This is a genomic window from Natrinema hispanicum (assembly GCF_900111485.1).
GTDB classification, from domain to species: Archaea; Halobacteriota; Halobacteria; order Halobacteriales; family Natrialbaceae; genus Natrinema; species Natrinema hispanicum_A.
The window spans coordinates 224419-281582 of the sequence record NZ_FOIC01000001.1 but is presented as its reverse complement, the minus strand read 5'-3'; the positions used below and the strand labels follow the sequence as shown (position 1 = coordinate 281582).

Here is a 57164-nt window from a genome sequence, read left to right as displayed (position 1 = left end):
GGCTCGACGATCAGCATGTTCCCCGTCGACGAGAAGACGCTCGAGTATCTCGAGCTGACGGGTCGCGACCCCGACCACATCGAACTCGTCAAAGAGTACCTCGAAGCACAGGGCCTCTTCGGCGAGCAGGACCCCGAATTCACCGAGGTCGTCGACTTCGACCTCGGCGAGGTCGAACCCAGCCTCGCTGGCCACAAGAAGCCCCACGCCCGCATCCCGATGGGCAATCTCGACGAGCACTTCCCGACGCTGCTCGAGGAGCAGGGCGTCATCCCCTCGGGTGCCGCCGAAAGCGACGGCGGCCTCGTCGCCGAGCAGACGCCTGATCTCGACGAGAAGGTCCCCGTCGAACTCGAGGACGGCACCGAGATCGAGATCGGCCACGGCGACATCCTCGTCAGCGCGATCACGTCCTGTACGAACACCTCGAACCCGTCCGTGATGGTCGCGGCCGGCCTGCTTGCACGCAACGCCGCAGAGCAGGGACTCGAAGTGCCTGAGTACGTCAAGACCAGCCTCGCACCCGGGAGCCGCGTCGTCACGGAGTATCTCGAGCGTGCGGACCTGCTCGACGATCTCGAGGAACTCGGCTACCACGTCGTCGGCTACGGCTGTACGACCTGTATCGGTAACGCCGGTCCGCTGCCGGAGCCGGTCGAGGCAGCCATCGACGAACACGACCTCTGGACGACGAGCGTCCTCTCGGGCAACCGTAACTTCGAAGCCCGTATCCACCCGAAGATCAAGGCCAACTACCTCGCCAGCCCGCCGCTGGTCGTCGCCTACGGCCTCGCAGGTCGCATGGACATCGACCTCGAAGAGGAGCCGATCGGCACCAACGACGAGGGCGAGGAAGTCTACCTCGAGGACGTCTGGCCGGACACCGAGGAAGTCCGCGAGACGATCCACGACAGCGTCTCCCCCGAAATGTTCGAGGAGAAGTACTCGAGCATCTACGAGGGCGACGAGCGCTGGGAGGCACTCGACGCGCCAACCGGCGAGGTCTACGACTGGGACTCCGAATCGACGTACATCCGCGAGCCGCCGTTCTTCCAGGACTTCCCGCTCGAGGAACCCGGCGTCGACAACGTCGAGGATGCCCGCGCGCTGCTGACGCTCGGTGACACCGTCACGACCGACCACATCAGCCCCGCTGGGCCGTTCAGCGAAGACCTGCCCGCCGGCCAGTGGCTCAAAGAGCGCGGCGTCGAACCGTACGAGTTCAACACCTACGGCTCGCGCCGTGGCAACCACGAAGTCATGATGCGTGGCACCTTCGCGAACGTCCGCATCAAAAACGAGCTGCTCGACGGCAAGGAAGGTGGCTACACGATCCACCACCCGACCGACGAGGAGACCACCGTCTTCGAAGCCTCCGAGCGCTACCGCGAGGAGGACACGCCGCTGATCGTCATGGCCGGCGAGGAACTCGGGACCGGCTCGAGCCGTGACTGGGCCGCGAAGGGGACCGACCTGCTCGGTATCCGCGCGACCATCGGCAAGAGCTACGAGCGCATCTACCGTGACAACCTCATCGGCATGGGCGTCCTGCCCCTGCAGTTCAAAGACGGCGAGGGCTGGGAGGAACTCGGACTCGAAGGCGACGAGTACTTCGAGATCGAAGGCCTCGAGGACGGCCTCGAGCCGAACGCTGAGCTGACCGTGACCGCCGAGGACGACGACGGCGAGACGACCGAGTTCGAGGTCACTGCACAGGTCGACACGCCGATGGCGGTCGAGTACGTCGAGAACGGTGGCGTGCTTCACCTCGTGCTCCGTCGCCTGCTCAACGAAGAGCTGCAGTAACGGACACGGATCCACGTCTCATAGCAACTCGATTTTTTGCCGCCGTCGCTGTCTCGAGAGCGGGTCGTACGTCGGGCTTTTAGGACATACAGTCGTACGTATTCGTATGACAGCCCCTACCCAGCGCAACCGCCTCGACGAAGAGGAGAGTCCGTATCTGCGCCAGCACGCGGACAACCCCGTCAACTGGCAGCCGTGGGACGAGCAGGCCCTCGAGACGGCACGCGAACACGACGCCCCGATCTTCCTCTCGATCGGCTACTCGGCGTGTCACTGGTGTCACGTCATGGAAGAGGAAAGCTTCGCAGACGAGGCGGTCGCTGAGGTACTCAACGAGAACTTCGTCCCGATCAAGGTCGACCGCGAGGAACGGCCCGACATCGACAGCATCTACATGACCGTCTGCCAGCTCGTCTCCGGGCAGGGCGGCTGGCCGCTGTCGGCGTGGCTCACCCCCGAAGGGAAGCCGTTCTTTATTGGGACCTACTTCCCGCGGGAGGGGAAACGGGGCCAACCTGGCTTTCTCGATCTCTGTGAGCGGATCAGCGACTCCTGGGCAAGCGCCGAGGACCGCACCGAGATGGAGAGTCGCGCCCAGCAGTGGACCGACGCCGCGAAAGATCGGCTCGAGGAGACCCCCACCGAAGATGCTGACACCGACGCATCCAGCGGCCCACCCTCGAGTGCAGTCCTCGAGACGGCCGCCGACGGGATCGTGCGCAGCGCCGATCGTCGGTGCGGCGGCTTCGGCTCGAGCGGCCCGAAGTTCCCCCAGCCGTCCCGGCTTCGCGTGCTCGCGCGGGCGTACGATCGAACTGGCGAGACGGAGTACCGCGAGGTGCTCGAAGAGACCCTCGACGCGATGGCCGCCGGCGGACTCTACGACCACGTCGGCGGTGGCTTCCATCGCTACTGTGTCGACCGGGACTGGACGGTGCCCCACTTCGAGAAGATGTTGTATGACAACGCCGAGATCCCACGGGCGTTTCTGGCTGGCTACCAGCTCACTGGCGAGAATCGCTACGCCGAAGTCGTCGGCGACACCCTCGAGTTCGTCGAGCGGGAGCTGACCCACGACGACGGCGGCTTCTTCAGCACCCTCGACGCCCAGAGCGAATCGCCCGACACCGGCGAGCGAGAAGAGGGCGCGTTCTACGTCTGGACGCCCGACGAGGTCCACGACGTCATCGAGCACGAACCCGACGCTGCCCTCTTTTGTAAGCGCTACGACATTACCGAATCGGGCAACTTCGAGGGACAGAGCCAGCCCAACCGCGTGACGCCGGTGTCGGAACTCGCCGTCGGCTTCGACCTCGAGGAAAGCGAGGTTCTGAAGCGACTCGACTCGATCCGTCAGCAACTCTTCGAGGCCCGCGAGGAGCGCCCACGCCCCAACCGCGACGAGAAGATACTCGCAGGCTGGAACGGGCTGATGATCTCGACCTACGCCGAGGCGGCGCTCGTGCTGGGCGAGGACGACTACGCCGAAACCGCCGTTGACGCCCTCGAGTTCGTCCGCGACCGGCTCTGGGATGCAGATGAGCGGCGGCTGTCACGGCGCTACAAGGGTGGGGACGTGGCCGTCGACGGCTACCTCGAGGACTACGCCTTCCTCGCACGTGGCGCACTCGACTGCTATCAGGCCACCGGCGAGGTCGACCACCTCGCCTTTGCGCTCGAGCTCGCGCGGGTCATCGAGGCCGAGTTCTGGGATGCAGACCGCGGCACACTCTATTTCACGCCCGAGAGCGGCGAGTCACTGGTCACTCGACCCCAAGAACTGAGCGACCAGTCGACGCCGTCGGCGGCCGGCGTGGCAGTCGAGACCCTCCTCGCGCTCGACGAGTTCGCGACGGGGGACTTCGAGGAGATCGCCGCGACCGTCCTCGAGACCCATGCGAACACGCTCGAGGCGAACGCACTCGAGCACGCGACGCTGTGTCTCGCCGCCGACCGGCTCGAGTCGGGTGCGCTCGAAGTCACGGTTGCAGCCGACGAGTTGCCCGCCACGTGGCGCGACCGGTTCACATCGCGATACTTCCCCGACCGGCTGTTCGCGCTGCGGCCGCCGACCGAGGACGGGCTCGAGACCTGGCTCGATCGATTGGGTCTGACGGATGCACCGCCGATCTGGGCCGGTCGCGAGGCTCGCGACGGCGAGCCAACGCTGTACGTCTGTCGGAATCGGACGTGCTCGCCGCCGACCCACGACGTCGACGAGGCGCTCGAATGGCTCGATGGCGAGGGCGCTCCCGAAGGAGGGAGCACGCAGAGTCAGGGCAACGACGCGCCGTTTTAGGAAACCAGTTCGGTCGGCTGCAGACGCGGCGTCTTAGGCTGTGTCGATCTCGAAGGCGGCCTCGAGTTCGTCGGCAAGCCAGACCGCGGGTGGGACCGCTTCTTCCTCGACGAAGCGGGTCACTTCCTCGCCGTCGTCGGTTTCGACGACGATCGTCGGAATATATTCGATGTCGTACGCCTCGACGCCGGGACCTTCTTTGTCTTGATCGAGGGCGAACTCCTCGATTCGGTCGGCGGGAACTTCGGCGGCCGCGAGTGCAGCCCCGAAATCGGGCAACAGGGCGCGACAGTCCTTACACCAGTCGCCGCCCCAGACCTTGTACACTAGTTCGTCGCTGTGTGCTGCGAGCGTGTCGACCGCGTCCTCGTAGCTGGCCGCATCCCACGTGGGGTTCGGCCGCATGGTCTCGAGACTCATGGGCAGTGCTTGCGGTGGGAGTCGCTTAACTGCCTCGCTCGCGACACGGAACGCTCACAGTTCCCCGGCCCAGCAAGTGCCGACTAACGGATGCCGTGTCGTTCTCGGCGTTGGTCGCCCCGCTCGGATAACTCGGTCACGACGGATTCGACCGTCTCGACTTTCGAGAACTGCTCTTCGATCGCGGCAGTGACCCGCTCGAGATCGTCACCGATCGACTGGATTTCGTCGTCGATCGCATCGAGCCGTGCGGCCATCTCCTGTGTGTTCGACGCCTGGTCGTCGACGAGCGACGAGAGTTCGCGGACGTCGTCTGTAAAGGTAGTTACGCTCTCCCGAACGTCGTCGATTGCCTCGTAGACATCCGAACTTCGCTCGAGGTTGCGCTCGAGCCGTTGCTGATTTTCATCGATCGACCGACGCGTTTCGTCAGTCTGCTCACGGAGGGTCGCGACGCGCTCGTCGGCCGCTTTTGTCTGGCGCTGTATCGTCTCGGAGAGTTGTTGGAACTCGTCGGCGACGACGGTGAAACTATCGTCAGGTCGCGAGCGACTGGCCTCGACGTTTGCGTTGACCGCGAGCGTCTTCGTCTTTTCTGCAGCCTCGCCGATCACGTCGTGAATGTCGTCGAGTTCGTCGAGCGTCTCCTCGAGCGTCTCGAGCTCACGGGAGGCGTGTGCTTCGGCGTCGGTGGCGTCCTCCATCGACTCGAGCAACTGTTCGCAGCGGTCTTCGCCGGTTTCGACGCGATCGAGGAGTCCCTCGCCCTCGAGAATCGACTCCGTGGTCGTTGCGAGTTGTTCGATCGCGACGCTGATCTCTTGCATGTCCGACGACGCCAGTTGCGTCTGTTCGGATTGTCGTTCGACGGAGCGATTGATGTCATCGACGTTCTGTCCGATCGCTTCGCCAGCCGTCGAAATATCCTGCATCGAGTGCGACACTCTGTTCGTGACGTGCTGTTGGTGCTCGAGAAGGTCCTCGACGCTCGAGTAGGAGTCGATGTAGGTGTCGATCGCGACCTGCATGTCGAGATTGATGATCTTCAAAATCGAGTGGAGTTCGTCGATACGCGTATCGATCCGTTCGGAGAGTTCGTCCTCGAGTTCTTCGATCGTCGTTTCGAACGCCTCGTCGTCATCGGTATCGGTGCCACCACGACCCAGGAGTGATGACAGTCGGCCTGTGCTCTCATCGTCGTCGTCCTGTCGCTGTGCCTGCCGATCGATCGCTGCCCTGATCGCCTCCGAGATGTCCGACTGAATCCGTTCCGAGATGATCGGGAGGAGAAGGTTATAATAGACGCCGTACTGGCCGATATAGTGTTTCATCGGCATCTCGAGCATGTCGTGTAGCTTTCCGATCCGGGCGCGGTTCTCGAAGTAGCCCTGATCATAGTCCCCCGTCGCGAGAGTCACGAGATACATTTTCTGGGACCACTTGAGTTGCTCGACACTTCGCGGCGACCGATCGATGATCTCACGGACTTGGGGGTTGTCCTCGATTTTCTCGTAGAACATCTCCGCGACATCGTCGCCACGGAGGTTGAACGTCTCCTCGTATCGGCGGAGTCGCTCGATGTCTTCGTCGGTAAAGTCGATGTACTGTTTTCGCCACTCGATTTCGTCTTCGGTAAGTCCGATTCGGTCGACAAGATCTCCCGCATCGACGTTGCTACTGTATCCGACGGAGCCAAACTGAGGCGTTTCCCCCATAAAAATACAACAGAAAATCATGCATAAATAGATGCTGGCTACACAAGTGGCACACAAGTGGACACAACGGCAGCAAGCGGAGCGACGACCGTGGGTGGCCCGGGACGTGACCACCGGCACGTCCTGCCTGCGTCCAGCATGGGTTTACGTCTCCACTGCTTACTGCCCGTCAATGAAAGGGAGTATCCTGGACACCATCGGTTCGCCGCTCGTTCAGGTCGATTCACCGGATGGCGTGACAGTCGCCGCGAAGATCGAATCGTTCAACCCCGGCGGCTCGGCCAAGGACCGGCCGGCCCGCGAGATGATCCGGGCCGCCGAACGTGACGGCCTGATCGAGCCCGGCGACTGGCTCGTCGAGCCGACCAGCGGCAACACGGGTATCGGACTCGCACTCGTCGCGGCCGCCCGCGATTACGACCTGACGATCGTCATGCCCGCCAACAAATCCAAGGAGCGCCGCCAGATCATGGCTGCCTACGGGGCCGACCTCGAACTCGTCGACGGCGACATGTCGGACGCCCGGGAACGGGCCGACGAACTCGAGGCAGAGGGTGCAATCCAGCTGGGCCAGTTCGAGAACCCGGCGAACCCCGACGCCCACTACAAGACGACCGGCGCAGAGATCATCGAGCAGGTCGGCGACCGCGAGATCGATGCGTTCGTCGCCGGCGTCGGCACTGGCGGCACGCTCTCTGGAACCGGTCGACGGCTTCGCGAGGAGTTCCCCGACATGGAGATCATCGCCGTCGAACCCGAGCGCAACGCTGTCCTCTCGACCGGCGAGGCCGGCGACGACGATTTCCAGGGGATGGGGCCTGGCTTCGTCAGCGACAACCTCGATCGTGACCTGATCGACCGCGTCGAGACGGTGCGACTTGAAAACGCCGAAGACGAGTGTCGCCGCCTCGCTCGCGAGGAAGGCGTCCTCGTCGGCCAATCCAGCGGCGCGACGAGTCTTGTCTCCCAGCGGATCGCCAGCGAAATGGCCGACCCGAATGTCGAGTGCCCGACAGTTCCGTCGGCCTTCGACGATATCGATGCGTCGGCTGCGTCCGAAACCGACGGCGGACAGCAAGCCGACGACTGCCCACTGGTCGTCACCGTCTTCTGGGATAGCGGCGAGCGGTATCTCTCGACCGGACTCTTCGACTGAGACCGTTCAAGCAAACGAAAAGACCTGTTTTACCTAGCCGAACCGCCTTTAGGTCGCTCATCATACCAGCAGTCACGATGACACGTCTCTCCAGACGGACCATGCTGTGTACTACGACGACAGTCGTCGGCCTCTCGGCCGGCTGTCTCGCCGACGACACGTCACAGCCAGCCGATGACGATGGCGACGACGCGACCGACGACGACAACAGCTCTCCGACGGACAACACCGAAAACAACCCCGACCCCGTCGGCGACGCGATCGAGGACGTGCCGGACGGACTAGCCGATGGCCGGACGCTGACGTACCAGTCTTCCACCTCGGGAGAGCCTGACATAACGGTCCTGCGAGATGCCGATAGAGCGGCGGAGTGGCTCGACGAACGAGGGTCGCTGCGCAACGCCGACGCAGTTGCCACGTTCATCGATGCAACTGACTTCGAGATGTCGATTCTCGTCTCGCTCTCAGACGAGGCACCCACCCCGTGTTACGAGGTGGTCCTCGAGGCGATCACCATCGAGGCGGGCGAGAGCGGCGACGGCGACAGTTCTGCCAGTAAACCCAAGACGAGCGACAGTGACGGCCGAAATGCCGATGAAGACGAGACACTCGTCCTCGAGGCAGCCGTCCATGAGACCGCCGAAGACCAGGTCTGCGCGCAGACGATCACGACCGTCGGCCGACTCGTTCGCGTGACCTTCGAGTCGGAACCGCTAACGACGGTGTCGGCCACGCTCGTCGGTCACGATGGGTCAACGTACGGTGCCACGATGGGCAGCGACAGTGGCTCCGCGTCCGCGAGTTCGACCGTCGAGTCCGAATGGGGCTCCGGCAGCGACCGCCAGTCATCCGACTCATAATCGTTAGCTCGAGAGCCTCGTTCCGGTCGCCGCCGTCGCGCTCGAGCGACACCGCGACCCCGACCGGAATCACGTGAATTCGGCTTCGGTCACGCGGACGACGAGGGTGTCTTCGACGTCCCTGAGATCGTACGCCGGGAGCTCGCCGTCAGTCCGGCGGACGTACAGCGGTTCGACGAGTCGCTCGGTCGGGCCACCAGCGGTGTCGACGTCGTCGGTCGAGTCTGTGTCACCATCGTCCTCGTTCGCGTCGATCCGCTCGAGGCCATAGACCTTGCAGAATTCGGCTGTCTCGGCGAGTTCGACGTCGCCGTTTCGAAGCTGGGTTGCCAGCGGCCGTGAGAGCCACTCCGTGTCGCTGACGCTTGGTTCCTGGACGAGTGCCTCGTCGACGAACCGCGTGAGATACCAGTCGAGGTCGTTCAGCAGCGAGACCGCAGCACCGACGCTGACCGTCCGCAGCGCGATGGCGTTCTCGAACGGACGCGTTAAGTCGTAGGTCGCAAGCGCCTCTCGAGCCGTTTCCCGGGAGAGCAGGTCGTACTGGAGGTTGCTCTCGGCCTCGCCGAGCAGACAGACGCGGGTCACTACGCTGTGGTGTGTGCGACGGTGTAATGTCGGTTTCGGCTTTCCGACGGGTTGTGGGTTCAGTCTCGAGGCGTCGCTGGTTTTGGTCGGATATCAGTGTTCGCTCGCGCGTTCACGAGCGACGTGAACGAGCACGCCGAATCAATAGAGGGGATGGGATTTGAACCACGGTCGTTTCACTCCCTGATTCAAATCCATCGTTTCGTTTTCCGCTCGAGAGACTCCTCACGGTGTTCGTCGTATTCTCTCGCGGAAAACGGTGGGGATGGGATTTGAACCCATGAGGCTTGACAGCCACCTGCTCTCAAGGCAGGCGCGTTAGGCCGCTCTGCCACCCCACCTCACTCTCTGATTTAGCACACGTTCAAAAAGAGTTGTCGGTCTAAACGCGCTCGAGGTCACCATCAGCACCCACCGCGATCCCCAGGTCGTCGACCAGCGCAGCCGTCGCCGCTGCCCCCGGACGGTCGGCAGCCTGCCGAGCCTCGAGTCCGGCGATGGTCGCCTGCAACCCGGTCGAGGTGGCCACGGTTGGGAGCATGGGCGCGAATCCGACGCCAAGGCCGTCGTCAGCTGCCTGCTGGGCTAACGTCGACAGGTCGGGTGTCGCGTACGCATCGGTGAAATCGATCGGTTCGGCGAAGCCAGCGAAGTAGGTTTGCCCCCGCTCGGACGGCCCCAACACGACGTCGTGACGCCGGAGCGACATCGCCGCGCCGTCGATTTCCGTGCGAGCCACCAGCGGGGCTGTCGGCTCGAGCACGCCCACACTGTCGGCCCCCTCGCGCTCGAGCAGGTGCGTGACGGTGTTGCCGACGCGGGCAGCGCGACTCGAGCCGACCTGACGCTCGAATCGAACCTCCGCATCCTCGCCGAGCGCGTCGAGGACCAGCGCCCGGACCTCGGCTTCGGGATCGAAGTCGCCGTCAGCGTGCCCGTTGGGCAGGGTGTCGGCGTCGCGGTAGTTGACCAGCAGGTCGCCGCCACTGGAAGCGACGGCCCACAGGACGTCGGCGACGGCGGCCTCGTAGAGCGAGACCGCCTCGGCGGCCGACAGCGGCGACTGCTCGACGAGCGACGAGAGCACGAGTCCCTCTCGCGGGGGCGCGACCGGAACGACGACGATCATACTCTCTACTCCGAGCGCACGGTCCTTGAACGCGGCGCTTCCGGGACTCGAGCACCGACCCGATCCCGGGATCGTGACAAATTATAGTGGCGTAGTGCCTTCAACCGGTATGGACAAGCTATCGATCGCCGGACTGCTCGGGACGCTCGTTATCGCGGCACTGGCAGCTCTCGGTGTCTTCGGATTCGCAGATGGCACGCTCATCGCCGCATCCGGCGAGTACGTCACAGCGACGATTGGCGTCCTCGTCGTCGCGGTCGTCGTCGTCGCGGCGCTAATCGCGCTCGGTGTAGGCTCGAAACGCTGGCGGGCAAACCCCTACTGGTAATCGGACTCGAACGCGTCCGGGTCACGCCCTACCGTTCCTGCCGTCCTTTCGTCTGGCGGTAATCCGTCGCCATCAGTTCTGCGAAGGCCTCGAGCCACGCCTGCGTCTGCTCGTCGGTTCCCTCTCGAGGGTCGATCATGGGGACCAGTTCGAACCCGCGGCCACGGATTCGAGTGGCATGATCGTCGGACAATGAGAGGTCTTCGGCCGGGGTCGTCGTGTACTCCGTTCCCAGTTCCGCGAGCGCACGCTCGCCGATCGGGACGAGGATTTCGGGGTTGATCATCCGAATCTCGGCGCTGAGATAGGGCTCGCAGGTGGTGACCTCCTCGTCGGTCGGCTCCCGGTCTGGGTCGCGACAGCGGGTGAGATGTGTCAGGTACACGTTCTCGAGAACAGGCTCGTCGGCCGGGGCGGTTACGTCACAGAGGCCGAGTCGCTCGAGGATCCGTCGCAGGCCACCGTCGCCGTCGCTGCCACCCTCCCCAGCGAACGGAACGCCGGTGTCGTCCGCCCGGGCTGTCGGCTGTTCGTCGACGAACAGGAAGTCCGCATCCACGTCGCCGTAGCCGTGGACGACCTGGGTGCGCGTCTCACAGAGTGCCGGACAGTTCTGGCACTCCTCATCCATGCCGAAGGGGTTCGCTCGAGACTGTTGATTCGCGTCCACACTCGCCTCTCGAGTGGCAGGATCAAAAGCGACGCGCCCGGCAACGCCACGGCCGAGACCGGTGGCCCCGACCCATGCCGTTGGCGGTTATCAGTCGGACGAGGCGGCCTCGCTGCGTCGGTACTGGGAGATACCCTGCCGGTGGACGATGCCCGTATTGTTCGCGACGTTTTCGGTGATCGTCCGTAAGGCGTCGCTGGTTCCGTCCTCCTCCTTTAGCACCGTCGGCTTCCCACCATCGCCACCCTCTCGGACGGCTGGATCGAGCGGGATCGAACCCAAGAACGGCAGGTCGTGTTCGTCGGCGAACTCCTCGCCACCGCCAGAGCCGAAGATGTCGTGTTCGCCGCCGCAGTCGGGACAGGCGAAGGTCGACATGTTCTCGGCGATCCCCAGGACGACGGTGTCGTGTTTGGCGAACATCTCGAGGCCCTTGCGGGCGTCATCGAGGGCGACCTCCTGTGGGGTCGTGACGATGACCGCGCCGGTGACGGGCATGGTCTGGAGCATCGTCAGTTGGGTGTCGCCGGTCCCTGGCGGGAGGTCGACAACGAGGTAGTCGAGGTGGCCCCACTCGACGTCTTCGGTGAGCTGGGTGATGACCTTGTGGACCATCGGGCCGCGCCAGATGACCGGGTCGTCCTCGCCGGTGAGGAAGGCCATGCTCATCAGTTTCACGCCGTACTTCTCGGGCGGGACGAGGGTTTCGTCTTCGGTCGCCATCGGCGGCTCGTCGGCGTCGACCATCCGCGGGACGTTCGGTCCGTAGACGTCGGCGTCGAAGAGGCCGACGCGTGCCCCGAGTTGCGAGAGGCCGGCAGCGAGATTGACCGCGACGGTCGATTTGCCGACGCCGCCTTTCCCAGAGGCGACGGCGATGACGTTCTTGACGTTCGGGAGCACCTGCTCGTCGCCCGAGAGGTCGTCACGGTCAGGAATGCTCGCGGTCAGGTTCGGGTCGATCCCCTCGGCAGTCAGAACCTCACGAATCTCCGCGGCGATGTTGCTCTCGGCCGGGGAGTAAGGGGCACCCAGCGCGAGATCGATGTCGACCTCGTCGCCGTCGACACTGATGTCGTTGACGAGTCCGAGCGACACGATATCGTCGCCGAGTTCGGGATCATCGACCGCCCGGAGACGGTCGCGTACGGCGGCTTCGTCCATGTTCGTAGGTACTGCCCGGCGTCGAAAAGGGTTGTGTTCGATTGAGGTGTCGCCGGGATGTCGATCGAGACGAGAGAGTTATCCACGGAAAGCGTAGCCGCCTATCGCCGGGCGCTCACTGGCGTGTGACTGGTCGTTGCTGCCCTTCTATGACCAGTCGTAGGGGCAGCCGCGAGTCAGCCCTTGAAATCGAATCGCGGCCCGCCGTACGTCGGCGGATCCGGCTCGAGTTCGACACCCTGCTCGTAGCGCACGAAGTTCAGATAGAACGGCCGGCCACAGCCCTCGACGGGTTCGCCCTCGAGGTCGGTGACCGGGCCGTCCTCACCACAGTGGAACTCGATCCCATCCGCGTCCGCGAAGTCCTCGTCCGGACTGGCGTACTCCCAGCCCGGCTGGGAGATCGTGGTCACCGATCGATCCGCGAGATCCGGCTGGCGCTCGACGCTTACCACGGCGTCGCAGTGTGGGCAGGTGTATCGGACGGTGACGCTCATCGACACCGCTAGGGGGATCTGGCATGTGAATGTTACTCCGACGAGAGGCGGGGGCGGACTTTCGATCAGGTTCGATTACCGCTCCGGTTTCACACTCTTGTGGGCGTCCAACGCGCCCTCATGGGACCAAATCCACCCGTACACGGGAAGGACCCCGTCAGCACGAGTGTACTGGATGTGTGGTGGTAAGATGTCTGGGTATTCACAGACAGTAACCGTCACTTCGTCGCGCATCGGTGACAATGCGTGATCGATGGACTCACGACAGATCGGTGCAGCGGCAAGCTCGCTGTCCGGCTGCGGCCCGTACGGAGACGGCGGCTCGATGAAATCGTCCAGTTCAAGCGAGAGGCCGACGGTTCGATCATCACTGTCGGTATCGAAAAAGTATATCTCGGCGGTTCCCTCACGTCCGTCGACTGCAATACCAGCGTGATCGCGTTCCGTATCGGCATCGAGATGCGCCTCGAGAACGGCCGCCTCAACGGTAAAGTCCCAGGTATTGTACTGATTTCGCTCTAGATCCTTCGTTCCGGTCGAGAACTTCTCATCCTCCAGTGGACTGAATTCGGTCGTACTGAGATCGGTAGATGAGTGTCCATCTCGTAGCCGAACCGATCCGTCCGCCGTAGCATGGATGGCGACTCGATGTGTCCGGGTCTCCGTGATCGCTTGTTCGAGTGCATCGATATCAACCTGTAAATTGAGGTCGCTGGCCTGGAATACGTCGAATGTGTCGGCTGGGAGTTCGACTTCAAAGAGATAGCAATACTCACTTTTGCTCCGTGCTTTGATGCCGACATTCTCCCTGACAAGAAAGAGTGCGTTCCGATCCGTCGGTTCGTATACTGCTGTTAACTCGCGGAGGTAGTCGGTTTTGACGACCACAAAGAGGTCATCATCGGGGTCGGCGCTTGGATCGAAGCTCGTTCGGTTCGCTTCGGCCGGCTGGGTTTCGCTTCCGACGGTTATGTCGGTGCCACTTTCACTCATACCGATTAGTATACGTTAGCTAACAGAAAAGGCTGCGGCTCGACTGACACAGCCGTTTGGGAACCGCCCAATCTTTTGCTATCCGTCGGCAAGTCGAACCGCTCGAGACGATTACAACTACCCGGAACACCTTTGCCGTTGACGGGAAACCATCACAGTATGATCGACGAGACGGCCGAGGAAATCCAGGAGATGCAGACGCACAGCTCCTCGGTGGTTGCGGTCCGCGCAGCGCAGGCCCTCGAGGAACTGGTCGACCGCGAGTTCGCCACCGTCGAGGAATACACGCGGGCACTCGAGCGAAACGGCACCGTCCTGCGGCGGGCGAACCCCTCGCATGCATCCCTGCAAAACGCCATCCGAGAGATCGTCGGCGACGTGACCGATGCCGAACCCGACAGCGTCGAGGCGGCAAAACAGCTCACGAGTGAGACGATCGAGGAAGTCGTCGCACGGATCGAATCCGGCAAGCGACTGGCAGCCGAAAACGCCGTTGACGTCCTCGAGGATGGCGCGACGCTGCTGACCCACGACTATTCCTCGACGGTCCTCGAGGCAATCGAGCAGGCAGTCGAGGCCGGCAAAACGTTCGACGTCTACGTCACCGAGGCCCGACCGCGGTACATCGGACGGAAGACCGCTCGGGCGCTATCCGACCTCAAGGGTGTTGACACGACGCTGATCACCGACAGTGCCCACGGCCTCTATCTCGAGGAATGTGACCGGGTCGTCGTCGGCATGGACTGTATCGTCGACGATACCCTCTACAATCGCGTCGGCACGTTCCCGATCGCGTCGACGGCCGACCGACTGGACGTCCCGGTGACCGTCCTCGGCTCGGCCTCGAAGCTCGTCGACGAGGGATTCGTCTTCGAAAACGAGTTCCGATCGGCCAGCGAGGTCATGGCCGAACCCGCTGAAGGGTTCGAGGTCGAAAACCCCGCCTACGACGCGACGCCGGTTGACTTGCTCGAGAGCGTCATTACGGACGAAGGCCGCCAGCTGTTCTAGTCTCGTTCGCCGAACGTCCGCGGCGAGCCCTCAGTCGGGGCAGCCCACGCGATCGCATTGCGAAGCACCTGCTGGACTGCTTCGTTCTCGTAGATGGGATACGTTTCGTGGCCCGGCCTAAAATAAAAGATTCGCCCCTTTCCGCGCCGATAACAGCAGCCGCTCCGGAACACCTCGCCACCCTCGAACCAGCTGACGAATACCAGTCGATCAGGTGCAGGAACGTCGAACGGCTCGCCGTACATCTCCGTCTCAGGGAGTTCGATCGCTTCATCCAGCCCGTCGGCGATCGGATGGCCGGGATCGACCACCCAGAGGCGCTCGGTGCCGCCGTCTTCGCGATACTGCAGGCTACAGGACGTCCCCATGAGCTGCTTGAAGGGCTTCGAATAGTGGCTCGAGTGAAGCGGCACGAAGCCCATGCCCTCGAGGACGCGTTCTTGTACTCGGTCGGCGACCGCGCCATCGACGTCGTCGTGGGCGTCGTGGCCCCACCACACCAGGACGTCGGTCGCTGCGAGGACGTCGGCGGTGAGTCCGTGGGCTGGCTCCTCGAGCGTCGCGGTTCGAACCTCGTGGTCGGCGGCGAGCGCGTCGGCAAGGGTTGTGTGGATTCCGTCGGGATAGACGGCGGCGACTGCATCGTCCTCGCGTTCGTGGCGGAACTCGTTCCAGATGGTGACTGCGACCATGGCCACCCTGTCACCCGCCGGCGGCTTATACTGTTGTCGAGTGGCTGAGCCGGCGCGATCCAATGTCGATAGCTCCGTCATCACACCACTGTCTCGCGGTCGATCGGCAGCCCGAAGCGCCGAACAGAGGAGCTATATTCGTCCAACAGATCTGGGATCAGAACCAAGATAGTATAGTAATTAGTGAAATAAAAAATGTCTGTATAGATTAATCGGTCATAACTCTTATTTCGGTCGCCGACTGCCACTCCCTATGGAACGGGATCGAACACAACTGACAGCGAAATCGATGGTTTCTCATGACACGTTTTGCTTCGCTGTGGCGACCGCGGAGGGGTGGCGATGATCGGTGCTGACATCGGTGTCGGTGTCGTCGGCCTCGGTGGGATGGGGACGCTCCACGCACGAAGCGTTCGCGAACTCGGTGCGGAGGTCGTCGCCGGTGTCGATCTCGTCCCGGAGCAACGCGAGCAGTTCGCCGCCGAGTTCGACGCACGGACTTACGAAACGCACGAGGAACTCGTCACGGACGAGGCAGTCGACGCCGTCATCGTGACGACACCCAACCGCTTTCACGAACCGATCGCCATCGCAGCCCTCGAGGCGGGGCTGGACGTCCTCGTGGAAAAGCCCCTCGCTCATTCCTTGGAGAGCGCCGAACGGATCGCCGAGGCGGCGGCTCGATCGACGGGTGTCTGTATGGTCGGTTTCCACAACCGTCACGCGGCGTCGATGGCGATGTTCGAGGAACAACGGGCCCGCGACCGCTTTGGCGAGGTCACCCACGTCGAAGCCAACTACGTCCGCCGGCGTGGTGTCCCCGGCCCCGGCTCGTGGTTTACCGATCCCGAACTCGCCGGCGGCGGTGCCTTGGTCGACATCGGCGTTCACGCCCTCGATCTCGCGCTCTACGCGCTCGATTTCCCTGAGATCGTCGAAGTCAGCGGCGTCACGCGGACCACGTTCGGCACGCGCGAGGAAGTCGCCGATCCCGAGGGCTTCGGTGACAACTGGGATGCCGACGCCGAACGCTACGAGGTCGACGACTCTGTCAGTGCCTTCATCCGCTGTGCCGGCGGCAAGACCATCTCACTCGAGGCCGCGTGGGCGACCAACCGCGAGGAGAGCATGGACTTCCACGTCCGCGGCACGAAGGCGGGTGCCCAGTTCGACATCGGCGACACGGAGCTGCGGATTCTCGAGGCCGGCACGGTTGGCCGTGACCACTACGCCGATGTCGACATGAGCGCCGACGACACGCTGACTGGCTACGCCGAACAGGACGAGGCCTTCCTCGAGACCGTCGCGACCGGCGTCCCACCGGAGACCAATACGATCGACGAAGCGCTGACCGTCCAGCGCGTTATCGACGCCATCTACCGCTCGAGCGAGGCCGAACGGTCGGTGACGCTCGCCGACGCCCATGTCAGCGAGACCCAACTCGAGGAAACGACGCGGCTCGATTAAGACTCGTTCTCGCGGTGCCGTTTCGGCGGATCGATTTCTCAGCAAGCGCTATCCAATGTAATCCAACCCGAGACGACCCAAACTGATCGAAGAGAGCGGTCGCTGGCCGCCTGTTAAAACCGGAGAATTCGCCCGTTTCGACCGGGTTACAGCACTTCGTCGAAGTCGTGGTGGCCGTGGATGTCGACGCCCTCGTCGGTGATCTCACAGAGGAACACGCCGTTACCGGAGCCGGTGTCACGCTCGACGGCGGATTTGATGCCGCGGGCGGCGACCGCCTTCGCCTCCTCGTTGGACATGTCGTCCTCGTAGGCCTGCTCTAGGTGCCCGTAGGCCAGTTGCATCCCGCTGCCAGTGACGGTGTAGTCGTCTTCCATGACGCCGCCGGCGGGGTCGATGCTGTAGACGTGGCTGCCTTCGTCGTCGACACCGCCCAGGATCGGGTGGATGGCGAAGAACGGGCCGCCGCGTGCGAAGTTCCCTGCGAGGGTCGCGAGCGCGTCGATGCTCATGCCTTCGCCGCGTCGGGCCTCGTAGAGGTTGACCTCGGCGCGGAGACTCGAGATGAACGACTGTGCGCCGCCGACGCTGCCGACGAGGGTGAGTGCGCCGGTCGGGTGGATCTGTTCGACCTTCTGGACGTTCTTGTTCGAGACGAACCGGCCGCCGAGGCTGGCGCGCATGTCCGTCGCGATGACGACGCCGTCGGCAGTCGAGATGCCGATCGTCGTCGTGCCGGTCTTGTTGACGTTGTCCAGATCGGCCTGCGTCAGGTCGTTCTGGGGAAGGGATCCGAGCTCCGGCTCGTAGGGGTTCGGATCGTCGGCCAACTGGTCGACCGTCCGGGAGAAATCGGAGTCGTGTGTGGGCGTACGCATTACCCGAAGCGTACGCCGGGGCGGTATAAAACACCGGCGGTCACCACCGTCGTTTCCGCTTCCGTCCGGCGCGCAGAGCGGCCGCTCGAGGGCCGAGTCGGTGTGTGCCTGCGGAGCGGAAGCTCGTCGGTCGGCGAGTCCGAAAATCAGTCAGCGTCGATTAGCGCTGCGTGGCTTCGTACGCATCTTCGACGGTGGCGAGGATGCGGTGGATCGGCAGGGTGAACCCAGCCTGTCGGGCGGCGATCGCAAGCGGCATCGCGGCGATGCCGATCACGATACAGAGCTGGTACAGTGCGAACAGCGTCGCGTGGTACACGCGGGATATCATCAGCGTTCAGTCGTGGCTCAGACGGAGGCAGTATATAAGTATTGTTGAAACATGGAATATATAATGGTTGTTAACTAGCTATTGGGTCGACGCCTGCTTGCGATTCAACTACGGTTGCGGTGGGCGCAACTCGAGTCACATTCGCATCGATGTACGGGTATGTCGGTGGCAATTGATCCGATGATTTCTCGTAACGTATGGGAATCATCCGGCTGACGTGCGCAGCCCTGAATCAGTGGCGCGCGTCTCGAGCGGTGACAGCGCCGACGAACCGCAAGACAGGAAACCCCCCGGACCGACTACGCTGTATGGGCAACTATCTCGTCGCGATGGAAGCGGCATGGCTCGTTCGTGACGTCGAGGAGATCGACGACGCGATCGGCGTCGCCGTCAGCGAAGCCGGGAAGCGACTCAACAGCGAAGACATGGACTACGTCGAAGTCGAGGTCGGTGCGACGGGCTGTCCGGCCTGTGGCGAGCCGTTCGACTCCGCCTTTATTGCAGCCGACACCGCACTCGTCGGTCTCGCGCTCGAGATGGAGGTCTTCAACGCCGACAGTGAGGAACACGCCTCTCGTATCGCGAAAAGCGAGGTCGGTGGCGCGCTGCGAGACGTCCCGCTGTCGGTCGTCGAGATCGTCGAAGTCCCCGAAGACGAATAACCCCGACGGCCAGTACGGCTTCGGTCGCCGAGGCTCGGCCGTCACCACCCGAAACAGCCGTTTTTGCGACTACTATCGGTTAGCTGTCAGTAGGCTGTCTCCGGTATGAGTGGCTGACCCACCCAAAGCTCTTTCTATAACCCTTAGTTATTGTTTAATATGGAACTCCCGACGCCTGCGGACCTCAGACAACGCCGTACCGAACTCGGACTCACCCAGAGCGAACTCGCGGAGACTGCCGACGTCTCCCAGCCGCTGATCGCCCGGATCGAAGGCGGTGACGTCGATCCGCGTCTCTCGACGCTTCGACGGATCGTCAACGCCTTGGAGAAGGCCGAAAGCGACGTCATCCGTGCTGAAGACCTGATGAACGAGGCCGTCGTCAACGTCGCTCCCGACGATCCCGTCAGCGAGGCTGCCCGGAAGATGGAAGACGAAGCCTACTCTCAGCTTGCGGTCATTCAAGACGGGATTCCAGTCGGCTCGATCAGTCAGACCGATCTCGTCCACCTCGATTCAGAGGCTCGTGACGAGCCGGTCGAAGACCACATGAGCGAGAGCTTCCCGACCGTCTCGAAAGACGCCACCCTCGATGAGATCAGCAACTTACTCGAGCACTACAAGGCCGTGATGATCACCGAAGCCGGCGAAACCGTCGGCATCATCACCGAAGCCGACATCGCCGCACGGCTGTCCTGATCGACCCAGTCGTCGACGCTCGTCTCGGCCCCTATTGTCGGCTGGCACGTCATGGTGGTCGTCTTTCGTATCCCGGGTTTGAGACATACTTGCAGCAATCGGGAACGGCGAACCGCCTTTATGCGGTTGCGAAGCGAACCGTGAGTACGTTCGTTCCATGTACGATACAATTCTCATTCCGACTGACGGGAGCGACCACGCCGCTCGAGCGGCCGAGCATGCGCTGACGCTCGCAGAGTGGTTCGACGCCACGGTGCATGCGATCAGCGTCGTCGACACGGACGCCGCGAGCGGGATGCTCAGTTCCGGCAGCATCCGTCGAGAGTTCATGAACCAACTCGAGGACGGTGCCGAACGCGCCGTCGAGACGATCGAGACGATGGCCGACGACTCGAGTGCGGTTCAGACGGCGGTTCTCCGGGGCAAGCCGAAAAAGAAGATCCTCGCGTACGCGACTGATATCGATGCCGAACTGATCGTGATGGGGACCCACGGCCGAAGCGGTGTGAGCCGCTTCGTGGCCGGCAGCGTCACCGAACACGTCGTTCGTCGCGCGGAGATTCCCGTCCTGACCGTGCGAGCGAACGAGCGAACAGAACCGGCTGACAGCTACGACGAGATCCTCGTGCCGACCGATGGCAGCGACGCCGCAGGGACCGCAGTCGATCACGGCCTCGAGCTCGCACGCGCGGCGGATGCGCGCGTCCACGCCGTTACTGTCCTCGACACCGGTGATATGGCGGCCAGTCCCACGCTCTCGCCACCGACAGAGGTGATGAAAGAACTCGAGACCGAGCGCCAGAACGCGACGGACGAGATCGCAACGCGGGCTCGAGAGGACGGGCTGGCAGCCACGTCTACCGTTCTCGAGGGACGACCCGGCGACGAACTGCTCGAGTACATCGACGATCACGAGATCGATCTGGTCGTGATGGGGACTCATGGCCGAAGTGGCATCGATCGGCTGTTACTCGGGAGTACGACCGAACGGCTGCTCAGACACGCGTCAGCTCCGGTTCTCGCGGTCACCCCGCCCGAAGCGGGCGACGACTAGAGACACTTCCGGACGCGGCACCCACGTCGAGTTAGCTGTGACCGGACACCGGCACTGGCTCGTAAGGCTCCTCGAGATACGCCATGTCCGACGCCGACAGATCGATCTCGAGGGCTTCGACGGCCTGCTCTAAGTGTTCGACGCTGGTCGTGCCGACGATGGGAGCGTCGACCCAGTCGTTGTGGAGCAACCATGCGAGAGCGAGCTGGGCCATCGTCACGCCTTTGTCGGCGGCCAGTTCGGCGACTCGCTCGTTGATCTCCGGCCCACCGCCGTCCCGATAGGGGTGGTCGTACAGATGCTCCTCGGTCTCGCCGCGGGTCGTCGCGTCGACGTCCTCGTGGGGCCGCGTGAGATAGCCACGGGCCAGCGGCGACCACGGCAGCACACCGATATCCTCCTTTGCACAGAGTGGCAGCATCTCGCGTTCTTCCTCGCGGTAGACGAGATTGTAGTGGTTCTGCATCGTGACGAACCGCTCGAGGCCCAGCCGGTCGCTCGTGTGTAGCGCCTCGGCGAACTGGTAGGCCCACATCGAGGACGCACCGAGATACCGGACGTGGCCGCGGCGAACGGCGTCGTCGAGCGCGCGCAGCGTCGTTTCGATCGGCGTGTCGTCGTCCCAGCGGTGGATCTGGTAGAGGTCGATCGTGTCCATCCCCAGTCGCTCGCGGCTGGCTGCGAGTTCCTGTTCGATCGCCTTCCGCGAGAGGCCACCCGAGTTCGGGTCGTCCTCTCGCATCTGGAAGTACCCCTTCGTGGCGACGACCGACTCCTCGCGGTAGCCCTCGAGAGCGTCGCCCAGGATTCGCTCTGACTCACCGTTCGAGTACATGTTCGCGGTATCGAAGAAGTTGATTCCCAGGTCGATCGCCCGATCGATGATTGCCGTGCTCTCCTCGTCGTCTAAGACCCACTCGCGCCAGTCGCTCGATCCGAAGCTCATACAGCCCAGACAGATGCGACTGACTTCCATGCCAGTGGAGCCAAGGGTCGTATACTCCATGTCGAGCTGTACGCGGACGGGCGAAAAAACAGTACGTGGTGAGGCAATCGATGGCGTTGTCGTGTGAGGTCCGACCGAGCGTGTGCTACCAGTGGCCGAACAGCCGCTGGATCACGGTGCGATCGCTCGGTCGCTCGGCGAGCAGCACTGAGCTATCAACCTCGTTGACGACGTCCATATGTAGCGAATCGCTCATCAATCGTGAGATCACGCCCTCCTCGGTCGCACCTATCAACACGAGCGAGTGCTCGGCGGCCTGCCGGCAGATAGCGTCCTCGACGTCACCGGTATCGTCGACGACGATCTCGGCGTCCTCGAGGTCGCGTTCCGTGGCCCACTCAGTGAGGAACTGTTCGCCACGCTCGCGGTCGTCAGGGCGGGCGACGACGTGTTGGAGTGTGATCTCCGCGTCGGCGTGATCGCGAAGCGTCCGTGCGACTTCGGCACTCAGATCCGAATCCGGACCGCCCGCGGTTGGGAGGAGGATACGCGAGGTGTCCAAGTCCCGATCCTTGAGGATGAGGAAGTCACAGGGGAGGTTGCTGGTCAGTTCGTCTATCCGGCCTTCGGCACGCCCCTTGCCCCACGGTCGGTCGTCACCCCAGCCGAGGACCACGAGGTCGGCGCGTTCGCGTTCCGCGGTGTGAAGGACGTCCTCGAACGAGCGGTGGGAGACGACGGTCGACGTCTCGTAGTCGACGTCGTAGGATCGCGCCCGCTGTCGGACGGTTTCCATTCGCTGTTCGGATTCGGAGACGATCCGGTCGGTCTGTCCAGCCCCGTAGCGCATCGAGGCGCGACCCGGCATCTGAACGATGTGGACGGCGTGAACCGTCGCGTTCTCGTGGCTACTGGCGAGGGTACAGGCGAGGTCGACGATCGTCGACTCGGTTCGCGGGTTCGCGATCGGGACGACAACGCGATAGTCACCGTTGCCGGTCCCGTGGGTTTCGGCAGTGTCGATCAACGGGACGTACGACCGGCCCGCGCGGCTACCAAACAGCCACTCCCGGATCGAGAGTTGACGATCGGCACCCTCGAATCGGGCCGACTCGAGACGGCGCTCGCTGGTCTGGAAGTAGTTGACGACAGTGACCAGCACGATGCCACCGATGGTGTTACCGAGCAAGACCGGGAGGACGAACTCGGTCACGCCGACGACGAGGGCGAGTTCGCCGGCCAGCACCATGTAGACCATCTCGGTAAAGGAGACGACGACGTGAAACAGGTTGCCAAGCGGGATCGCGAGGAAGGCCATGTAGACGACGACGAGCCGCGAGATGGTGTCCTGTGAGGCGTAGACGATCCAGACGACGCCGGCGACGATCAGGCCCGCGAACGCTGCCTTGGAGAACAGCGCCCACCACGGCGTTGCGACGCCCTTTTCGGCCAGTTCCATCGCTGCGGTAGCCGCCGGCTCGTCGAAGACGCCGCCCCACGACAGCGCGACCGCGCCGAGGGCACCGCCCGTAAAGTTGCCCGCGAGGACGATCGACCAGTGGCGCAGCAGTGCGGGAATGCTCGCGAGCCGTTCTAACGTCAGCGCGACTGGCGGCAGCGTGTTCTCGGTGTAGAGCTGGTAGCCACCGATAATGATGTAAATGAAGCCAAGCGGATACAGCAGTTTGCTCAAGATCGGATGCCCGTCGGTCGACGCCGTCAGCGATGCATACAGTAAGAACGTAATCGTGATCGCAAAGCCCGCGGCGAGGGCGCTGAAAAACAGTTCGCGACTTCCCGATGTGATCTCCTCGTCTGCTGCGGCGACGATCCGCTGGAAGATCTCGTCGGACGAAAAGCGATCGCGGACAACCGCACCGACCGCCGGTGCACCACTTCTGGAGCGTTCGACTGCTTCACGGACCTGTTCGTGCTCGGGAGGGTCGCGATCGGGTCGCGTCTGATCGGGCGGGTCCGAATTACTCATTAGTAGCTACGCACTCCTAGAGGAACTAAGCGTTTAACATCACCTATCCTAACAGGTCCACGATGGCGACGAAGCTGCCGTACTCCTTTCAGACGGTCTCCTGTCAGTCAGTGCCGGCCGACCGCGACCGTCCTGAGAGTGTACTGGTAACGGGCAACAGTCTCGATCGGAGCAATCCACATAGGGACGGGCCACGTAGGAGCGTCTATGACTCGAGTTCGGACCACGCGAACGCCGGACGGCCGACGGCTCGAGGTCTCGCACGTTCTATCCGTCCCCGCAGCAGACGCGTGGGACGCCCTCATCGATACGACGACGTGGCCCGACTGGTCGCCGATCGTTCTCGGCGTCGAGTCGACCGACCGCCGAATCCAAACGGGAACGACCGGGCGGGTCAGGCTGCCCGGCGTCTGGGTCCCCTTCGAGATTACCGGCTGTACGGAGCGACGATGGACCTGGCGCGTCACCGGGATTCCGGCCGCCGGCCACCGCGTCGACGAACTCAATGACGAGCGCTGCCGGGTCGCATTCGAACTCCCGCTCCACCAGACGGGATACACGCCGGTCAGCCTCCGTGCCTTGGAGAATCTCGAGGCGTTACTCGAGAGCGACGCCGTGGCTGTGGAATAGGGACGTCTCTCCGAGTGGTGTCTTGGTATGTTCGGGATCGCAATAGCAACCGCTCGTGGTTGTTGGAAAGACGGGGTAGGTCAGCAGGTGAACGCGCGTGGAAACCACGAGCGCTGAAAGGTAACTGTCTAACCGTGCCGCCTACCCGCTATTCTCTTGGCTCATCATAAAACACCTCCGGTCCACCGCTCTGATGAGTGTCGGATTCGCCGACGGATCTCGCTCTCCGATCGCTGTGGTCCGTTCGTCCCGTTCAGTCGCCGACGCACTGTGAGGGGGATCGGTGACGTGACCCGCCCACGACAGCGGCGACTACACCGGCTGTCGAACGGCGAGGACGACCAGATCGGAAAACGGCGTGTCGTCTTTTCCGTTTCCGCCGGCGTGTTCCGACAGCCCGCCAAGCGTGAACCGATGGATCTCCTCCTCGTCGTGAGTCAGCTTCTCGAGCACCAGCGCCTCGAGGTCGGGGTCGGCACCCGCCTCGAGTAAAGTAGCGGCGATGTCGCCGGGCATCCGGTCGTAGGGCCGGGGCAACGTGAGCAGATGGCGCTCGTCGTCCGTGACGGCAGCGACGAGCCGGTCCATGTCGGCCTCGAGGTCACCGCTTTTATGCAGCGTGACGAACTCGGTGTCCTCCATCGGGGTTCGGGCGCGGCTGGCTGCCATCTGGATCGCTGAAATACCCGGAATTACGCGAACCGGAATCTCGGGGTCCTCGGACTCGACTACATCCTGTACCTTCCCGACGAACTGATACCCAGAGTGGTTGGGGTCGCCCATCGCGACCGCAGTTCCCGACTTGCCGGCAGCGACGCGCTCGCCGAACGCCTCGAGTGCTTCGGCTTCGTCTTTGTACCCGCAGGTCAGCAGGTCGGCGTCAGTCAGATCCGCGACGAACTCCACGACCGTCGTGAAGCCGACGACGACGTCGGCCTCGCGGATCGCGCGTTCGCCCCGCGGAGTGAGATACTCCTGATTCCCCGGGCCGACGCCGACGGCGTAGACCGGGTCGTCAGTCTCTTCGTCGATATCCGGCTCCGGTGTTGCGGCCGCGAACGTCGCCGGGTCCGGCCCCGCATCGAGGTCGTATTCGTCGCTCATTCGTCCTCCTGTGATGCCCGTTGGGCAGCCGTCAGGTCGAGCTCGAGGTCGTCGGTCCGGACGTCTTTCGCAACGTGGATCAATTCGTTCGTCAGCGCGGCGGCGAGGCCGCTCCCGCCGCGGCGGCCGACGTTTGTAATCGCCGGCACGTCGTATTCCTCGCTGACCTCGCGGATGCGCTGGCGGCTCTCCTCTGCCTTGACGAAGCCGACCGGCGTCGCGACGATGGCGGCCGGTCGAGTGCCGTTCTCGATGCAGTCGGCCAACGCGAACGCGGCCGTCGGCGCGTTGCCGATCGTCGCGATCGCGCCATCGTAGACGCCCTGCTTGTCGAGCTCGAGCACCGAGGCAGCGGTTCGGGTCATCCCCGTCTCCTTTGCTAGCTCCGCGCCGTTGCCGATCGCCTTGCGCTTCTCGCAGTTGTGGCCGCGGCCGGTGATGCCGGCTTTCGACATCGTGATGTCGGTGACGATGGTCGCCTCCTCGAGCACTGCCTGCGCGCCGGCACGGACGGGAGCGTCCTCGTCGTCGCCGAGGTCGTCACTGCCGGTGAACTCGATCAGATGCTGGAACTCGATGTCGCCCATCGAGTGGACCGACTTCTGTCGAACCCGGTCGGCCAGCGTCTCGTCCGGCACGAACTGCCGGACGATGTCCATGCTCGTCTCCGCGATGTCCATCGCGTTCTGCGTCGTTGCGCCCAGGTCCGCGTACTCCTTCTCGAATTCTTGTTGTCCGTCAGTCATCGTTCGTCACCCCCACTGCCTCGTTGGTCGTCTGTGCCTCGAGATCGCCTTCGACCCCGAGATTCAGATCGCGCAGTCGGTCGATCGTCTCGTCGTCGGCGTCCCAGAGATCACGATCGATGGCCTCGAGCAAGGTGTCCGTGATGGACTCGAGCGCCCACGGGTTCACGTCGCGCATCCAGTCCTGTCGATCCTCGTCGAAGGCGAACTTTGCGGCGACTTCTTCCCACAGCGTATCCGAGACGACGCCAGTAGTGGCGTCCCAGCCCAGCGTCACGTCGACCGTCGTCGAGAGATCGCCCGCGCCCTTGTAGCCGTGTTCTTCCATGGACTCGAGCCAGTCGGGGTTGAGCACGCGCGAGCGCATGGCCTTGCGGACCTTCTCCTCGTTGGTGTAGACGTCGACGTTGTCCGGGTCGGAGGAGTCGCCGACATAGGAGGCCGGTTCCTCGCCCGAAATCTCGGAGACGGCGGAGATGAAACCGCCGTGGAAGGCATACCAGTCCGAGGAGTCGAACTCGTCCTGTTCCATCGTGTCCTCGAGTTTGACCGTCGCGTCGACGCTCGAGAGGCGGCGCTCGAAGGCGTCGTGGGCGTCCGAGACCCGACCGCGCGACCCCATCGCGTAGCCGCCCCACTGGACGTAGACGGAAGCGAGGTCGCCGCGGTCGTCCCAGTTGCCTTCGTCAACGGCCTTGTTCGTCCCGGCACCGTAGCCGCCCGGCGTGGTCGTGAAGACGCGGTGTTTCGCCGCTTTGCGGGCCTCTTTCTCGTCGAGCCCTTCCTCGTCCTCGAGTTCAGCTTGCTCTTCCTCGACGTGCTTTTTCACGTAGTTCATCTCGTGGGGCTCGTCGAGGTCGACGACCGCGTCAACGGCGTCGTGGATGACGCCCGCCGCTGCGGGGAACGCGTCGCGGAACAGCCCGGAGACGCGCGTCGTCACGTCGATCCGCGGCCGGTCGAGTTCCTCGAGCGGGATTAGCTCGACGTCGTCGATCCGGCCGGCGTCGGTCCACTGCGGTTCGACGCCCATCATCGCGAGCACCTGGGCGATCGTCTCGCCGCGCGTGCGCACGGTCGGGGTCCCCCAGGCGACCACGCCGATCTCCTCGGGGTACTCGTCGTTTTCGGCGTGGTGGCGTTCGAGGACACCTTCCGCGACCTCCTTTCCGACCTGCCAGGCGGCTTTCGCGGGCACCTTCCGGGGGTCGAGCGTGTAGAAGTTGCGAGCCGTGGGCAGCAGGTCGACACCACCGCGAGTCGGTGCGCCCGACCCACCCGGCGGCACGTACTCTCCCGAGAGGGCGTCCGCAGTGCGGGGGATCTCGTCTTCGGCACCCTGCACACGGGGCTGAGCCTCCTCACAGATGTATGCGAGCGCCTCCCGGAGGTCGTCGTGAGCGCCCGGTTTGGCCTTCGCGTCGCCGATCGTCTCGAGGTCGACGATCATGAGGTTGATGTTGACCTCGTCGTCGGGCCCGCCCTCGAGTTCGGAAACGGGAACGTCGAAGTCGTGTGCGGCCAGCGTCTCGATCAGGTCGACGCTGGTCTCGTAGACGATGTCGGCGGCCTCGGCGTAGGTCATCCCGAGGGCGTCGTCGTAGGTTCCCGGGGAGTCGAGCATCGTCTCGTAGTCGACACCGAGCGCGCCGGCCACGCTCTCGCGCAGGCTCGGCGCACCGGGGTTCTCGAGGCGCGTGAGCGCGACGAGATACTCCACGAGACGTTCGCCTTCCGGCGGCTCGGACATGGTGTGGAGTCCGAGCCGGATCTGGGTCGTCTTCACGTCGGTGAGGTACTCGTGGACGCGTTCGACGAGGTCGTCGATCGAGAGGTCGTCGCCCTCGACGTCGCCTTCCGCGAGCGTCGACCCGGCCTCGTCGGGCCCACGAACGTCGGCCTTCTCGTCGATCGTTCCCGTAATACCTAATTCGACCGCAAGGTCGAGTTCTTCGACCTTCTCGCGGATCAGCGTCTCGAGATGCTCGCCGTCGTCGGCACGGGCGTCTTCCATTCCAGCTTCGCGGTACTGGTTGGCCAGTTCCTCGAGTTCCGAGAGTTCGTCGTACGTCCCAGCCGATCGCATGACTGGCGTGAGGTAGTCGACGATAGCGGCGTAGGAGCGTCGTTTTGCCTGCGTCCCTTCGCCGGGATTGTTGACGATGTAGGGGTAGACGTTCGGGATGTCGTCGATCAACTGATCCGGCGCACTTGCGCCGTTCAGGCCGACCGTCTTGCCGGGGAGCCACTCGAGACTGCCGTGGGTCCCAAGATGGACGACCGCGTCGGTCTCGAACGTGTTTCGCAGCCAGCCGTAGAACGCGTAGTAGTCGTGTGGCGGCTGCAGATCCGAGTCGTGATAGACCTTCGAGGGGTCCATCCCGAACCCGCGTGGCGGCTGGACGGTGACGAGCACGTTGCCGAACTCGACGCCGGGGATCGCGAACGGGCGGTCGGGAACTTCGCCCCATTCCTCGATAATGTTCTCCTGGAAGCGCTCGTCGGCGTTGGCAAACCAGTCCGCGTAGGTGTCCGGCGCAACCACGTCGACCGAGAGATCACGGACGTCTTCCGGTGCGACCCAGCGATCCTCGAGCGTGAGCTGTGCGGTCAGGTTCTCGACGAGCGTCTGGCCGTCCTCGGGCATGTCGTCGCCGAGATCATAGCCGCGAGCATCGAGTTCCTCGAGCAGATTGACCGTCGACTCCGGCGAGTCGAGGCCGAACGCAGTCCCGATTCCGTCGTCGCTCGGCGGGTAGTTGTGGAGGACGACGGCGACCTGCTTGTCCTCGTTGGGGGTGTGTCGCAGCTCGGCCCAGTTGACCGCTAGCCGCGTGGCGTGGTCGATCCGATCCTCGATCGGGAAGTGGTGTTTCGGCGCGGAGCCGATGCCGGCTTCGTCGTCGGTGCGCTCCTTGCCAGAAATCGGGTGCGTAATCACGTTCCCGTCGAACTCCGGCAGCGCAACCGAGAGCGCGAGTTCGAAGCCCATCACGCCCGTATCGCTGGATTCGTAGCGCGAGCGCGAGCGCATCGTGGTGACCGTCTGCAGGACTGGCACGCCGAGCCGGTCGAGGAAGACGTCCTCTGCAGAACTGCCTTCGTCATCGGCACTGCGGCCGCGCTCGTCCATCGAGAGAGAGAACATAAACGAGGAGAGCACAGCGTCGACGATCGGCCCGCCCGAATCGTCTAGCAGCCAGTTGTCGGTCACCCACTCGGCGTCTTCCTGTTCGTCCGTATCGGTCGCCGGATTACAGAAGATCGGCAGGGCGTTGGCCCCCTGTTCCTCGAGTGCGCGGACCTGCGCGTCGACGTACCGGGTGTTCTCGTGGGTCCAGTGGGACTCGTAGAACCAGACCGCGACCGTCGGCTTGTCCGGGTCGTGGGTCGCGAGCAGCTCCTCGTACTCGACTCCCGGGTGGTCGGGGTGGTAGACGCCCTCCGTCGGGAGTTCGGCGGGCTCGTCGTAGTCGACGTCCTGGCCCTCGTACTCGGCGGCGAGGAACCGACATAGGTTCGCGACGTTGATCGTGCCGCCTTTCTCGAGGTAGTCGTAGGCCAGCTCACGGTGTTCAGTAGCGACCGTCGTGTCCTCGACGGCGTAGGCGTCACCGGTCGCTTTGACGATCAGCGGGACGCCCGCGTCCTCGAGCGCGCCCGTCGCGTAGTCGTAGCCCGGCATGCTGTCTTCGGCCCCATGCAGCCAGAAAATCGCTGCCGCGGCGTCGCGCAATTCCTCGACGAACTCCTCGACATCGGCTTCCTCGTCGAGGTCGCTCTCCGAGCGGACGACCAGCTCGATCCCCTCGAGGCGCTCGGCGGCCTGTCCGATCGAGCCGAGTTCGTTTTCCGTCGCAGTATAGATCCCGATCCGTGTCATCGTACTTTTAAACCTCTATTGTATTAGCGCAAGTATGGTTGCAAACGCCGGGGGCAAAAAGCTGTCGTCACTCCCCTTTCCGGCGATCGTCGGACAGGAGGAGCTGAAACGCGTGTTGCTCGCCGTCGCGGCCAATGACGGCCTCGACGGAGCCCTGATAACCGGGGAAAAGGGAACCGCGAAGTCGACTGCGGTGCGAGCGCTCGTCGATCTCCTGCCTAAACAGCGGGCCGTCGCCGACTGCCCGTACGGCTGTTCGCCCGACGACTCGAGCCAGCAGTGTGACGACTGCCGCGGCCGTGATCCTGCAGACCTCCCGGTCGAGACGCGACCCGTGCCGCTTGTGACCCTCCCGCTGGGTGCGACACGGGATCGGGTCGTCGGCACGCTTTCGGTCGAAGACGCGCTGGCGGGCGAGGCCGACTTCGATCCCGGCCTGCTGGCCCGTGCCAACCGCGGCATCCTCTACGTCGATGAGGTCAATCTGCTGGACGACCACCTCGTCGACGTGATCCTCGATGCGGCCGCCAGCGGCGTCAACACCGTCGAACGCGACGGGATCAGCGTCTCTCATCCAGCGGACTTCACCCTGATCGGGACGATGAACCCCGAGGAGGGTGATCTCCGGCCCCAGCTACGGGATCGCTTCGCGCTGCAGGCCACCGTCGAGGGCTGTCGCGAGATCGACGACCGCGTCGAAATCATCGATCGGGCACTCGAGGCCGAGAGTGATCCAGACCCCGAAACGGCGTACACCGACGAGGTCGACGCCTTACGCGAGGAGTTGGCCGCAGCCCGCGAACGCCTCTCGAGCGTCGACCTTCCTGCCGATTTCAAAGCCGAAATCGCCGACCTCTGTCTCGCGGCCGGCGTCGACGGCCACCGGGGCGACGTCGCGACGGCCCGCACCGCTATGACGCTGGCCACACTCGAGGGTCGCGAGACGGTCATCGAATCGGACGTCCACGAGGCAGCGACATACACGCTCCCTCACCGGCTTCGGAGCACCCCCTTCGAGGACGAACCGGATCTCGACGACTTGCTCGAGGATCGCTTCGACGAGGAGTCGCCCGACGACGCCGATGGCGAGGGAGATGGGGACGACGATGACGCCGACGGCGGCGATGGCGACGAGAGTGAACCAGAACCCGAACCGGGAGATGGGGACGAGGACGGCGGCAGCGAGGAATCAGACGACGGCAGCGATGGAGCCGACGGCGACGGCTCGAGCGACGGCGGCGATGGCGACGAACGCGACGATGACGGGCCTGAACAGCGACCAGAAGGGGGAAAACAACCGGCCCAGGCATCCCAATCGTCCGCCGAAACCGGCGACGGGGGGTCAGACGACGACTCGAGCGAGCGTGATTCCGAGTCGGATGAGTCATCCAATGACGAGGATAGCGAGGACGAAACCGCCCAGCCGCTCGTCCCGGGCCAGCAACGCGCCGGAATCGGCGAGGCGGCGGCACCGGACCTCGAGACAGCGACCGTCGAGGGCAGCGAGGGCGCGACCGCGACGGGATCACGGGCGAGTACGGCACCGAGTACGGACAACCGTGGTGCGCGCGTTCGCACCGAGCCCGCCTCGGGCGAAGGCTCGATCGACGCCGCGGCGTCGGTCCGATCAGCGGCGACCCGCGGCGAATCTCGCGTCGCAAAACAGGACCTCCGGCAGTCGGTTCGGGCCGGCGAGACATCGGTGACGATCGTCTTCGCCGTCGACGCCAGCGCCTCGATGCGCCCGGCGATGCGCACCGCCAAGGGCGTCGTCCTCGAGTTACTGCGCGACAGCTACGAACACCGCGATCAGGTCGCGTTCGTCGCCTTCGCCGGCGAGGACGCCGATGTCTTGCTGCCGCCGACCGACAGCGTCTCGCTGGCCGCTCGTCACCTCAAGGATCTGCCCTCGGGCGATCGAACGCCGCTGCCGGCGGGACTCGAGACCTCGAGACAAGTCATCGAGCGCGCCGACACCGACGCATCGGTCGTCGTCCTCGTCACCGACGGTCGGGCGAACGTCGCCGACGGGAGCCCGACGGCGGCGACTCGCAAGGCAGCCCGTGCGCTCGCGACGGACGACACGCGGGTGGTCGTCGTTGACGCCGGCGACGACTCCCGTGCCGGCCTCTCGCAACTCGTCGCAAGCGAGACCGACGGTGAGCGAGTGGATCTCTCGACGCTGTCGGTCGAGCGGGTCCGGGCGGCCGCCGAGCGAGCGGCCGATGAGAGCCAGCGCTCATAAAACAGGACAACTGTCCGAAACGAGGGAGAAGGCGGATCAACACCCCTTTGAACGCCCCTCGGCTGTTATCCGACGGAAATCGATGACGGGGGATGAGCAAGTCGCCGACGAATCCGTCGGTGATGCGATCGAGTACGGAATCGACGACAAGCCACCGCTCGGTGAATCGATAGTGCTCGGGGTCCAGCACTATCTGACGATGGTCGGTGCGAACATCGCAGTGCCGCTGATCCTGGCCGGCGCGATGGGGATGCCTCCGGGTGTGACTGCCCACTTCATCGGGACGTTCTTCGTCGTTTCGGGGATCGCGACGCTCGCCCAGACGACGTTCGGGAACCGGTATCCGATCGTCCAGGGCGCGCCGTTCTCGATGCTTGCGCCGGCGCTGGCGATTGTCGGCGTCGTCACTGCCGGCGGCGTCTCGGGACAGCCAGACTGGCAGGCCGCACTGTTACAACTTCAGGGAGCGATTATCGTCGCCGCTACCGTCGAGATCGCAATGGGATACTTCGGTCTGGTCGGGAAACTGCGCAATTACCTCTCGCCGGTGGTCATCGCGCCAACGATCGCGCTGATCGGATTATCGTTGTTCAATGCCCCCCAGATCACCACGGCGAATCAGAGCTGGTGGCTGCTTGGACTCACGCTTGGTCTCATTCTACTCTTTTCGCAATATCTCGACGTTCGACACAAGGCGTTCCGGCTCTATCCAGTAATCCTCGCACTCGTGATTTCATGGCTCATCGCCGCCGCGCTATCGGTGTTCGGCGTGATCGGTGGGGCCCATCCGGGCTACGTCGACCTCGGTCAGGTCGCGGGCAGTGATCTGCTGCTCCTGATTTATCCGTTCCAATGGGGCACTCCGCAAATAACGACCGCGTTCGTCATCGGGATGTTCGCCGGCGTGCTGGCCTCGATCGTCGAGAGCATCGGCGACTACTACGCGGTGGCGAACATTTCGGGTGCGGGTGCGCCAAGCGAGAAGCGGATCAACCACGGCATCGGCATGGAAGGACTGATGAACGTCTTCTCGGGAATCATGGGGACCGCCGGCTCGACGTCGTACTCTGAAAATATCGGTGCGATCGGCCTGACCGGTGTCGCCTCTCGGTACGTCGTCCAGATCGGAGCCGTCGTCATGCTGTTCGTCGGCTTCATCGGCTATTTCGGGCAGTTGATCGCGACGATCCCCGATCCGATCGTCGGCGGACTCTTTATTGCTATGTTCGGCCAGATCGTCGCCGTCGGCATCTCGAATCTGCGTCACGTTGATCTCGCCTCCTCGAGAAACACCTTCATCATCGGCTTCGCTCTCTTCGTCGGGCTGGCGATCCCGGCGTACATGGGTAACTTCGAGAGCACGGTCGCGTTCCGTGAAGCCGTCGACCTCGAGGGCATGATTGGTGCGACCGGCCTGGCGAACACGGCCGCCGCAACTGCGATCGAAGCCGCGGCGCAGGCCGTCATCGACACGATCTACATCATCGGCTCGACCGGGATGGCCATCGGCGGACTCGCGGCACTGGTTCTCGACAACACCGTTCCTGGCTCCCGCGAGGAGCGCGGGCTTGCGGCGTGGGATCGCATCTCCGAAGACGAGTCGGAGTTCGACTCGGTCTGGGACCGCTGGCTGGGACCGGAGTAGGGGGTCGGTCCCGACTGTGCGAGGCGGTGAGCGAACTAGCCGCCCCTTTCTCAGCCAATGCGAACGCAACCCGGCATTCTAAGAGCGAGCGGTCCCCAGCCTGTGTATGGCAGCACTCGAGCTCGACGACGGAACCATCCACTATCAGACGAGCGGCGACGGCCGGCCGCTGGTGTTCGTCCACGGCGGATGGATGGACGGAACGGCCTGGGAGCCACAGGTCAACCACTTCGCCGACGAGTATCGGGTCGTCACGCTCGACGTTCGCGGCCACGGCAGTACCGGCGCGACCGACGCCGACCAGTACTCGATCGAACTCTTTACCGACGACCTCGAGGCGCTGCTATCCCGTCTCGAGGGCGACCAGCCGATCCTCTGTGGGCTCTCGCTCGGGTCGATGGTCGTCCAGGAGTTTCTGGACCGCCATCCAAACAGTGCCTCGGCCGCGATCTTGGGCGGGGCGGTGCGATCGATGCCGCCGGTCGAACTCCCGACGGCGATGAAATCGTTGTGGTCGCCGCTGCCGGCGCTGACGACGTCGCTGTCGCTGTCGGGCTCGACGGGGACCTTCCAGTCGATGCTGCAGTCGATTCAAGCGACGACTGGCAAGCGGTGGCTGTCTGTCGACTCCGACGTCAGAGCCGAAGCGATCGACGGCGTCGGCGACATCTCGGCGACGGAGTATCGCAAGATCTTCGATGCGCTCTATCAGTACGATCCGCCCGAGTTAACCGGCGTCGAGACGCCGACGCTCGTCGTCCACGGCGACCAGGAGGCTTCGCTCGTCAAGCGACAGGGTTCCCAGATCGCCGCGGAAGTTGCCGACGGCACGCGAGTAGAACTGTCCGACTCGGGCCATCTGGTCAATCTGGACCGGCCGCATGCGTTCAATCGGGTGACGGCTAACTTCCTCGAGAGAGTTACCGCGGCGTAGCAACTGAAACGGTCGACAATCAACCGCATCGTCCGCCGGTCTCGCTCACGGGACGCTCCGAACCGCACACCCGTCGATCGACACCGACGGCGATGACAACCTCGTGGCCCGGAGTGATACAGCCGTCTGTAACTCAATTTGGGACGCCCGCGGCCGTTCTGCAAGTGCACCGGAAACTCGGCACAACAGGCCGTGTGAAACGGATTTATGGACCCTATAGTGAACCACCAAACAGTAGAATCGTCGCCTAATGAAATCTCGCAGACCTGTGTCTGACACACGGCATAGCCAACAGCGCTCCTCGAGCGACCGCTCAGATCGGTATCGTCCGGATGGCGTCCCGGTTTCGACAGTGACCGAGACCGGGAGTGTGGAGACGACCGACTGGTTGTCCACTGACCGGGTCCCACCGACGGTCCTGTCGGTCGGCGAGCCGATGGGTGTGTAACGTACTGACACTATCTCTCAAGCCCAAAATTATCGATAATGCGCCGCAATGCCCAACACAGCCGAACGGAGACCCGATCGATTCAGCGTAGCGTCCAGATCCTGCTTACCGTCTGTGGCATCGTGTTCCTGCTGGCTGGCCTGGTACTCGCCGCGAGCGGTGCGTCCGTCAGCAGCGCCGTCGGCTCGGTCAGCGACAGGCTCGACGATGTCCAACAGCCGGCCGACGACGGTGGCGACACGGCCGACAGCAACTCGGTAGGCGATGGCGATACGACCGATGGGACCGGCGGGACAGCCAACGAAACGGAAGAGACGGATAGTACCGACAGTACGGACACACAAACGGACGGAACTGACAGTACGGACACCCAGACGGATGGTACCGACAGCACGGACACTCAGGCGGACAGTTCCGATAGTACCGACACCCAAGCGGACGGAACCGACAGCACGAACTCCGACGGCAGCAACGAGACGACGACCGACAAATCGCACGTACTGACGGCAGTCGTCGAATCACAGAACGGCGATGTGATCGACAACGCCACCGTTACCGTCGATCCCGGATCAGCCTCGAACGTCTCGAAATCGGTTGACGAGAACGGAGAGACCGAATTCGTGCTCGAGGACGGCGAGTACGCAGTTACTGCGGACGCGGACGGCTACAAAACCACGGAGAAATCCGTTCAGGTCGATGGTGCAGACCAGACGATCACGCTAACGCTCGAGCAACAGACCCAAGCCGGCGACGGCACCGACGATAGCGATGGGACGCACACGCTTGCAGTGACCGTCAAGGACGAGAACGGCACTGCGGTCGAGAATGCGACCGTCGAGGTCGCAGAGGACGCCCTCCTCTTTGGCTCGAACGAGAAGGAAACGAAAGAAGTTAACGACGATGGTGAGGCGACGTTCGAACTCGAGGACGGCGAGTACGCGGTCACCGCAAACGCGGACGGGTACACGTTCGCGGAGCCGAAGCCGCGACCTGTCACGATCGATGGCGGGGACGAATCGATCACGCTGACACTCGAGTCGAAAGACGGCTAACCACGGCGCACCGCCGGCCGTGGTGTAGTGGCGGCCGTTCGTGTGAGGACGTGGTTGTGGTTCTCGTTTTGTCGGCGGCAGTACGGTCTCGACCACATCCGAATACCGCTCTCCGAGACGGCGGGCTGTACGCATCTCCGTTCGAGACGGCGATGATCGACCGCTCGAGTACGCCAGATGAGCCATGTCTCGAACAACGACCCTCGCTATCGGTCTCGAGACACTGGACCGCTGTTGATTCATACGGACTACTGTCAGTCAGTTCCAGCGTATCCGCGACCCGTCCTGCGGATGCGCCGGGAATTCGTTACAGTAGACCGTATCAGCCCCGACCGATAGCGAAGACCGAACGCTGGACGCTGGTTCTTCCACCAGTTGGGGACGACCCCAACGTCGGTCGAGACGACCGGCAGAGTACATGCGGTGGCGTCAGCGAACCGTGTCATAGCCCGACGAACTGCACTGTCAGCGACACCGATGGACCTCCTCGGTGGCCTCGAGCGGGCTATCGGAGATGAGTGTCGATCCAACAGCCACGAGTCGATAACCGAACCCGCTGTCGACTCGGTCTCACCACGAACTGCCTCGCCGAGTGCTGGGTCAGGCAACGGGCCGAGCTGTCCGGGGGCACCGAGAGAGGAGGCTGTCCGATCGTCGTTCGAGAGTAGGCAATCGGTCATGGTGATCCTGCTCTGTCGCTCGAGCAGTGTAACTCACTGCAACGGCGTTTCAACACTCGTCGCTTGTCTGCACCGCTGCAGCTACTGACAGTGTGAGGGGACACGACGCGCGGCTTCGAGCCGTGAACCGGTGGCGTCGAACTGACCGCGAAAAAACGTTAGCTGTGCGACGAGCCGATCATTCGACCGTCACGCTTTTCGCGAGATTGCGTGGTTTGTCGATCGGCCGCTCGAGCTGTTTCGCAGCGTGGTAGGACAGCAACTGCAACTGGACGTTCGCAAGCAGCCCAGCCCAGACGGGGTGGGTCTCGGGAACCGACAGGTGTGCGTCGGCGACGTCGACGAGGGGATGGTCGGTGGGTCCGACGGCGACGATCGGCGCACCGCGGGACTTGGCTTCGATCGCGTTCGTCTTCGTCTTCTCGTCGTCACCGCTCGTGTAGACCGCAAACAGCGGCGTCTCCTCGGTCACGAGCGCCAGCGGCCCGTGTTTGAGTTCGCCGGCGGCGAACCCTTCCGCGTGCTCGTAGGTAATCTCCTTGAATTTTAGCGCACCCTCGAGCGCGACGGAACGACCGAGCCCGCTGCCGATGAAGAAGAACGACTCGCTGTCGAGGGTGTCCTGTGCAAGCGTCTCAGCGTGGGTCGACTCGAGGACGGTCTCGACGTGCTCTGGCAGATCTGCGAGCGCCTCGAGCATCGCCGCTCGGTCGTCGGCGGGGGTCGCGTCAGGAACGTCACCGGCGATGCGCTGGGAGAGGAGCGCGAGCGTGACCGCCTGCGAGGAGTAGGTCTTCGTCGCGGCGACGCCGACCTCCGGGCCGGCGCGGATGTAGACCGCGTCGTCGGCTTCGCGGGCGGCCGTCGAACCGACGACGTTGGTGACGGCGAGGGTTCGCGCGCCGCGATCGGCCGCGGTTCGGAGCGCATCGAGGGTATCGGCTGTCTCGCCGCTTTGTGTGACCGCGATGGTGAGCGTGGTTTCGTCGACCGGTCCGGTCGTCGACTCGTACTCGCTGGCTCGGAGGACGTCGGCCCGAATCCCGGCCTCGCGAACCAACTGGCTGCCGTACATCGCCGCGTGATACGATGTCCCGCAGGCAACGAACTGGACCGACTCGATCCCGTCGAACGAGCCCGGTGGCAGGGCCTCGAACGCGACATCGCCATCCTCGACCCGGCCTTCGATCGTATTGGCGAGGGAGGTCGGCTGGTTGTGGATCTCCTTTAACATGTAATGGTCGTACTCGCCTTTGCCCGCATCTTCGGGATCCCAATCGACGGTGTCGACCGGCCGCTCGATCGGATTCCCGTCGAGATCGGTGATCTGGTAGGAGTCGGGCTCGAGGACCACCAGATCGCCATCCTCGAGGTAGATCACCTCGTCGGTGTGATCGAGGAACGCCGGGACGTCGCTGGCGAGGAACCACTCTTCCTCATCGAGCCCGAGGACGAGCGGCGATCCTTTCCGTGCGGCGTAGACCGCCTCTTCGCCGTCGACGATCGCGGCGATCGCGTAGCTCCCTTCGAGCGTGTCGACAGCCCGGCGAACGGCCTGCTCGGTGTCGCCGGTCGCGTCCCGATACTCGTCGATGAGGTGGGGAATGACTTCGGTGTCAGTGTCGCTGTCGAACTCGTGGCCCTTCTCCTGAAGCTCCGCTCGGAGTTCATCGTAGTTGTCGATGACGCCGTTGTGAACCACCGCGACGTCACCGGCCGTGTCCGTATGCGGATGGGCGTTCTCGTCAGTCGGGGGCCCGTGGGTACTCCAGCGGGTATGGCCGATTCCCATATTTCCGTGTGGCTGTGTACTCAACGTCGATTTGAGGTCGGAGACCTCGCCCGAACATTTGTGGACCTTGACGCCGGAGCCGTTCTGGACGGCGATGCCTGCCGAGTCGTAGCCCCGGTATTCGAGGTTCTCGAGCCCCGAGAGGAGCGTCTCTGCTGCGTTCCCGTGACCGATTCGCGCGATAATCCCGCACATCAGCCGATCACCTCCGGCTGTACGGCCGGCGACCACGCCGCATCGGCTGCGTCGTGTGCGGCGGGGCAATCGACGGCTGTGACGGACGTATCGAGTCGGCTCGAGACCGCTGCGGTGAGTGCAGTACTGTTCCGTGTCATTGGTATCGTCGAACCCGTCCGCGCTCTGCTGTCGGACCGGGCGTCACTTCCACCACGGACAACAGCGGCCATTACTATACCACGAATAAGACGATACCACGAACGCGACGCGAGCTATCGACTGTGTAATCCGTGTTCAGTTTCACAATTTTTGACGGCTCGGTTCGGTCCCTATCCCAGCAGCGCACGGCGTTCGTGCGACCCCATCCGAACCGGGGGCATGGCTGATTCTATCCAGTGAAACGCTACAGTGGCGTCCGCCCGACAAGCAGCCACAGCGTCAGAACGATGCTGCTGAATAGGGTGTCGATCGGTTTACGAACGGTGTAAACGCGCTCTGGTCGATGGAAATCGAAACACGGCCGACAGAACTGGTCGCCATCGTCGCACGATGGCTCGGCGACGTCGACCGCGTTCCGGGTGGTGCAATTGTGGATGTCAACGGAGCCGATGGGTGCTTACGGAAGCGGATTTTCGGCGTCGTCCGACTGCGGCTCGTCGTCGGCCGGGTGGTCGGCAAAGACGATGACGTTTTCCCGACCAACAGATCGCTTTTCGATCGTGCCGTCGGCGTGCATCTGTGAGCAGATGCGGCTCACTTTCGACTTCGACCAGCCGGTCTCGTCTGCGATCCGGTGTTGGCGAACCCGGCCGTGATTCGCAACCAGCAGCCGGACGACTTTTCCTTCGTCACTCAGGAGTCTCGGTGGTGTCTCGGGCGACAGATACGTTTCATACGCCCGAGGACTGTCAGTGCGTGCGTGAGCTGTGTCCGCTGTATCGCCTGCCGTCTTCGCGACAAGCGGGAGCGACGAAAGCTCGAGGTCGTGTTCCGACAACACGTCCGCCGTGCGAATCCCGATGAGTACACTGATGAGCACGAAGAGAACCGCAATCAGGGCCACATCCCCGAATGATGTCGTGCGAAGCAGTTGCAACGGGTCGGCGGATCGACCGCCGATCCAGAGACTACCTGTCTGCAAGGGACTCGCGTGGACGCCCTGGTGGGATGAAGTCAGACCCATATCGATCGAGACGGTGCTATGAATCGATGCGAGCTGGGCTCTGACTCCGAGCGGGGAATGTGACACCATGATTGACGCGGTTCTGCTGCGGCCGGTGTGACCGAGTCACGGTGGACGTGACCTCGCCGACCGCACTGGAGATCCAGCTCCCGTGACCTTCATTATGAATCCGTATAGGAGCGTTTAACAACGATTTAAGCGCTCATCCCGGCGTGTAGCCGTCTGCCGGGGTACTGCTGCTGGCAGCGCCAGTCGCCGCCCGGTTTCACTGCGCGAGACACTTGCACCGGTTTATCCGCGGTATAGTAATCCCCCGACACCGACTTGCCGAGTTTGTAGCACGGTCCGCCGATCGCGGGCCCGACAGTTCCGAACAGTCACCGTCGCACTCGGTCGTGTGACGGTCCAGCGACAACGCACCACCCATGACCACGATAATCAGCGATACGGAGACGCAATCGGACGAGCGAGCGAGCGGCCAGTACGAGGCCGAATCGAGCGGTGAAGAGACCAGCCTCGAGCACGAGACGGAGCGATCGACGCGCGAAGCGACGATCTGCGTCGTCGGACTGGGCTATGTCGGGCTGCCGCTTGCGGTCGGGTTCGCGCAGTCGGACTACCGCGTCATCGGATACGACGTCGACGACGTGACGGTCGACCGACTCCAAGAGGGGATCGATACGACCGGTGATCTCACCGACGACGTGATTCAGGACGGCGACATCTCTTATACGACCGACGCGACTGCGATCACCGAGGCCGACTATGTCATCATCGCCGTGCCGACACCGATCGACGACGACGAGCGGCCGGACCTCGGCTACGTCGAAAGCGCGGCGACCACGGTCGGGTCGAAGATGACCTCTGGAACGACTGTCGTCCTCGAGTCGACGGTCTATCCAGGCACGACACGCGACGTGCTCGTGCCGGCGCTCGAGGACGCGTCCGGACTGACCGCAACCGAGGACTTCTTCGTCGGGTACTCCCCGGAGCGCGCAACACCGGGCGACGAGGAACACGGGCTCGCGGACGTCGTCAAAGTCGTCAGCGCCCAAAACGAGACCGTACTCGAGGACGTGGCGACGCTGTACGAGTCGGTCGTCGACGCGGGCGTCCATCGTGCCCCGTCGATCGAGGTCGCCGAAGCCTGCAAAGTCGTCGAGAACGCCCAGCGAGATCTCAACATCGCGTTCGTCAACGAGCTCTCGATGGCGCTCGATCAGATGGACGTCGACGGGCAGGCCGTCCTCGAGGCTGCGGGCACGAAGTGGAACTTCCACGACTACCGGCCGGGACTGGTCGGCGGCCACTGCATCCCGGTCGATCCGTACTTCTTTGCGTACCGATCGGCCAAGGAGGGATTCGAGCCGGAGCTCATGCAGACGGGCCGGCAGGTCAACGAATCGGTTCCCGACCACGTCGCCGAGCTGACGATCAAGGCCCTCAACCAGTGTCACAAGACGCTCCGCGAGAGCCGCGTGCTGGTGTTGGGACTGGCGTACAAACCGGGCGTCGGCGACATCCGCAGTTCGAAAATCAACAACGTCATCGACGAGCTTCGGGAGTACGACATCGACATCGAAGGATTCGATCCGTTCGCTGACGACGACGCGGCCCGCGAAGCCTTCGGAATCGACGTTCAGGACCGACTCTCGTTTGAGGGGTTCGACGCGATTTTGCTCGCGACGCCGCACGCGGAGTTCGAGCACCTCGATCTCCCGGCGGTGGCGAGCCAACTCGCGGACGAGCCCGCGCTGATCGACGTGACCGGCACGGTCGACGAAGGCGCGGCCGTCGATGCGGGATTCGTCTACCGGAGGTTGTGAGGCAATGTGCGACCAGCGGCACGGATTCGAGACGGTCGTCGCCCGGACGGGAAGCCAAGCACCCTCGGAGGCAGGCCCCGTCTCGAGCCGACAGCCCCCCGCGGAGGTGGATCGCCGATGCGCGTGATGATCACGATTCAGCATCCCGGACACGTCCACTTCTTCCGGCACCCGATCGCGGAACTCGAGGCGCGCGGGCACGAGGTCCACGTCTTCGCTCGCGAGAGCGACGTCGCCATCCAACTCCTCGAGGCGTACGACATCGACCACGAGGTGCTTGCCGGCGAATCCGACTCGCTGGTCTCACTGGCGGCGGTGCAGGCGACCTACGAGCTGCGACTCCTCCGGCGGGCGCGGCGGATCGATCCGGACGTGATCACGGCGATCGGTGGCGTCGCCGCCGCCCACGTCGCGTCGGTGACGAGCGCGAAGAGCCTCGTCTTCTACGACACCGAACACGCGACCCTCATCACGAAACTCGCCTATCCGTTCGCGGACACGATCTCCACACCGGCGTGCTATCGCGACGAGATCGGCGCGAAACAGGTGACGTATCCAGGCTATCACGAACTCGCCTACCTCCACCCGGATCGGTTCGAGCCCGATCCGACCGTTCTCGAGGAAGTGGGATTAAACCCCGAAACGTCCTTCGCCGTCGTTCGACTCAGTAGCTGGGACGCCTCCCACGATGTCGGCCACGGCGGCTTCGACGATCCCCGGGCAGTCGTCGATCGACTCGAGGATGCGGGCCTGCACGTCTTGCTGACCGCCGAAGGAGAACCGCCGTCCGAGCTCGCGTCGTACCAGTTCGAGACTTCGCCGGATCGGATGCACGACCTGCTCGCTTCCGCCGACGTCGTCCTGAGCGAAGGTGCGACGACCGCGGCGGAAGCCGCCGTGCTCGGCACGCCGGCGGTCTACGTGAACCCGCTCTCGCTCGGCTACACGGCGGAACTCGAGGAGGAGTACGGTCTGCTGTTCGAATATACCGGCGACGAAAGACACGCACGCGGGCTCGAGCAGGCGGTCTCGGTCATCGAAGAACCCGCCGAGACGTGGGAGCGTCGTCGTGAACGCCTGCTCGCGGATCGGATCGACGTGACGGAGCTCGTCGTTCGGCAGGTCGAAACGCTCGCGCAGGCGCGCACGTCTGGTCGAGCGACCCCTGTGCCGAATCCGGATCATCCATGAACGTACTCCAACTGGTCACGTCATCACGACCGTTTTTCGACCAGCAAGTTTCGGCTCTCGAAGCGCGCGGTATCGACTGTACGGTCCTCGAAGTCCCCGGCGAACACAGCGGCGATTCGGGCCGGACACCGGCGGATTACGCACGATACTACTCGAACGTCCTTTCGATGGTTCGGTCGTCGTCGTACGATCTGGTGCACGCGAACTACGGACTCGTCGCCCCGTTCGCGCTCGCCCAGCCGACCCGGCCAGTGGTGCTCACCCTGTGGGGGACGGACCTCATGAGCGACCGGACGTGGCTGCGATCGTGCAGCCGATACGGTGCTCGCCGGGCGGACGCCGCGGTCGTGCCGAGCCGGGTCATGTCCCGCGACCTCGAGACCGAGCACGAACTGATCCCGTTCGGCGTCGACACCGATCTCTTTCGGCCGCTGTCGCGGGCAGGCGCGCGCGAGTACCTTGGATGGGAAACCGACCGACCGATCGCACTGTTCCCATACGACCAGACCCGTTCGGTGAAGGACTATCCGCGCGCTCGCCGCCTCGTCCAGCAAGCCGACGTCGACCTCGAGCTGCGAACGGTCTCCGGCGTCGATCACGACGAGATACCCTACTACATGAACGCGAGCGACGTCCTCCTGGTCACGTCGAAACGCGAGAGCGGCCCGATGGTCGTCAAAGAAGCCGCCGCGTGTAACCTGCCGGTCGTTTCGACCGACGTCGGCTTCGTCCGCGAGACGATCCGCGGCCTGACGAACTGTACCGTCAGTGACAACGACGGGGCGCTCATCGGCGGCTTAGAGCGAGCCATCGAAGACGGCGGCCGATCCGACGGCCGCGAGTCGATCGACGGGCTCTCCGTCGACACACTCGGTGAGCGTCTCCACGGGCTGTATCGACAAGTGTTAGACAGGGATGGCGGGACGAGCTATCCGACGGGGGTCAGTCATGAAGTATAGCTCACTGTCGGAACTGCGACCGCTGCGACTCGACACCGTCGCGGCGATCGGTGGGCTCCTGCTCGCGCTGGCGTTGTTCCCGCTGCGATTTCTCACGTCACAGATCTACATCAAGACCGTGCCGGTCATCCTTGGCACCGCGTGTGTGCTGTATATCGTCTCCCTGTATCAGCGCGACGACGCGCGGGCAGTTCCGACGCTTCCCTCGTCAGTGTCGATGGCGCTTCCGAGCGTCGTCTTCGTCGGGCTGTCGGGCCTCGTCGTGTTACCGGTCCTACAGGGGGAGCGAACGCTCGCGTTCTTCGGGCTGGCGAGTGTCGTCGGCACGCTCGTTATCGGCCAGATCGTCTTCGTGAACGATCGCGATCTCCATCCCGGCCTGCTGTTGCTCCAGATCGTCTGCTTTGCGTTCGTCTTCCGATTCGCGGCGCTCTATACCACGCCGGGCTACATCGGGATCGACATCTGGACCCACCGCGAACTCGTCGACGCGATTCTCACGGAGCAGTCGCTGAGCGCGATCTCCGATAACAAACACTACGGCTCGCCGTTCTACCACCTGCTGGTGGCCGCCTCGTCGTTGCTGTACGACGTCCCGATTCGCGCCGCGTTGTACCTCTCTGTCGGCCTCGTGATGCCCATATCAGTCCTGCTCGTCTACGCGACGACGAACCTGCTCGTCTCGACGCGGTGGGCGGTGCTAGCGACGGCGCTCTACGCGTTCGGCAACCACGTCGCGCGGTGGGGAATCCATATCATCCCCACGAGTCTGGGGCTGGTCTTCTTCCTCGCAATGTTGTATGCGCTGATCCGCGTGATGCGGATCGAGTACACGATCCGGGACTTCGCGCTGCTCCTGTTGCTGAGCATCGCCGTCATTCTCACACACCAGGTGTCGACGTTCATCATGCTCGTGTTGTTACTCGCGGCGTTTATCGCGCAACTCGTGTTCGTGATCGGCCCGTTCGGGCTCACGCGACTCGACACGAGCGTCTTCCGGACGAAAAAGCCGGTCAACCTCGTCGGCCTCGTCGTCTTCAACCTCGGACTGACGATCTTCGTCTGGTCGCTGACGCCGTACAATCAGGACTCGTTTTTGGGGACGGTTCTGAGCTACTTCACGCAGACGCTCGAAGACAGCGCTGGCTTCCTCAACACCGCGAGCGAGTCCGAAACGGCCAAAGCCGGGGCCGAAGCCGCGCCGACGCTGCTCGAGCAGGTCGTTCCTTACGTGGACAACCTCGGCTTCCTGCTCCTGCTTGGTAGCACGTTCGCCGGCTGTCTGTACGTCGTTCATAGGCGACGCGCCGAACAGTCGGTGTTCACGCTCCTGCTGGCGGCGGCGTTCATGCTGGTGTTCATCCTCGGGTTCCCGATGTTCGGCATCCGGACGTTCATCCCGACGCGCTGGTTCGCGTTCCTCTATGCGCCGATGGCCGTCCTCGGTGCGATCGGGCTGCGGACGCTACGTGGAAGCCTGAGGCCCTCGCTCGTCGTCGCCGTGTTACTGATCGGCGCACTCGCGTATCCGGGCGCGATGGTCCTCGCCGTCGAGAGCAACGTCGAAAATCCGGTCTTCTCGGACCAGCACGAGCGCCTCGCGTACGACGAGACGGAACTCGCCGCGGCCGAGTCGATCGCCGAACTGACCGGCTCGCCCGACGGCGAGGAGATCCGCCCCGATCAGCAACTCCACACCGATCACCCCTATCAGACGCTGTTCAGTCGGACCGGCGCGTATCCATCGACGACAACCGCAACGGTTCCCGAAGGCGGCGTCGCAGCCCACGACTACACGGTCTATCGGTCGGCGCAATCGACCGAGGCGACGTACGTCACGGATACGGACGGAACTGCGCGGATCGAAGACCTCTCTCCGACGCAGCTCTGTCGGCCGGATCAGGCCACGGTCTACACGAACGGAGACGTGACGATGTGTACGCCCTCTCCGGCAGGCCGCTAATCGTCGACGGGACCGTCCGACTGCTTTTTCGAACCACCGTTATCTAACCCGGCAAGCGATGCCCATCTCGAGCGATACCGAGACAGTCGATTGCGACCGCTTCTGCCCCACTCCTTTGCCGTCACGACCCGATCAGGCAGATACTCTCCAGGCCGATCACGGCGCTCTCTCGAGCGCCAGACGACCACGACACTGCTGTCGTCGAGACGACGATCGACACGCGCTCGAGAAGCCAACGGTGGTGGGAACGCCGTTCCGCGTTCGTGGCCGTGAGTTCGAAACGACTGGTCGTCTCTTCTCGGTCGCTTTAAGTAGACCAACCGTGAGAGCGACGCAGTGTCGTTCGCTGTCGTGGAAGGAAGATCCCCGTCCGATTCGACGGCGTTCGCTCGCCGGTCACTGATGGCTTCGGGTACGCAAGCGCCGCCAGACATCGGCGGTCGGCGGTGCGCCGTCGGAGAGCCAGAGTGCCACGACAGCGAGGCCTAGGAACAACTGTGCGACGATCTCGATCGTGAGACCGCCGGTGAGAAGCTGATAGATGTACCGAGCAAGGTACAGAAGCAGGTGGTCGAGGAACCCCCCGTGATCGGTCCCTGGTGGCGATGCGATCGGCCAGAGCATGATTCGGCCGTCAACGACACCGTTCCGGAGCAACTGACTGAGCAAGTCGGCGATCGGGTGTGAGAGGTACGCAAGCGAGAAGGCACCCGCAAGCGCTCGAGTCCCTCTCCGGGCGGCCACCGCGTACGCGACGAGACAGACAGCAGGGGCGACAAAGATCGAATGCCCGATCGAGTAGCCGGTCTCCGCGAACCCGAACGTCCATCCGAGCGGTTTGTCGACGAGATCCGGAAGCTGTGATCCGATGGCGACGAGGATCGTTTCGCGGCCCGAAGGAGACGCTCGAAAGCCGACGTTCTTCGTCAGCGAGTACAGGACGTACGCAAACGCGAGGTGCTCCCACGGCCACATCTATTCCACCTCGATCGGGAGCCGAACGACGCGATAGGCGTTGTCGGCCGTCGGCTCCGCCGGTGGATCGCCCTCGTAGAGCAGTACAGCTAGCCGCAGATCGCTTCCCTGCATCGTCGGCGTGATCTCGAGGGGCTGTCGCGTCAATTCGCCGTCGGCAACCGTCACGGCCTCTTTGTCCAACGCGGTTGATTCGTGAACGGTCACGCTGTCACCCTCGGAGCTCACCCGCTGGAGCAAGACGACAGTCGTGTAACGGCGCGTTTCGTGTTCCTGATTCGTGATCGTCACCGTCAGTTCCTGTGACGCTCCCGCGGTATAGGTCGAGTCGTACATCGTGTCAATCTCTCCGGTGACGTTTTTCGTCTCGACCGACAGTTCCGTGAATCCGTCGTGTTGGGGTGGGTTCGCAAGGGCGAAGCCACTGCTTGCGAGCAACAAGACCAGTCCAACTGCGATTGCAACGTTGTACGGTCGATTGTTGACCCGATCGTACGGACTCGGTCGGTCCCGAGTAAAGAACGGTGAGATCGACGCGACCGACGGAACGAATCGTCGATCGGCCGGACAGCGGTAGCGTGTGCCGATTGCAAGGAGTGCGAGCATAACAGTGAGCATCGAGAGCCCAATAAGGATCGGTTCTAGCGTCACTCCCCCCGGGGTTACGGCCGCGAAAAGGGTAATCGCAGGAACGAGCGCGACGCTAAAAACGATTGACAGGATCGCCCGTTCGATCGCCTCGAGTCCACCACTGACCAGCAACGGACTACCGAGTCCTGTTTTTTTGGTGTCGAACGACTGATAGTCGTCGTTTGGCTTGTCAGGAAAGAGGGCCGAGACGAGCGCATACCCAGGAAGAACCAACACGAGCGGAATCGCCAGCACGGTTCTTACAGCACCCTCCATACCTGAAATAATTCCGAACGTGAGAACGCCAGTGACCGCGATAACGGCCGCCAAATCGAAAAACCACCAGTTGGTGTCGCTCATTTCGTCGTCTCTAGAGGCCAGTGACGGTTTATTATCGCCCGAATAAGCCCCGAACTCACGGGTTGGTCCGACGGCTGTCTGACGGTGACGTATAATAATCTCGATATCGGATTTGCTCGAGCTACATTCTCCCGTTATTGAGTGTCGTGAGAGTATGAACGATCCAAAATTCGAATTGAGTTTCCGAAATCGGCGTAGCATATCTTCTCGAAATAAATAATCGAACTGTTTCGAGATTCTTGACTTTCAAGCCCTCTAAATTAGTATCTGCGTGTATTAAAATGACGCGAAAAGTAGATAGACTCTATGAAATTACTTAAAACGGGTCGTTCACGAATACACTATTTCTATCCTTTATTACCCACCTCTGGATAGGGGATACTGGTGCAATGAAAGCGAAATATATCAGCTCCGATGGGATAGATGATCAGGGTGCTATCGACGATAGTCCAGACACGGATACCGAAGCTGATCGTCTCTCCGAGGAGCCTGCGTTTTCAAAGGACGAAATCTTTCATCTCCTGCAAAACGAACGCCGTCGGATGGTTCTCCGATATCTCCGCGGCACTGAAGACCCCGTACGCATGCGCGATGTCGCAGAGCAGGTCGCAGCGTGGGAACACGACACCACTGTTGAGGAGCTCACCTCCACACAACGCCAGCGGGTCTATATCCCACTGTATCAGTCGCATCTCTCGAAACTCGACGAGGCGGGCCTTATCGACTACCAGCAGAACCGCGGAATCGTCGAGCGAAAGCCACTTGCTGACCGAGTCGACCAGTATCTCCAACTCGAGTCGACCGACGACTCGATGGACGAGCAACAGGCGGAGAGCGCCGAGTGGGAAGATTACTACATCGGTGCGACGGTCGTTTCCTATGCAGTCCTCATCGGCGCAGTGATGGAACTGCCGGTCGTCTCGTTTCTCTCCGGGATCGGCCTGAGCGCGCTCATCCTGTCGATCTTTACCGTGCTCACGATCAGCAGGCTTGTCAATTAACGACGAGCAAGATCATTCTCGACGACAAACGGCGATGATCTATGACAGGGTGTACTATTACGAGATCAGAACGGAAACCGAGACGAGCGCAATAACGACACACAGCAATCCAAGAGAAATCGCCGCAAGCACGGCCGATGAGAAGAACTGATTCTCGTTCGTACGAGTTATGGACCGCTCGATCACTCCACGTGTCGCGTCGAACTCGATTGCTCCAGCCGCATCGAGTGCTGGCAGGCGATCCTGATGGAGTCGCTCGTGGACGGTTGCCCAGGTTTCGATCGGGGGCCGGGCCGGCTCGATCAGTTCATCGGTGACTTCGTCGACGGTGACAGGCGTGTTCAACTCGTCGAGGACAGCCACGAGCGCAGTATCGGACTCCGGAACGAACTCCCGTACTCGTGTCTTGTCCGTATCGGTCGTCGAAACATCACTCCCCGGTGAGTAGACCATCGTAAACTCAGAAGTCGTCTCCGAATCCCCCGAGCGTTCGTCGGCATCCCCCTCCGACGAAGAGCGCAGCCAAGACGGCGTCAGACGCATATTCCACGCTAAAATACCTTGGTATATAAGGTTTCTCACGGTTTATCGATAATGAACGGAATAAATCGCAGCGAGAGCGGGTTTCACAAGTGATAATAGTTGCAAAACGCTCTCAAAACACCTGTAATATCTCGTATGTAATGTAGAGTCCGTTATGCGACCACGGGGTCCGATGGGCGAAGCCACGGAAGGAGCTGTGCCGGTAACTCCGACCAGCAGTCGAGCCACCCACGGAGGTCAGTGAGTCTGAGTTTGTGTCTGGCCGGCAGGCCGTGGACGTGCTCGAGGTCGCCTAGTAGCCGCCGATCGAAATCGTGTCGCTCGAAGAGAGTCTGTCGATCCGGCCATGGTGGTTCGAACGATGCGAGAAACGGCGTCTTTCGACGGACGAACCCCTCGACCTCGTTGAATAGCCGCGCGTCATACGGTCGATCAGGTGGTCGATGTCGTAGGATGTCGTCATCAATTTGCTCGCACGCACGGAGGAACGTTTCTGTCGTTCGGTGTTCCGGTGGCGTCCGGAGGTGCCAGTCGACCAGTTCGCGATCCGTCGCCAGAAACGACGTCACGAAGTGATCGGAGAGATGGTTGTGAAACGGCATCGATGGCTGGTTCGCGATGCCACAGCAGGTGAGCGCGTTCTGTACGGTGTCTGCACGATCCCGTCGCGCCGCGAACTCGTCGGCGACTGCCTCCCTGACGAACGTGTCCGGATCGACGTCGAACGACGTCTGTGCGGCGAGTTCGAGACTCGCCTCGTGGCTATAGCCGAACTTCTCGAGCAGCGACTCGACGGGATCCGGATCGGACTCGAGTCGACCGGTCGGAACGCGTTTGCCGAGCACGTCGACGGTTTCCGAGGCGGTGAAATGGCCGCGGAAAAACGTGTCACAGAGGAGCCCGTGGAACATCGTGTCGACCTCGATTTCGTCCGTGTAGCCGGCGTGGTGGATGTGCAGAGACTCCTTGATCCCCTGTGAGTAGCGGATCTTCGACTCGTCGGGCCGAAGATATCGCTCGTCCGGTGGGAAGGCAGTGTGGCTCGCACCGTACTGGGCGGCGAGCGCTCGCGCACCGCGGACCTCCTGGGCGTCCAGCGAGCCGACCGTGTAACTCCGGTCGACGTCGTCGACCTGCGAGAGGACGATCCGCGAATCGTAGCCGGCCGAGAGGAGGACGCCCGTTCGCCCCGGCAGCGACGACCGCCGTCGGAATGCCCGGTCGAGACGGTCAGCGAGTTGGTCAACGGGGTCGAACTCCCTGGGGGACAGCGGCTCGTAGACGAACCGTCCCAGCGAGTCGACCGACACGGGCGTCAGTCGGCTGTCGAGCGGGAGTCGAGAGAGTTCAGTAACGGCTGTCTTCTCGCCGAGTATCACACCCAGATGCAGGAACTCGAGGACGCCGTTCCGGTCGAGCGTCGGCTCCGCGATTGTGTGGCCGACCGCAGCGGCGTCCGTTCCGAAGACGCGAACGCCCGGCTCGTCGGTGTAAAAACACTCTCGAGAACGGACTGGATCCGTAGCGACGAACGCGTCGCCGCTTACCTTGGCGTCGATTACGGCCAGATACGAGCCGTTGAGCTCTCGCAGTGCCTCGATGCCGATCGTCTCGTAGCGCTTGAGGAGCCAGCGCGCGGCGTTTGGGTCGTCATCGGGGACGTACGCCTCGCCCCAGACGAGACAACAGCCCTCCTCGCCGGTGTACGTGGCGCTCCAGCCGGATGCGCCGAGATCCGAGTCCCTGATGCCGACTGTGAGGGCTGGCCCGGCGAGCACCTCGTCGAATTCGTCGCTGGATCTGAACCGCTCGAACGTGTCGATACCACCCATTACACCGAAGAGTTCCCTGTTCATCGTCGAAGACCACCTGAGAGACGGCGTACGACAGTAGTGTGGAAGAGACGAGCTCCGCCCGCTCCTCGTTCGCGTACGCCTCTGTGAAACACCCTTGATAGTCCGCTCAATTACTATGCTACCGTTAAGCGCTCAGACGGCGGGAATGAACCGGGTCAGACGGCTACCGACTCGACCTATTGAATCCATAATAATGGGATCGCTGTCGGTAGCTTCGGCGCACTAATGTCACGGAAACGTACGACGCGCCGTCGGTTTCTCGCACTCTCGGGTGCAGCCGGACTCACCGGCATGGCCGGCTGTGCGGAGCAACTCGAGTCGGCAGCTAACCAGGTCTCCGGTCAGTCGTCGAACGAGACGCCAAGCGACGCGAGCGGTTCCACGCCGGGACTCACTGACGGGGTACCGCCGCTCGAGACCGAGTTCGACAGCCGAGAACGGTATCGACAGCCCGGCGACTTGCTCGACGACTTCAGCGATCTCGACGCCTGGACCATCGTTCAGGGATCAGGTGGGGCAGACGAGGACGTCGTGTTCGACGGCGATCAGAGCTTCAGACTTCGGTCGAACGGCAGCAGGAACGTCATCGCCGAACGGAGCCTCGAAGGCGAGGATCTGACGGAAACGGACCTGTCGTTCGCGGTGCGGACGACGACGCCCGACAGCATCACGGTCAACCTGCGAGTGGTCGATCAGTTCGGGAGCTCGAAAGTCTACTCGCTGCGCCAGATCCGGTACCGCTCGCCTGACGTCGGCTGGTTCCGCGCGAGTCCCGGCGTCTTCCAGCAAAGCGAGTACGAACCCGCACTCGACCACCTCGATCGGCTCGAGATTCAAGTGCTCCACTCCATGCCGGAGGCGGAAGTCTGGATCGACGATCTGCGGACCCATCCGACGCCCGATCAGGGGTACGTCATGCTGAGCTGGGACGACGGGTCGCTCGACTACTACGAGACGGCCGCGCCGCTCCACGACGAGTACGGGTTCCCGGCGGTTCAGGCGGCGATACCGCGGTGGGCCGAACAGGGCCGCGACGGGATCATGTCGATTTCGGAACTGCTGGACCGACAGGAAGCTGGTGACCAGATCGTCGTCCACGGAACGCACGAGCCGATTCACGAACTCGACGACGAAGCGGCGATCGACGAACGGCTTCGACGGGACAAGCAGTGGTTCATCGACAACGGGTTCGAAGGTGCGAACTACATCGTCCACCCCCACAACAGCTTCGACAAGACGAGCCTCGAGCAGGCGACCGCCTACCACTACTGTGGTGGCTTCAACCAGGCCGGCAACGTCAATACGACGAGCGTCTACGGCTTCGATCCGCTGGTGTTACCGCGGACGATCGGCCACGACCTCGAGATATCGAAACGGTGTGTCGACCTCGCTGCCCAGCACAACCAGTGTACGATCCTAAACTTCCACACCTTCGAAGCCCATAATACGATGCCGAAGGCCGACTACGAGACGTTGCTCGAGTACATCGACAGCGCCGATGTCAAGGTCATCACCTTCGACGACCTCTGGAAGTTGCGGACGAGCAACCGCTGATTTGGCGCAACCCGCCCACGGAACTGGGGCCATTTCTCGAGGCGACCGCCGTCCGTTCACCGACGACCGCCGCGTATGAGTTCGACGCCGAGTCAGTCAGCAGCCCGCCGAGAGCGTGATCCGATCGGTGTCGGTCGCTCCGTCGGCATCGACGACGCGGAGCACGACCGACTGCTCTGTGTTCTCGCTGATCGTCACCTCGATCGTCTCGCCGGTCCGGTCGAACGCGCCGTCGTCACCGATGCGCCACTCGTAGCGGACGAGTTCGCCGTCGGGATCGCGCGACTGTGATGCGTCCAGCGTCACCGTCTGGCCCGGCTCGAGCGTTGTTTCGGCCGCGTCCGTCGGCACCGTTTCGATCCGTGCGACCGGTGGCTCAGTGTCGGATGTCTCGTCGACGTCGTCAGCGGATAGTTCGGCTTCTGTTAGACTCTCGAAAAGTCGCTCGACGATCGCCCTGTGCCACTGGACGCGAGTCTCGAGTGCGACGTCGGTCGAGAGCGTCTCCGCGAGGAACGCGTCGGCGTTCAGATCGCGGGCGGCCTTGTGGACGAGCAGCCCGTTCGGTTCGGAATCGGGCGAGGAAAACGGTCCGGACTGAAACGCAAGGTCAGGGTCGTCCACGTAGTTTCTGGTGACGTACTCGGCAACGTCAACGGCGGTCGCCTCATCGCCGTCCGAGTAGAAGATGGCCTGGCCGACGCCGTCCGTGGGATCACCCGCGTAGATGTCGGTCGATTCGTGAAGGTCGACGACCACGTCGGGATCGTACTCGCTGATGACGTCCCAGATCGCGCGTGCGAGTTCCGTCTGCGGTGTCTCTCCCTCGGAGAACTGTCGATTGAGGTTGGTCCCTTCCTCGTCGTTTCTGGTTCCGCGCTCGATCGCGACGGCGTTGGCCTCGGGGATTACGACGAGCGTGCCGGCGTTGATCGTCCAATCGGCGATCTGATCTGCGGCCGTGTAGCCTGCCACCTCGTTTCCGTGGATCCCTCCGACGACGACCGCCGTCGGTCCCTCGGCGTCTGCGGTCATCACGAAGACGGTCGTTTCCTCGTCCGTTCCCTCGCGAATGGGGAACGACGTTCGCGTGACTGTTCCCCCGTCGGTGTCGGCCGTATCGCCGACCACGCTGGCGACGCCAGTGCTCGTAAGTGTACACCCGGCTGCGACAGCCAAAACGGTCCGCCGTGAGAGCGTATCGCGTTGCATTCGTCCGCCCCGTTGGTGTCAGGCGGTTTTACTACAGGTGCGATAAGGATAGAAACGGGATACTTTCGCTTCTGCAACGGTCTATGTCGATCGAACGCTCGCGCTCAGGCGCTGGAAACTGAACCCAACGGACCAACGTGGCCCCCAACTTACCGAGTGAGCGCGCGCCGACCGAGCGTCGCGATGACGAGCGAGACGACGAGCGCCGCGACGACCGGACGTGGTCGCCGCCGGATGCCAGCGCCGGCGACCCAGCAGACACCGGGACACGTTCGTGGCGACACCGACGCCGTTCGGAGGTGCCATAGCCCCTGCAGGAATCGTCCCTCCGCGAAGTACTGCTTTGCGAGGATGAGTGCGTGGCTCGAGCAGATCTCGTAGCCTCGCTCCTCGAAGTGCTCGACGTCGGACTCGTACGCCGAGAGGTACTGCTCGCTGGCGACTTCGATGACCGCCGCCGGCGGACTCCCGGTCTCCTCGCGGACGACGAGTTCCTCGTCCACGTAGGCGAGCTTTCCACATTCGAGGACGCGCAGGCAGAACTCGGGGTCCTGGAACCGATCGAGCTCCTCGTCGAAGCCGCCGGCGTCTCTGGCGACGTCGGTCCGGACGAGTAGCGTCGAGCCGGCACCCGGCTGGACGTTGTCCGCGAGGATCTCGCCGACGAGTTCATCGTCACCTTCGCGCGTCGGATCATCGTCCAAGCGAGCGAGCACGGACGCGGCAGCAGACCGGAGCCGTCCGTCCGTCCCGGACAGCTCGTATCCCGTCTCACAGTAGACACCGACCCAGTCGTTCGAGCGTTCCTCGAGTGCCGCGAGCTGGCGCTCGAGTTTCTCGGGATGCCATTCGTCGTCGGAGTCGAGGAACGCGACGTACTCCCCGCGTGCGTGCTCGAGGCCCGTGTTCCGGGCGACGTTCGCCCCGTGATTGGTCTCGTGGACGACCGGCCGAACCCGCGAGTCCTCGTAGGCGGCCAGCACCGACTCGGTGTCGTCGGTCGAGCCATCGTCGACGACGACCACCTCGAGGTCGTCGATCGTCTGGGCGAGCGCGCTGTCGATCGCGCGTGGAAGCGTCGCCGCTCTGTTGTACGTCGGGATGATGACGCTGACGCGAGTCATTTCCCGCAGCTTCCGGTCCGGCCCGGATTATTATCGCGTGAATAAACGGCGTCACCCGCCAGCAGCGAGTGTGTAGTGAGGGCAGTCAGCGAGACGACGGTCTCGTGTCCGACGAGAAGTGGTCGGCGATAGGCCTCCTAATGCCTGTATAAGGAAAAGCGAAGGGTTCGTCCACGCGGTCAATGACGGACCGAAACCGACGATCGTTCATAACCACGGCTGCGGCGGTCGGCACACTCGGGTTTGCGGGCTGTCTCTCGCAGGTTCGCGAGTGGCGCGGGACGGACGGCAAACCGACGGCCACCCAGTCGGGCGACGGAACCTCCCAGTCGGGAGCTGGTGACAGCTTGGACCTCCCGGGAGACCCGATCGATCGCTTCGAGGACCTCGAGAAGTGGCGGGCGATGATCGGCAGCGGCGATCTCGAGGCCGGGACGGACGATCCATACGCCGGATCGCAGTCTGCGCATCTCACGGCGTCCGAGAACACCGAGTACGCGGCTATCTATCAGACGATTCCCGATGGGCTGGATTTGAGCGGGAAGAACCTCTCGCTGGCCGTCAACTTCACCGGTCGCGATCAGCTGCATCTCACGCTCGAGCTGTTCGCGCCGAACTCGCGCAACGTACACGCCATGCAACGCACGCTCACCGGGCCAGCCGATCGGTGGGTGCGCGTCGATTTCGGCACCGACCGGATCGAGACCCAGCCCGATCTCTCTGACGTCCGTGAGATTCGGCTGATCGCCCGCCGTCGCGGTGAGATGAGTGGCTCGATCGACTGTCGGGTCGACGACCTCCGGGCGACCGATTGGCCCGACACGGGTCAGGTCATGCTCCTGTTCGACGGGACGCTCGAGAGTCACTACACGCACGCCTTCGACCGACTCCAGGAGTACGGGTTCGCGGGTGTCGAAGCTGTCATCCCCGAGGCCGTCGGCGAGGGCGGCCGGCTCACGCTCGACAAGCTCACCGAACTGGACGGCGCAGGCTGGGACCTCGCAGCCCGGCCACGAACCGGCTCGAAATTCCTCCACGAGTTCACCCCCGAGCAACAGGAGGGGATGATCCGACGGACGAAAGCGTATCTCGAGAACCGCGGCTTCGAAGACGGCGCGAAGCACTTCATTACGCCGCGGAACATCCTCGGGTCGACGGCAAACGACCTTGTCCGGGAGTATCACGAGCAGGCGTTCCGGTTCGGCGGCGGCCCGAACGGGCTCCCGCTGACGGACCCCTACAACGTCGGTTTCTTCGCCGGCGATGCCGGCGACGAGACGAAAACGTACGTCGATTACGCCGCCGAGTATGGGGAACTCGCAGTCCTGCACTTCGAATACATCGGTGAGGACGGCATGAGCGAGGCGGCCTTCGACGGGCTGCTCGAGTATATCGACGCGCAGAACGTCGAGGTCGTCACTGCCACTGACCTCCTGGGTGACCAGTGATGTACCGGGGCTCGAGCATCGGCGTCGTGATACCCGCCTATAACGAGGAAGGGTTCGTCGGCGACGTCATCCGCGAGATACCTGCGTACGTCGATCGGATCTACGTGATCGACGACCGATCGACGGACGGCACCTGGAGCGAAATTCTCGAGGCTGCGCGGGCCGACGCGAGCGAACACAGGAACCACGGTGATCCGACCGTCCAGCAACTCGTGGCCGACGGCGGCGCAACCGCGCTGGCGAATCGGGCGACGGTTCGCGACACGATTGGCCGGGTCGTCCCGATCGAACACCGGGAGAACCGCGGTGCCGGTGGCGCGATCAAGACCGGCTACCTCGCCGCACTCGCGGATGGCGTGGACGCGACAGTCACCGTTGACGCGGACGGGCAGATGGACCTCTCCCAGTTGCCACGGCTCCTGGACCCGATCGTCGAGGGACGCGCAGACTACGCGAAGGGCAACCGGCTTCTGTCACGAGAGTACCGGGCCGCGATGCCACGATTTCGGTTCATCGGCAACGCGACGCTGACGTTTCTGACGAAGATCGCGTCGGGGTACTGGAAGACGATGGACCCCCAGAACGGATACACGGCGATCTCCCACGACGCGCTCGCGGCGATCGACGTCGAAAACCTCTACGAGTACTACG

General features: G+C 63.3%; 49 protein-coding genes and 1 tRNA gene (2 of these 50 only partly in view). 24 read left to right on the top strand and 26 right to left on the bottom strand.

Features of this window, described 5'->3' with window-relative positions; all coding sequences use genetic code 11:
* Window positions 1–1806: the 3' portion of an aconitate hydratase AcnA gene (gene acnA, locus BSG09_RS01415; protein ID WP_092929325.1), read on the top strand. It extends 930 nt beyond the left edge of the window; the window shows 1806 of its 2736 coding nt (coding positions 931–2736); its start codon lies off the left edge, out of view; its stop codon occupies window positions 1804–1806.
* A gap of 106 nt (window positions 1807–1912) precedes the next feature.
* Complete coding sequence (locus BSG09_RS01410; protein ID WP_092929323.1) at window positions 1913–4105, top strand: thioredoxin domain-containing protein; 2193 nt, start codon at window positions 1913–1915, stop codon at window positions 4103–4105.
* A gap of 33 nt (window positions 4106–4138) precedes the next feature.
* On the opposite strand, the gene BSG09_RS01405 is transcribed toward BSG09_RS01410, so the two are convergent.
* Entirely contained in the window at window positions 4139–4525 is a 387-nt protein-coding gene (locus BSG09_RS01405) for a TlpA family protein disulfide reductase (RefSeq protein WP_092929321.1), read from the bottom strand.
* Window positions 4526–4608: 83 nt separating this feature from the next.
* Window positions 4609–6240, bottom strand: coding sequence for a globin-coupled sensor protein (locus tag BSG09_RS01400; protein WP_092929319.1), 1632 nt, complete (start codon window positions 6238–6240; stop codon window positions 4609–4611).
* A gap of 172 nt (window positions 6241–6412) precedes the next feature.
* Between BSG09_RS01400 and BSG09_RS01395 the strand changes: the two genes are divergently transcribed.
* Together BSG09_RS01395 and BSG09_RS01390 are read left to right on the top strand one after the other, a co-directional pair.
* Complete coding sequence (locus BSG09_RS01395) at window positions 6413–7396, top strand: PLP-dependent cysteine synthase family protein (RefSeq protein WP_092929317.1); 984 nt, start codon at window positions 6413–6415, stop codon at window positions 7394–7396.
* Between the two features lie 101 nt (window positions 7397–7497).
* On the top strand, window positions 7498–8256 hold the full coding sequence (locus tag BSG09_RS01390) for a hypothetical protein (RefSeq protein ID WP_254799166.1): 759 nt from the start codon (window positions 7498–7500) through the stop codon (window positions 8254–8256).
* A gap of 69 nt (window positions 8257–8325) precedes the next feature.
* On the opposite strand, the gene BSG09_RS01385 is transcribed toward BSG09_RS01390, so the two are convergent.
* The 3 genes from BSG09_RS01385 to BSG09_RS01375 form a co-directional block, all read right to left on the bottom strand.
* Window positions 8326–8844: a DUF5804 family protein gene (locus BSG09_RS01385; protein ID WP_092929313.1), complete on the bottom strand. Its 519-nt coding sequence runs from the start codon at window positions 8842–8844 to the stop codon at window positions 8326–8328.
* 257 nt (window positions 8845–9101) lie between these two features.
* Window positions 9102–9185, bottom strand: a tRNA-Ser gene (locus tag BSG09_RS01380).
* Between the two features lie 41 nt (window positions 9186–9226).
* Window positions 9227–9973 carry a hypothetical protein gene (locus BSG09_RS01375; protein ID WP_092929311.1) on the bottom strand — a complete coding sequence of 249 codons (747 nt, stop codon included), beginning with the start codon at window positions 9971–9973 and terminating at the stop codon, window positions 9227–9229.
* A 109-nt stretch (window positions 9974–10082) separates the two neighbouring features.
* Between BSG09_RS01375 and BSG09_RS01370 the strand changes: the two genes are divergently transcribed.
* A complete protein-coding gene (locus tag BSG09_RS01370) occupies window positions 10083–10301 on the top strand; it encodes a hypothetical protein (RefSeq protein WP_092929309.1) in 219 nt (72 codons plus the stop codon).
* A 28-nt stretch (window positions 10302–10329) separates the two neighbouring features.
* Here BSG09_RS01370 and BSG09_RS01365 read toward each other — a convergent pair whose 3' ends face one another.
* The 4 genes from BSG09_RS01365 to BSG09_RS01350 all read right to left on the bottom strand — a co-directional run bounded on the left by BSG09_RS01365 (window position 10330) and on the right by BSG09_RS01350 (window position 13625).
* Window positions 10330–10932: a uracil-DNA glycosylase gene (locus BSG09_RS01365; RefSeq protein ID WP_092929307.1), complete on the bottom strand. Its 603-nt coding sequence runs from the start codon at window positions 10930–10932 to the stop codon at window positions 10330–10332.
* A gap of 129 nt (window positions 10933–11061) precedes the next feature.
* A complete protein-coding gene (locus BSG09_RS01360) occupies window positions 11062–12135 on the bottom strand; it encodes an Mrp/NBP35 family ATP-binding protein (protein WP_092929305.1) in 1074 nt (357 codons plus the stop codon).
* A gap of 176 nt (window positions 12136–12311) precedes the next feature.
* The gene (locus BSG09_RS01355; protein ID WP_092929468.1) at window positions 12312–12632 is read right to left on the bottom strand and encodes a hypothetical protein; all 321 of its coding nucleotides are present in this window, start codon (window positions 12630–12632) and stop codon (window positions 12312–12314) included.
* A 75-nt stretch (window positions 12633–12707) separates the two neighbouring features.
* The gene (locus BSG09_RS01350) at window positions 12708–13625 is read right to left on the bottom strand and encodes a hypothetical protein (RefSeq protein ID WP_092929303.1); all 918 of its coding nucleotides are present in this window, start codon (window positions 13623–13625) and stop codon (window positions 12708–12710) included.
* Between the two features lie 159 nt (window positions 13626–13784).
* Between BSG09_RS01350 and BSG09_RS01345 the strand changes: the two genes are divergently transcribed.
* On the top strand, window positions 13785–14636 hold the full coding sequence (locus BSG09_RS01345; protein WP_092929301.1) for an eIF2B alpha/beta/delta subunit family protein: 852 nt from the start codon (window positions 13785–13787) through the stop codon (window positions 14634–14636).
* On the opposite strand, the gene BSG09_RS01340 is transcribed toward BSG09_RS01345, so the two are convergent.
* A complete protein-coding gene (locus BSG09_RS01340; RefSeq protein ID WP_092929299.1) occupies window positions 14633–15328 on the bottom strand; it encodes a ThuA domain-containing protein in 696 nt (231 codons plus the stop codon). The two genes, BSG09_RS01345 and BSG09_RS01340, sit on opposite strands and share 4 nt — an antisense overlap.
* Window positions 15329–15670: 342 nt before the next feature.
* Here BSG09_RS01340 and BSG09_RS01335 point away from each other — a divergent pair, with 342 nt between their 5' ends.
* On the top strand, window positions 15671–16795 hold the full coding sequence (locus BSG09_RS01335; RefSeq protein WP_092929297.1) for a Gfo/Idh/MocA family protein: 1125 nt from the start codon (window positions 15671–15673) through the stop codon (window positions 16793–16795).
* A gap of 146 nt (window positions 16796–16941) precedes the next feature.
* Here BSG09_RS01335 and psmB read toward each other — a convergent pair whose 3' ends face one another.
* Window positions 16942–17673, bottom strand: coding sequence for an archaeal proteasome endopeptidase complex subunit beta (psmB, locus tag BSG09_RS01330; RefSeq protein ID WP_092929295.1), 732 nt, complete (start codon window positions 17671–17673; stop codon window positions 16942–16944).
* Between the two features lie 160 nt (window positions 17674–17833).
* Complete coding sequence (locus BSG09_RS20580; RefSeq protein ID WP_175542117.1) at window positions 17834–18004, bottom strand: hypothetical protein; 171 nt, start codon at window positions 18002–18004, stop codon at window positions 17834–17836.
* A gap of 308 nt (window positions 18005–18312) precedes the next feature.
* Here BSG09_RS20580 and BSG09_RS01325 point away from each other — a divergent pair, with 308 nt between their 5' ends.
* The 3 genes from BSG09_RS01325 to BSG09_RS01315 all read left to right on the top strand — a co-directional run bounded on the left by BSG09_RS01325 (window position 18313) and on the right by BSG09_RS01315 (window position 20419).
* Complete coding sequence (locus BSG09_RS01325; RefSeq protein WP_092929293.1) at window positions 18313–18666, top strand: DUF555 domain-containing protein; 354 nt, start codon at window positions 18313–18315, stop codon at window positions 18664–18666.
* A gap of 159 nt (window positions 18667–18825) precedes the next feature.
* Window positions 18826–19365: a CBS domain-containing protein gene (locus BSG09_RS01320; protein ID WP_008010004.1), complete on the top strand. Its 540-nt coding sequence runs from the start codon at window positions 18826–18828 to the stop codon at window positions 19363–19365.
* A gap of 157 nt (window positions 19366–19522) precedes the next feature.
* Window positions 19523–20419 (top strand): universal stress protein, encoded by an 897-nt coding sequence (locus BSG09_RS01315; RefSeq protein WP_092929291.1) that lies wholly within the window; start codon window positions 19523–19525, stop codon window positions 20417–20419.
* Window positions 20420–20450: 31 nt separating this feature from the next.
* Here BSG09_RS01315 and BSG09_RS01310 read toward each other — a convergent pair whose 3' ends face one another.
* Entirely contained in the window at window positions 20451–21425 is a 975-nt protein-coding gene (locus BSG09_RS01310) for an aldo/keto reductase (protein ID WP_092929289.1), read from the bottom strand.
* Window positions 21426–21510: 85 nt separating this feature from the next.
* Complete coding sequence (locus BSG09_RS01305) at window positions 21511–23352, bottom strand: formate/nitrite transporter family protein (protein WP_092929287.1); 1842 nt, start codon at window positions 23350–23352, stop codon at window positions 21511–21513.
* Window positions 23353–23559: 207 nt separating this feature from the next.
* Between BSG09_RS01305 and BSG09_RS01300 the strand changes: the two genes are divergently transcribed.
* The gene (locus BSG09_RS01300) at window positions 23560–23982 is read left to right on the top strand and encodes an SRPBCC family protein (protein WP_092929285.1); all 423 of its coding nucleotides are present in this window, start codon (window positions 23560–23562) and stop codon (window positions 23980–23982) included.
* Between the two features lie 312 nt (window positions 23983–24294).
* Here the strand turns inward: BSG09_RS01300 and BSG09_RS01295 are convergent, their stop codons facing one another.
* From BSG09_RS01295 to cobN, 3 genes are read right to left on the bottom strand one after another with little or no spacing between them, the layout of a single operon-like run.
* A complete protein-coding gene (locus BSG09_RS01295) occupies window positions 24295–25086 on the bottom strand; it encodes a cobalt-precorrin-7 (C(5))-methyltransferase (protein WP_092929283.1) in 792 nt (263 codons plus the stop codon).
* Complete coding sequence (locus BSG09_RS01290; RefSeq protein ID WP_092929281.1) at window positions 25083–25832, bottom strand: precorrin-8X methylmutase; 750 nt, start codon at window positions 25830–25832, stop codon at window positions 25083–25085. The genes BSG09_RS01295 and BSG09_RS01290 overlap by 4 nt, the downstream gene beginning before the upstream one ends.
* A complete protein-coding gene (gene cobN, locus BSG09_RS01285) occupies window positions 25825–29715 on the bottom strand; it encodes a cobaltochelatase subunit CobN (RefSeq protein ID WP_092929279.1) in 3891 nt (1296 codons plus the stop codon). The genes BSG09_RS01290 and cobN overlap by 8 nt, the downstream gene beginning before the upstream one ends.
* 34 nt (window positions 29716–29749) lie before the next feature.
* On the opposite strand from cobN, the gene BSG09_RS01280 reads away from it, so the two are divergent.
* The 5 genes from BSG09_RS01280 (at window position 29750) to BSG09_RS01265 (ending at window position 36039) form a co-directional block, all read left to right on the top strand.
* Window positions 29750–31960 (top strand): VWA domain-containing protein, encoded by a 2211-nt coding sequence (locus tag BSG09_RS01280; protein ID WP_092929277.1) that lies wholly within the window; start codon window positions 29750–29752, stop codon window positions 31958–31960.
* Window positions 31961–32042: 82 nt separating this feature from the next.
* Entirely contained in the window at window positions 32043–33605 is a 1563-nt protein-coding gene (locus BSG09_RS01275) for a uracil-xanthine permease family protein (protein ID WP_092929275.1), read from the top strand.
* A 106-nt stretch (window positions 33606–33711) separates the two neighbouring features.
* Window positions 33712–34539 carry an alpha/beta fold hydrolase gene (locus tag BSG09_RS01270; protein ID WP_092929273.1) on the top strand — a complete coding sequence of 276 codons (828 nt, stop codon included), beginning with the start codon at window positions 33712–33714 and terminating at the stop codon, window positions 34537–34539.
* Between the two features lie 268 nt (window positions 34540–34807).
* The gene (locus BSG09_RS20075) at window positions 34808–34987 is read left to right on the top strand and encodes a hypothetical protein (protein ID WP_139246176.1); all 180 of its coding nucleotides are present in this window, start codon (window positions 34808–34810) and stop codon (window positions 34985–34987) included.
* 38 nt (window positions 34988–35025) lie between these two features.
* Window positions 35026–36039 carry a carboxypeptidase regulatory-like domain-containing protein gene (locus BSG09_RS01265; RefSeq protein ID WP_092929271.1) on the top strand — a complete coding sequence of 338 codons (1014 nt, stop codon included), beginning with the start codon at window positions 35026–35028 and terminating at the stop codon, window positions 36037–36039.
* An 858-nt stretch (window positions 36040–36897) separates the two neighbouring features.
* Here BSG09_RS01265 and glmS read toward each other — a convergent pair.
* The 3 genes from glmS to BSG09_RS01255 form a co-directional block, all read right to left on the bottom strand.
* Window positions 36898–38706, bottom strand: coding sequence for a glutamine--fructose-6-phosphate transaminase (isomerizing) (gene glmS / locus BSG09_RS01260; RefSeq protein ID WP_092929269.1), 1809 nt, complete (start codon window positions 38704–38706; stop codon window positions 36898–36900).
* Window positions 38706–38846, bottom strand: coding sequence for a hypothetical protein (locus tag BSG09_RS20575; protein ID WP_175542116.1), 141 nt, complete (start codon window positions 38844–38846; stop codon window positions 38706–38708). The genes glmS and BSG09_RS20575 overlap by 1 nt, the downstream gene beginning before the upstream one ends.
* A 458-nt stretch (window positions 38847–39304) precedes the next feature.
* Window positions 39305–39940, bottom strand: a complete 636-nt coding sequence (locus tag BSG09_RS01255; protein WP_092929267.1) for a helix-turn-helix transcriptional regulator — start codon at window positions 39938–39940, stop codon at window positions 39305–39307.
* 356 nt (window positions 39941–40296) lie between these two features.
* Between BSG09_RS01255 and BSG09_RS01250 the strand changes: the two genes are divergently transcribed.
* The 4 genes from BSG09_RS01250 to BSG09_RS01235 all read left to right on the top strand — a co-directional run bounded on the left by BSG09_RS01250 (window position 40297) and on the right by BSG09_RS01235 (window position 45810).
* The gene (locus BSG09_RS01250; RefSeq protein WP_092929264.1) at window positions 40297–41697 is read left to right on the top strand and encodes a nucleotide sugar dehydrogenase; all 1401 of its coding nucleotides are present in this window, start codon (window positions 40297–40299) and stop codon (window positions 41695–41697) included.
* Window positions 41698–41814: 117 nt separating this feature from the next.
* Complete coding sequence (locus BSG09_RS01245) at window positions 41815–42888, top strand: DUF354 domain-containing protein (RefSeq protein WP_092929261.1); 1074 nt, start codon at window positions 41815–41817, stop codon at window positions 42886–42888.
* Window positions 42885–43847 (top strand): glycosyltransferase, encoded by a 963-nt coding sequence (locus BSG09_RS01240; RefSeq protein ID WP_092929259.1) that lies wholly within the window; start codon window positions 42885–42887, stop codon window positions 43845–43847. The genes BSG09_RS01245 and BSG09_RS01240 overlap by 4 nt, the downstream gene beginning before the upstream one ends.
* Window positions 43837–45810: a hypothetical protein gene (locus BSG09_RS01235; protein ID WP_092929257.1), complete on the top strand. Its 1974-nt coding sequence runs from the start codon at window positions 43837–43839 to the stop codon at window positions 45808–45810. Before BSG09_RS01240 ends, BSG09_RS01235 begins: the two co-directional genes overlap by 11 nt.
* A gap of 396 nt (window positions 45811–46206) precedes the next feature.
* On the opposite strand, the gene BSG09_RS01230 is transcribed toward BSG09_RS01235, so the two are convergent.
* A complete protein-coding gene (locus tag BSG09_RS01230; RefSeq protein WP_092929255.1) occupies window positions 46207–46785 on the bottom strand; it encodes a metal-dependent hydrolase in 579 nt (192 codons plus the stop codon).
* Entirely contained in the window at window positions 46786–47775 is a 990-nt protein-coding gene (locus tag BSG09_RS01225) for a DUF1616 domain-containing protein (protein WP_092929253.1), read from the bottom strand.
* Window positions 47776–48164: 389 nt separating this feature from the next.
* Here BSG09_RS01225 and BSG09_RS01220 point away from each other — a divergent pair, with 389 nt between their 5' ends.
* Window positions 48165–48776 (top strand): DUF7344 domain-containing protein, encoded by a 612-nt coding sequence (locus BSG09_RS01220; RefSeq protein ID WP_092929251.1) that lies wholly within the window; start codon window positions 48165–48167, stop codon window positions 48774–48776.
* 57 nt (window positions 48777–48833) lie between these two features.
* On the opposite strand, the gene BSG09_RS01215 is transcribed toward BSG09_RS01220, so the two are convergent.
* Together BSG09_RS01215 and BSG09_RS01210 are read right to left on the bottom strand one after the other, a co-directional pair.
* Window positions 48834–49319, bottom strand: coding sequence for a hypothetical protein (locus tag BSG09_RS01215; protein ID WP_223174674.1), 486 nt, complete (start codon window positions 49317–49319; stop codon window positions 48834–48836).
* Between the two features lie 152 nt (window positions 49320–49471).
* Window positions 49472–51175, bottom strand: a complete 1704-nt coding sequence (locus BSG09_RS01210; RefSeq protein WP_092929247.1) for an asparagine synthetase B family protein — start codon at window positions 51173–51175, stop codon at window positions 49472–49474.
* Between the two features lie 225 nt (window positions 51176–51400).
* Between BSG09_RS01210 and BSG09_RS01205 the strand changes: the two genes are divergently transcribed.
* Window positions 51401–52729 (top strand): polysaccharide deacetylase family protein, encoded by a 1329-nt coding sequence (locus BSG09_RS01205; protein WP_092929245.1) that lies wholly within the window; start codon window positions 51401–51403, stop codon window positions 52727–52729.
* Window positions 52730–52825: 96 nt separating this feature from the next.
* On the opposite strand, the gene BSG09_RS01200 is transcribed toward BSG09_RS01205, so the two are convergent.
* Window positions 52826–53941: a PKD domain-containing protein gene (locus tag BSG09_RS01200; RefSeq protein ID WP_092929243.1), complete on the bottom strand. Its 1116-nt coding sequence runs from the start codon at window positions 53939–53941 to the stop codon at window positions 52826–52828.
* Between the two features lie 149 nt (window positions 53942–54090).
* Window positions 54091–55065 carry a glycosyltransferase family 2 protein gene (locus tag BSG09_RS01195; protein WP_092929241.1) on the bottom strand — a complete coding sequence of 325 codons (975 nt, stop codon included), beginning with the start codon at window positions 55063–55065 and terminating at the stop codon, window positions 54091–54093.
* A gap of 182 nt (window positions 55066–55247) precedes the next feature.
* Between BSG09_RS01195 and BSG09_RS01190 the strand changes: the two genes are divergently transcribed.
* Window positions 55248–56513 (top strand): polysaccharide deacetylase family protein, encoded by a 1266-nt coding sequence (locus BSG09_RS01190; protein ID WP_092929239.1) that lies wholly within the window; start codon window positions 55248–55250, stop codon window positions 56511–56513.
* Window positions 56513–57164, top strand: partial view of a glycosyltransferase family 2 protein gene (locus BSG09_RS01185; RefSeq protein WP_092929237.1) — the 5' portion only. Its footprint extends 407 nt past the window's final position; only the first 652 of its 1059 coding nucleotides appear in the window; the start codon lies at window positions 56513–56515; its stop codon lies beyond the right edge, outside the window. Before BSG09_RS01190 ends, BSG09_RS01185 begins: the two co-directional genes overlap by 1 nt.

What these genes read in the sequence shown, in the direction of transcription:
- BSG09_RS01400 (WP_092929319.1), bottom strand. Translation starts at nt 6,240, where the DNA reads ATGGGGGAAACGCCTCAGTTTGGCTCCGTCGGATACAGTAGCAACGTC.
- BSG09_RS01320 (WP_008010004.1), top strand. Translation starts at nt 18,826, where the DNA reads ATGGAACTCCCGACGCCTGCGGACCTCAGACAACGCCGTACCGAACTC.
- BSG09_RS01335 (WP_092929297.1), top strand. Translation starts at nt 15,671, where the DNA reads ATGATCGGTGCTGACATCGGTGTCGGTGTCGTCGGCCTCGGTGGGATG.
- BSG09_RS01230 (WP_092929255.1), bottom strand. Translation starts at nt 46,785, where the DNA reads ATGTGGCCGTGGGAGCACCTCGCGTTTGCGTACGTCCTGTACTCGCTG.
- BSG09_RS01240 (WP_092929259.1), top strand. Translation starts at nt 42,885, where the DNA reads ATGAACGTACTCCAACTGGTCACGTCATCACGACCGTTTTTCGACCAG.
- BSG09_RS20575 (WP_175542116.1), bottom strand. Translation starts at nt 38,846, where the DNA reads ATGACACGGAACAGTACTGCACTCACCGCAGCGGTCTCGAGCCGACTC.
- BSG09_RS01365 (WP_092929307.1), bottom strand. Translation starts at nt 10,932, where the DNA reads ATGGATGAGGAGTGCCAGAACTGTCCGGCACTCTGTGAGACGCGCACC.
- BSG09_RS01280 (WP_092929277.1), top strand. Translation starts at nt 29,750, where the DNA reads ATGGTTGCAAACGCCGGGGGCAAAAAGCTGTCGTCACTCCCCTTTCCG.
- BSG09_RS01250 (WP_092929264.1), top strand. Translation starts at nt 40,297, where the DNA reads ATGACCACGATAATCAGCGATACGGAGACGCAATCGGACGAGCGAGCG.
- BSG09_RS01300 (WP_092929285.1), top strand. Translation starts at nt 23,560, where the DNA reads ATGACTCGAGTTCGGACCACGCGAACGCCGGACGGCCGACGGCTCGAG.
- BSG09_RS01370 (WP_092929309.1), top strand. Translation starts at nt 10,083, where the DNA reads ATGGACAAGCTATCGATCGCCGGACTGCTCGGGACGCTCGTTATCGCG.
- BSG09_RS01210 (WP_092929247.1), bottom strand. Translation starts at nt 51,175, where the DNA reads ATGAACAGGGAACTCTTCGGTGTAATGGGTGGTATCGACACGTTCGAG.
- psmB (WP_092929295.1), bottom strand. Translation starts at nt 17,673, where the DNA reads ATGCGTACGCCCACACACGACTCCGATTTCTCCCGGACGGTCGACCAG.
- BSG09_RS01290 (WP_092929281.1), bottom strand. Translation starts at nt 25,832, where the DNA reads ATGACTGACGGACAACAAGAATTCGAGAAGGAGTACGCGGACCTGGGC.
- BSG09_RS01295 (WP_092929283.1), bottom strand. Translation starts at nt 25,086, where the DNA reads ATGAGCGACGAATACGACCTCGATGCGGGGCCGGACCCGGCGACGTTC.
- BSG09_RS01215 (WP_223174674.1), bottom strand. Translation starts at nt 49,319, where the DNA reads ATGCGTCTGACGCCGTCTTGGCTGCGCTCTTCGTCGGAGGGGGATGCC.
- BSG09_RS01410 (WP_092929323.1), top strand. Translation starts at nt 1,913, where the DNA reads ATGACAGCCCCTACCCAGCGCAACCGCCTCGACGAAGAGGAGAGTCCG.
- BSG09_RS01355 (WP_092929468.1), bottom strand. Translation starts at nt 12,632, where the DNA reads ATGAGCGTCACCGTCCGATACACCTGCCCACACTGCGACGCCGTGGTA.
- BSG09_RS20580 (WP_175542117.1), bottom strand. Translation starts at nt 18,004, where the DNA reads ATGATATCCCGCGTGTACCACGCGACGCTGTTCGCACTGTACCAGCTC.
- BSG09_RS01270 (WP_092929273.1), top strand. Translation starts at nt 33,712, where the DNA reads ATGGCAGCACTCGAGCTCGACGACGGAACCATCCACTATCAGACGAGC.
- BSG09_RS01245 (WP_092929261.1), top strand. Translation starts at nt 41,815, where the DNA reads ATGCGCGTGATGATCACGATTCAGCATCCCGGACACGTCCACTTCTTC.
- BSG09_RS01265 (WP_092929271.1), top strand. Translation starts at nt 35,026, where the DNA reads ATGCGCCGCAATGCCCAACACAGCCGAACGGAGACCCGATCGATTCAG.
- glmS (WP_092929269.1), bottom strand. Translation starts at nt 38,706, where the DNA reads ATGTGCGGGATTATCGCGCGAATCGGTCACGGGAACGCAGCAGAGACG.
- BSG09_RS01375 (WP_092929311.1), bottom strand. Translation starts at nt 9,973, where the DNA reads ATGATCGTCGTCGTTCCGGTCGCGCCCCCGCGAGAGGGACTCGTGCTC.
- BSG09_RS01395 (WP_092929317.1), top strand. Translation starts at nt 6,413, where the DNA reads ATGAAAGGGAGTATCCTGGACACCATCGGTTCGCCGCTCGTTCAGGTC.
- BSG09_RS01275 (WP_092929275.1), top strand. Translation starts at nt 32,043, where the DNA reads ATGACGGGGGATGAGCAAGTCGCCGACGAATCCGTCGGTGATGCGATC.
- BSG09_RS01200 (WP_092929243.1), bottom strand. Translation starts at nt 53,941, where the DNA reads ATGCAACGCGATACGCTCTCACGGCGGACCGTTTTGGCTGTCGCAGCC.
- BSG09_RS01340 (WP_092929299.1), bottom strand. Translation starts at nt 15,328, where the DNA reads ATGGTCGCAGTCACCATCTGGAACGAGTTCCGCCACGAACGCGAGGAC.
- BSG09_RS01205 (WP_092929245.1), top strand. Translation starts at nt 51,401, where the DNA reads ATGTCACGGAAACGTACGACGCGCCGTCGGTTTCTCGCACTCTCGGGT.
- BSG09_RS01310 (WP_092929289.1), bottom strand. Translation starts at nt 21,425, where the DNA reads ATGGAGTATACGACCCTTGGCTCCACTGGCATGGAAGTCAGTCGCATC.
- BSG09_RS01350 (WP_092929303.1), bottom strand. Translation starts at nt 13,625, where the DNA reads ATGAGTGAAAGTGGCACCGACATAACCGTCGGAAGCGAAACCCAGCCG.
- BSG09_RS01315 (WP_092929291.1), top strand. Translation starts at nt 19,523, where the DNA reads ATGTACGATACAATTCTCATTCCGACTGACGGGAGCGACCACGCCGCT.
- BSG09_RS01225 (WP_092929253.1), bottom strand. Translation starts at nt 47,775, where the DNA reads ATGAGCGACACCAACTGGTGGTTTTTCGATTTGGCGGCCGTTATCGCG.
- cobN (WP_092929279.1), bottom strand. Translation starts at nt 29,715, where the DNA reads ATGACACGGATCGGGATCTATACTGCGACGGAAAACGAACTCGGCTCG.
- BSG09_RS01255 (WP_092929267.1), bottom strand. Translation starts at nt 39,940, where the DNA reads ATGGTGTCACATTCCCCGCTCGGAGTCAGAGCCCAGCTCGCATCGATT.
- BSG09_RS01305 (WP_092929287.1), bottom strand. Translation starts at nt 23,352, where the DNA reads ATGAGTAATTCGGACCCGCCCGATCAGACGCGACCCGATCGCGACCCT.
- BSG09_RS01345 (WP_092929301.1), top strand. Translation starts at nt 13,785, where the DNA reads ATGATCGACGAGACGGCCGAGGAAATCCAGGAGATGCAGACGCACAGC.
- BSG09_RS01325 (WP_092929293.1), top strand. Translation starts at nt 18,313, where the DNA reads ATGGGCAACTATCTCGTCGCGATGGAAGCGGCATGGCTCGTTCGTGAC.
- BSG09_RS01190 (WP_092929239.1), top strand. Translation starts at nt 55,248, where the DNA reads ATGACGGACCGAAACCGACGATCGTTCATAACCACGGCTGCGGCGGTC.
- BSG09_RS01390 (WP_254799166.1), top strand. Translation starts at nt 7,498, where the DNA reads ATGCTGTGTACTACGACGACAGTCGTCGGCCTCTCGGCCGGCTGTCTC.
- BSG09_RS01195 (WP_092929241.1), bottom strand. Translation starts at nt 55,065, where the DNA reads ATGACTCGCGTCAGCGTCATCATCCCGACGTACAACAGAGCGGCGACG.
- BSG09_RS01405 (WP_092929321.1), bottom strand. Translation starts at nt 4,525, where the DNA reads ATGAGTCTCGAGACCATGCGGCCGAACCCCACGTGGGATGCGGCCAGC.
- BSG09_RS01360 (WP_092929305.1), bottom strand. Translation starts at nt 12,135, where the DNA reads ATGGACGAAGCCGCCGTACGCGACCGTCTCCGGGCGGTCGATGATCCC.
- BSG09_RS01235 (WP_092929257.1), top strand. Translation starts at nt 43,837, where the DNA reads ATGAAGTATAGCTCACTGTCGGAACTGCGACCGCTGCGACTCGACACC.
- BSG09_RS01220 (WP_092929251.1), top strand. Translation starts at nt 48,165, where the DNA reads ATGAAAGCGAAATATATCAGCTCCGATGGGATAGATGATCAGGGTGCT.